Origin of the sequence: Paenirhodobacter huangdaonensis (genome assembly GCF_004022465.1) — a bacterium.
In the GTDB taxonomy this organism is placed as follows: Bacteria; Pseudomonadota; Alphaproteobacteria; order Rhodobacterales; family Rhodobacteraceae; genus Rhodobacter; species Rhodobacter huangdaonensis.
In genome coordinates, this window is record NZ_SAVA01000003.1 from 278,833 (window position 1) to 333,136 (window position 54,304).

55 protein-coding genes and 2 riboswitches (1 of these 57 cut by a window edge) are annotated in these 54,304 nt (G+C 70.6%); of the genes, 30 read left to right on the top strand and 25 right to left on the bottom strand.

Annotated features, from left to right (window positions below; genetic code table 11):
- Nucleotides 1-113 precede the first annotated feature (113 nt).
- The 5 genes from uvrC to EOW66_RS06935 all read left to right on the top strand — a co-directional run bounded on the left by uvrC (nt 114) and on the right by EOW66_RS06935 (nt 4,492).
- Complete coding sequence (gene uvrC, locus EOW66_RS06915) at nt 114-2,009, top strand: excinuclease ABC subunit UvrC (protein WP_380710989.1); 1,896 nt, start codon at nt 114-116, stop codon at nt 2,007-2,009.
- A gap of 64 nt (nt 2,010-2,073) precedes the next feature.
- Entirely contained in the window at nt 2,074-3,138 is a 1,065-nt protein-coding gene (locus EOW66_RS06920) for a lysine-2,3-aminomutase-like protein (protein WP_128155693.1), read from the top strand.
- Nucleotides 3,139-3,182: 44 nt separating this feature from the next.
- Nucleotides 3,183-3,812: a CDP-diacylglycerol--glycerol-3-phosphate 3-phosphatidyltransferase gene (gene pgsA, locus EOW66_RS06925; protein ID WP_128155694.1), complete on the top strand. Its 630-nt coding sequence runs from the start codon at nt 3,183-3,185 to the stop codon at nt 3,810-3,812.
- Complete coding sequence (moaD, locus tag EOW66_RS06930) at nt 3,808-4,053, top strand: molybdopterin converting factor subunit 1 (RefSeq protein ID WP_164881063.1); 246 nt, start codon at nt 3,808-3,810, stop codon at nt 4,051-4,053. The genes pgsA and moaD overlap by 5 nt, the downstream gene beginning before the upstream one ends.
- A 1-nt stretch (nt 4,054) precedes the next feature.
- Nucleotides 4,055-4,492, top strand: coding sequence for a molybdenum cofactor biosynthesis protein MoaE (locus EOW66_RS06935; protein WP_128155696.1), 438 nt, complete (start codon nt 4,055-4,057; stop codon nt 4,490-4,492).
- Between the two features lie 157 nt (nt 4,493-4,649).
- Here the strand turns inward: EOW66_RS06935 and EOW66_RS06940 are convergent, their stop codons facing one another.
- Nucleotides 4,650-5,702 carry an NAD(P)/FAD-dependent oxidoreductase gene (locus EOW66_RS06940; protein ID WP_128155697.1) on the bottom strand — a complete coding sequence of 351 codons (1,053 nt, stop codon included), beginning with the start codon at nt 5,700-5,702 and terminating at the stop codon, nt 4,650-4,652.
- 53 nt (nt 5,703-5,755) lie between these two features.
- On the opposite strand from EOW66_RS06940, the gene mnmD reads away from it, so the two are divergent.
- A complete protein-coding gene (gene mnmD / locus EOW66_RS06945) occupies nt 5,756-6,421 on the top strand; it encodes a tRNA (5-methylaminomethyl-2-thiouridine)(34)-methyltransferase MnmD (RefSeq protein ID WP_128155698.1) in 666 nt (221 codons plus the stop codon).
- Nucleotides 6,418-7,290, top strand: coding sequence for a DMT family transporter (locus EOW66_RS06950; protein ID WP_128155699.1), 873 nt, complete (start codon nt 6,418-6,420; stop codon nt 7,288-7,290). Before mnmD ends, EOW66_RS06950 begins: the two co-directional genes overlap by 4 nt.
- On the opposite strand, the gene EOW66_RS06955 is transcribed toward EOW66_RS06950, so the two are convergent.
- Nucleotides 7,287-9,236 carry a lytic transglycosylase domain-containing protein gene (locus EOW66_RS06955; RefSeq protein WP_128155700.1) on the bottom strand — a complete coding sequence of 650 codons (1,950 nt, stop codon included), beginning with the start codon at nt 9,234-9,236 and terminating at the stop codon, nt 7,287-7,289. The two genes, EOW66_RS06950 and EOW66_RS06955, sit on opposite strands and share 4 nt — an antisense overlap.
- A 134-nt stretch (nt 9,237-9,370) precedes the next feature.
- Here EOW66_RS06955 and dapA point away from each other — a divergent pair, with 134 nt between their 5' ends.
- A complete protein-coding gene (gene dapA / locus EOW66_RS06960) occupies nt 9,371-10,243 on the top strand; it encodes a 4-hydroxy-tetrahydrodipicolinate synthase (protein ID WP_128155701.1) in 873 nt (290 codons plus the stop codon).
- Between the two features lie 155 nt (nt 10,244-10,398).
- On the opposite strand, the gene EOW66_RS06965 is transcribed toward dapA, so the two are convergent.
- The 3 genes from EOW66_RS06965 to nhaD form a co-directional block, all read right to left on the bottom strand.
- Nucleotides 10,399-11,778: a glutamine synthetase family protein gene (locus EOW66_RS06965; RefSeq protein ID WP_128155702.1), complete on the bottom strand. Its 1,380-nt coding sequence runs from the start codon at nt 11,776-11,778 to the stop codon at nt 10,399-10,401.
- A gap of 1 nt (nt 11,779) precedes the next feature.
- Nucleotides 11,780-13,150, bottom strand: a complete 1,371-nt coding sequence (locus EOW66_RS06970; protein WP_128155703.1) for a transaminase — start codon at nt 13,148-13,150, stop codon at nt 11,780-11,782.
- A gap of 139 nt (nt 13,151-13,289) precedes the next feature.
- Nucleotides 13,290-14,618 carry a sodium:proton antiporter NhaD gene (gene nhaD, locus EOW66_RS06975; protein WP_128155704.1) on the bottom strand — a complete coding sequence of 443 codons (1,329 nt, stop codon included), beginning with the start codon at nt 14,616-14,618 and terminating at the stop codon, nt 13,290-13,292.
- A 394-nt stretch (nt 14,619-15,012) separates the two neighbouring features.
- Between nhaD and EOW66_RS06980 the strand changes: the two genes are divergently transcribed.
- From EOW66_RS06980 to EOW66_RS06995, 4 genes are read left to right on the top strand one after another with little or no spacing between them, the layout of a single operon-like run.
- Nucleotides 15,013-16,674, top strand: a complete 1,662-nt coding sequence (locus tag EOW66_RS06980) for a glucan biosynthesis protein (RefSeq protein WP_128155705.1) — start codon at nt 15,013-15,015, stop codon at nt 16,672-16,674.
- Nucleotides 16,671-16,886, top strand: a complete 216-nt coding sequence (locus EOW66_RS06985; protein ID WP_128155706.1) for a hypothetical protein — start codon at nt 16,671-16,673, stop codon at nt 16,884-16,886. Before EOW66_RS06980 ends, EOW66_RS06985 begins: the two co-directional genes overlap by 4 nt.
- 4 nt (nt 16,887-16,890) lie before the next feature.
- Nucleotides 16,891-18,690, top strand: coding sequence for a glucans biosynthesis glucosyltransferase MdoH (gene mdoH / locus EOW66_RS06990; protein WP_128155707.1), 1,800 nt, complete (start codon nt 16,891-16,893; stop codon nt 18,688-18,690).
- Entirely contained in the window at nt 18,683-19,930 is a 1,248-nt protein-coding gene (locus EOW66_RS06995; RefSeq protein ID WP_128155708.1) for an OpgC family protein, read from the top strand. Before mdoH ends, EOW66_RS06995 begins: the two co-directional genes overlap by 8 nt.
- Here EOW66_RS06995 and EOW66_RS07000 read toward each other — a convergent pair whose 3' ends face one another.
- A complete protein-coding gene (locus EOW66_RS07000; RefSeq protein WP_128155709.1) occupies nt 19,931-20,833 on the bottom strand; it encodes a LysR family transcriptional regulator in 903 nt (300 codons plus the stop codon).
- Between the two features lie 100 nt (nt 20,834-20,933).
- On the opposite strand from EOW66_RS07000, the gene EOW66_RS07005 reads away from it, so the two are divergent.
- The 12 genes from EOW66_RS07005 (at nt 20,934) to EOW66_RS07060 (ending at nt 29,328) form a co-directional block, all read left to right on the top strand.
- Entirely contained in the window at nt 20,934-21,506 is a 573-nt protein-coding gene (locus EOW66_RS07005; RefSeq protein WP_128155710.1) for an FMN-dependent NADH-azoreductase, read from the top strand.
- A 255-nt stretch (nt 21,507-21,761) separates the two neighbouring features.
- Nucleotides 21,762-23,267, top strand: coding sequence for a signal recognition particle protein (gene ffh / locus EOW66_RS07010; protein WP_128155711.1), 1,506 nt, complete (start codon nt 21,762-21,764; stop codon nt 23,265-23,267).
- The gene (locus EOW66_RS07015; protein WP_128155712.1) at nt 23,264-23,803 is read left to right on the top strand and encodes a GNAT family N-acetyltransferase; all 540 of its coding nucleotides are present in this window, start codon (nt 23,264-23,266) and stop codon (nt 23,801-23,803) included. The genes ffh and EOW66_RS07015 overlap by 4 nt, the downstream gene beginning before the upstream one ends.
- Nucleotides 23,800-24,096, top strand: coding sequence for a chorismate mutase (locus tag EOW66_RS07020; RefSeq protein ID WP_128155713.1), 297 nt, complete (start codon nt 23,800-23,802; stop codon nt 24,094-24,096). Before EOW66_RS07015 ends, EOW66_RS07020 begins: the two co-directional genes overlap by 4 nt.
- Before the next feature lie 41 nt (nt 24,097-24,137).
- Complete coding sequence (rpsP, locus tag EOW66_RS07025) at nt 24,138-24,491, top strand: 30S ribosomal protein S16 (RefSeq protein ID WP_113899889.1); 354 nt, start codon at nt 24,138-24,140, stop codon at nt 24,489-24,491.
- 78 nt (nt 24,492-24,569) lie between these two features.
- Nucleotides 24,570-25,079, top strand: coding sequence for a ribosome maturation factor RimM (rimM, locus tag EOW66_RS07030; protein WP_128155714.1), 510 nt, complete (start codon nt 24,570-24,572; stop codon nt 25,077-25,079).
- Nucleotides 25,076-25,921, top strand: a complete 846-nt coding sequence (locus EOW66_RS07035) for a hypothetical protein (RefSeq protein WP_128155715.1) — start codon at nt 25,076-25,078, stop codon at nt 25,919-25,921. The genes rimM and EOW66_RS07035 overlap by 4 nt, the downstream gene beginning before the upstream one ends.
- On the top strand, nt 25,918-26,856 hold the full coding sequence (trmD, locus tag EOW66_RS07040) for a tRNA (guanosine(37)-N1)-methyltransferase TrmD (protein WP_239017526.1): 939 nt from the start codon (nt 25,918-25,920) through the stop codon (nt 26,854-26,856). Before EOW66_RS07035 ends, trmD begins: the two co-directional genes overlap by 4 nt.
- A 139-nt stretch (nt 26,857-26,995) precedes the next feature.
- Complete coding sequence (locus EOW66_RS07045) at nt 26,996-27,415, top strand: VOC family protein (RefSeq protein WP_239017533.1); 420 nt, start codon at nt 26,996-26,998, stop codon at nt 27,413-27,415.
- Nucleotides 27,416-27,729: 314 nt separating this feature from the next.
- Entirely contained in the window at nt 27,730-28,101 is a 372-nt protein-coding gene (gene rplS / locus EOW66_RS07050; RefSeq protein WP_113899894.1) for a 50S ribosomal protein L19, read from the top strand.
- An 11-nt stretch (nt 28,102-28,112) separates the two neighbouring features.
- Nucleotides 28,113-28,334 carry a 50S ribosomal protein L31 gene (gene rpmE, locus EOW66_RS07055; RefSeq protein ID WP_113899895.1) on the top strand — a complete coding sequence of 74 codons (222 nt, stop codon included), beginning with the start codon at nt 28,113-28,115 and terminating at the stop codon, nt 28,332-28,334.
- Nucleotides 28,335-28,518: 184 nt separating this feature from the next.
- Entirely contained in the window at nt 28,519-29,328 is an 810-nt protein-coding gene (locus EOW66_RS07060) for a division plane positioning ATPase MipZ (protein ID WP_113899896.1), read from the top strand.
- A 2-nt stretch (nt 29,329-29,330) separates the two neighbouring features.
- Here EOW66_RS07060 and EOW66_RS20340 read toward each other — a convergent pair whose 3' ends face one another.
- From EOW66_RS20340 to EOW66_RS07070, 3 genes are all read right to left on the bottom strand, one after another.
- Complete coding sequence (locus EOW66_RS20340; protein ID WP_164881053.1) at nt 29,331-29,486, bottom strand: hypothetical protein; 156 nt, start codon at nt 29,484-29,486, stop codon at nt 29,331-29,333.
- A gap of 101 nt (nt 29,487-29,587) precedes the next feature.
- Nucleotides 29,588-30,031 carry a type II 3-dehydroquinate dehydratase gene (gene aroQ, locus EOW66_RS07065; protein WP_128155717.1) on the bottom strand — a complete coding sequence of 148 codons (444 nt, stop codon included), beginning with the start codon at nt 30,029-30,031 and terminating at the stop codon, nt 29,588-29,590.
- Nucleotides 30,032-30,105: 74 nt separating this feature from the next.
- The gene (locus tag EOW66_RS07070) at nt 30,106-32,424 is read right to left on the bottom strand and encodes a Tex family protein (RefSeq protein ID WP_128155718.1); all 2,319 of its coding nucleotides are present in this window, start codon (nt 32,422-32,424) and stop codon (nt 30,106-30,108) included.
- Between the two features lie 119 nt (nt 32,425-32,543).
- On the opposite strand from EOW66_RS07070, the gene pepT reads away from it, so the two are divergent.
- Nucleotides 32,544-33,779: a peptidase T gene (gene pepT / locus EOW66_RS07075; protein WP_128155719.1), complete on the top strand. Its 1,236-nt coding sequence runs from the start codon at nt 32,544-32,546 to the stop codon at nt 33,777-33,779.
- An 11-nt stretch (nt 33,780-33,790) separates the two neighbouring features.
- Nucleotides 33,791-34,489: a fumarylacetoacetate hydrolase family protein gene (locus EOW66_RS07080; RefSeq protein WP_128155720.1), complete on the top strand. Its 699-nt coding sequence runs from the start codon at nt 33,791-33,793 to the stop codon at nt 34,487-34,489.
- Between the two features lie 2 nt (nt 34,490-34,491).
- Here the strand turns inward: EOW66_RS07080 and EOW66_RS07085 are convergent, their stop codons facing one another.
- On the bottom strand, nt 34,492-35,496 hold the full coding sequence (locus EOW66_RS07085) for a YeiH family protein (protein WP_128155721.1): 1,005 nt from the start codon (nt 35,494-35,496) through the stop codon (nt 34,492-34,494).
- A 100-nt stretch (nt 35,497-35,596) separates the two neighbouring features.
- On the opposite strand from EOW66_RS07085, the gene EOW66_RS07090 reads away from it, so the two are divergent.
- Entirely contained in the window at nt 35,597-36,457 is an 861-nt protein-coding gene (locus EOW66_RS07090; protein WP_128155722.1) for a LysR substrate-binding domain-containing protein, read from the top strand.
- Here EOW66_RS07090 and cobF read toward each other — a convergent pair.
- The 7 genes from cobF to cbiE all read right to left on the bottom strand — a co-directional run bounded on the left by cobF (nt 36,454) and on the right by cbiE (nt 42,585).
- Nucleotides 36,454-37,206 carry a precorrin-6A synthase (deacetylating) gene (gene cobF / locus EOW66_RS07095; protein ID WP_128155723.1) on the bottom strand — a complete coding sequence of 251 codons (753 nt, stop codon included), beginning with the start codon at nt 37,204-37,206 and terminating at the stop codon, nt 36,454-36,456. The genes EOW66_RS07090 and cobF overlap by 4 nt on opposite strands.
- Nucleotides 37,207-37,251: 45 nt before the next feature.
- Nucleotides 37,252-37,917 (bottom strand): energy-coupling factor ABC transporter permease, encoded by a 666-nt coding sequence (locus tag EOW66_RS07100; protein WP_128155724.1) that lies wholly within the window; start codon nt 37,915-37,917, stop codon nt 37,252-37,254.
- A 30-nt stretch (nt 37,918-37,947) separates the two neighbouring features.
- Nucleotides 37,948-38,163: riboswitch (cobalamin riboswitch) on the bottom strand.
- Nucleotides 38,164-38,182: 19 nt separating this feature from the next.
- Entirely contained in the window at nt 38,183-38,932 is a 750-nt protein-coding gene (cobA, locus tag EOW66_RS07105; protein WP_128155725.1) for a uroporphyrinogen-III C-methyltransferase, read from the bottom strand.
- A complete protein-coding gene (locus EOW66_RS07110) occupies nt 38,929-40,251 on the bottom strand; it encodes a cobyrinate a,c-diamide synthase (RefSeq protein ID WP_128155726.1) in 1,323 nt (440 codons plus the stop codon). The genes cobA and EOW66_RS07110 overlap by 4 nt, the downstream gene beginning before the upstream one ends.
- Before the next feature lie 20 nt (nt 40,252-40,271).
- Nucleotides 40,272-41,054 carry a precorrin-4 C(11)-methyltransferase gene (cobM, locus tag EOW66_RS07115; RefSeq protein ID WP_128155727.1) on the bottom strand — a complete coding sequence of 261 codons (783 nt, stop codon included), beginning with the start codon at nt 41,052-41,054 and terminating at the stop codon, nt 40,272-40,274.
- Nucleotides 41,051-41,398, bottom strand: a complete 348-nt coding sequence (locus tag EOW66_RS07120) for a cobalamin biosynthesis protein (RefSeq protein WP_128155728.1) — start codon at nt 41,396-41,398, stop codon at nt 41,051-41,053. Before EOW66_RS07120 ends, cobM begins: the two co-directional genes overlap by 4 nt.
- Nucleotides 41,395-42,585: a precorrin-6y C5,15-methyltransferase (decarboxylating) subunit CbiE gene (gene cbiE, locus EOW66_RS07125; RefSeq protein WP_128155729.1), complete on the bottom strand. Its 1,191-nt coding sequence runs from the start codon at nt 42,583-42,585 to the stop codon at nt 41,395-41,397. Before cbiE ends, EOW66_RS07120 begins: the two co-directional genes overlap by 4 nt.
- Here cbiE and EOW66_RS07130 point away from each other — a divergent pair.
- Nucleotides 42,584-43,339, top strand: coding sequence for a cobalt-precorrin-6A reductase (locus tag EOW66_RS07130; protein ID WP_128155730.1), 756 nt, complete (start codon nt 42,584-42,586; stop codon nt 43,337-43,339). The two genes, cbiE and EOW66_RS07130, sit on opposite strands and share 2 nt — an antisense overlap.
- Here the strand turns inward: EOW66_RS07130 and cobJ are convergent.
- The 7 genes from cobJ to EOW66_RS07165 are packed head-to-tail and all read right to left on the bottom strand — an operon-like array spanning nt 43,312 to nt 51,192.
- On the bottom strand, nt 43,312-44,049 hold the full coding sequence (gene cobJ / locus EOW66_RS07135) for a precorrin-3B C(17)-methyltransferase (protein ID WP_128155731.1): 738 nt from the start codon (nt 44,047-44,049) through the stop codon (nt 43,312-43,314). The genes EOW66_RS07130 and cobJ overlap by 28 nt on opposite strands.
- Nucleotides 44,046-44,783 carry a precorrin-2 C(20)-methyltransferase gene (locus EOW66_RS07140; RefSeq protein WP_128155732.1) on the bottom strand — a complete coding sequence of 246 codons (738 nt, stop codon included), beginning with the start codon at nt 44,781-44,783 and terminating at the stop codon, nt 44,046-44,048. The genes cobJ and EOW66_RS07140 overlap by 4 nt, the downstream gene beginning before the upstream one ends.
- Nucleotides 44,784-44,785: 2 nt before the next feature.
- Nucleotides 44,786-45,415: a precorrin-8X methylmutase gene (locus tag EOW66_RS07145; protein ID WP_128155733.1), complete on the bottom strand. Its 630-nt coding sequence runs from the start codon at nt 45,413-45,415 to the stop codon at nt 44,786-44,788.
- Nucleotides 45,415-46,551 (bottom strand): precorrin-3B synthase, encoded by a 1,137-nt coding sequence (cobG, locus tag EOW66_RS07150; protein ID WP_128155734.1) that lies wholly within the window; start codon nt 46,549-46,551, stop codon nt 45,415-45,417. The genes EOW66_RS07145 and cobG overlap by 1 nt, the downstream gene beginning before the upstream one ends.
- Complete coding sequence (cobN, locus tag EOW66_RS07155; protein ID WP_128155735.1) at nt 46,548-49,793, bottom strand: cobaltochelatase subunit CobN; 3,246 nt, start codon at nt 49,791-49,793, stop codon at nt 46,548-46,550. Before cobN ends, cobG begins: the two co-directional genes overlap by 4 nt.
- Nucleotides 49,793-50,836, bottom strand: a complete 1,044-nt coding sequence (gene cobW, locus EOW66_RS07160) for a cobalamin biosynthesis protein CobW (RefSeq protein ID WP_128155736.1) — start codon at nt 50,834-50,836, stop codon at nt 49,793-49,795. The genes cobN and cobW overlap by 1 nt, the downstream gene beginning before the upstream one ends.
- 2 nt (nt 50,837-50,838) lie before the next feature.
- Complete coding sequence (locus EOW66_RS07165; protein WP_128155737.1) at nt 50,839-51,192, bottom strand: DUF1636 family protein; 354 nt, start codon at nt 51,190-51,192, stop codon at nt 50,839-50,841.
- 99 nt (nt 51,193-51,291) lie between these two features.
- A riboswitch (cobalamin riboswitch) is annotated at nt 51,292-51,495 on the bottom strand.
- 40 nt (nt 51,496-51,535) lie between these two features.
- Here EOW66_RS07165 and cobO point away from each other — a divergent pair.
- Together cobO and EOW66_RS07175 are read left to right on the top strand one after the other, a co-directional pair.
- Nucleotides 51,536-52,156, top strand: coding sequence for a cob(I)yrinic acid a,c-diamide adenosyltransferase (gene cobO, locus EOW66_RS07170; RefSeq protein WP_128155738.1), 621 nt, complete (start codon nt 51,536-51,538; stop codon nt 52,154-52,156).
- A gap of 246 nt (nt 52,157-52,402) precedes the next feature.
- Nucleotides 52,403-53,848: a cobyric acid synthase gene (locus EOW66_RS07175; RefSeq protein WP_128155739.1), complete on the top strand. Its 1,446-nt coding sequence runs from the start codon at nt 52,403-52,405 to the stop codon at nt 53,846-53,848.
- On the opposite strand, the gene cobD is transcribed toward EOW66_RS07175, so the two are convergent.
- On the bottom strand, nt 53,845-54,304 hold the final stretch of the coding sequence (gene cobD / locus EOW66_RS07180) for a threonine-phosphate decarboxylase CobD (protein ID WP_128155740.1). Its footprint extends 500 nt past the window's final position; the window shows 460 of its 960 coding nt (coding positions 501-960); its start codon lies beyond the right edge, outside the window — the gene reads right to left on this strand; the stop codon is at nt 53,845-53,847. The two genes, EOW66_RS07175 and cobD, sit on opposite strands and share 4 nt — an antisense overlap.

Here is a 54,304-nt window from a genome sequence, read left to right on the forward strand (position 1 = left end):
ATCGACGTTCCCGGAAACTTTCCAACAGAGTTATCCACAGAAACCGTGGATGCCTTTTCTCTTGAACCCGTCGCCTTAACATTGCAGCCAGAGACTGGAATCAAGGCTCCGAGATGACCGACCCAGACATCGCTTCCGATCCCGCCGAAATGCCGCAGCCGCCGCGGCTGACCGGCCATGCGCTGATCGCCGATTACGTGTCGCGGCTGGACAGCTCGCCCGGCGTCTACCGGATGCTGAACGAGCGGCAGGAAGTGCTTTACGTCGGCAAGGCGCGCAACCTGAAGGCGAGGGTGTCGAATTATGCCCGGCCGTCGGGCCATTCGGCGCGGATCGCGCGGATGATCTCGGAAACGCGCTACATGATGTTCCTGACCACGCGCACCGAGACCGAGGCGCTGCTGCTCGAACAGAACCTGATCAAGCAGCTCAAGCCGCGCTACAACGTGCTGTTGCGCGACGACAAGAGCTTTCCCTATATCCTGCTCGACAAGAGCCACCCCTTCCCCGAGATCCGCAAGCACCGCGGCGCGCGCACGGTGAAGGGCGCCTATTTCGGCCCCTTCGCCTCGGCCGCGGCGGTGAACCGCACGCTCAACCATCTCGAGCGGGTGTTCCAGCTGCGCAACTGCTCGGATGCGATGTTCGCCGCGCGCACCCGGCCCTGCCTGCAATTCCAGATCAAGCGCTGCTCGGCGCCCTGCGTCGGCAAGATCTCCGAGGCCGAGTATGGCCGCACCGTCGCCGATGCCGAGCGCTTCCTCGAGGGCAAGTCGACGGCGATCCAGCAGGAGCTGGCCGAGGAGATGCAGGCCGCCTCCGAGGCGCTCGAATTCGAGCGCGCGGCGGCACTGCGCGACCGGATCGCGGCGCTGACCACGGTGCAGCAGAGCCAGGGCATCAACCCGCGCGGCGTGGCCGAGGCGGATGTGGTGGCGCTGCACATGGACGGCGGACAGGCCTGCGTGCAGGTGTTCTTCATCCGCGCCCATCAAAGCTGGGGCAACCATGACTTCTACCCGAAGACCGGATCGGGCGCCGAGGAGGCCGAGGTACTCGAGGCCTTCCTCGGCCAGTTCTACGACACCAAGGAAGCGCCGCGGCTGATCCTGCTGTCGCATCCGATCGAGGATCTCGATCTGATGCAGGAGGCGCTGGCCGGCAAGGCCGGCCACCGGGTCGAGATTGCCGTGCCGAAGCGCGGCGAGAAGGCGGAACTGGTCGAGAACGCCCTGCGCAACGCGCGCGAAAGCCTGGGCCGGAAGATGTCGGAATCGGCCGCCCAGGCGCGGCTGCTCAGGGGCCTGGCCGAGGCCTTTGGCCTGCCGAAACCGCCCGAGCGGATCGAGGTTTACGACAACTCGCATATCCAGGGCACGAATGCCGTCGGCGGGATGATCTGCGCCGGCCCCGACGGCTTCCTGAAAAGCCAGTATCGCAAGTGGAACATCAAGGGCGACGAGCTGACCCCGGGCGATGACTTCGGCATGATGAAGGAAGTGATGACCCGTCGCTTCGCCCGCCTGCTGAAGGAAGACCCCGAGCGCAAGACCGATGCCTGGCCCGACCTGCTGCTGATCGACGGCGGTGCGGGGCAGGTCTCGGCGGTGCACGAGATCATGGCCGCCATGGGCGTCACCGACATCCCGATGATCGGCGTCGCCAAGGGCATCGACCGCGACCTCGGCAAGGAGGAATTCCACCGCATCGGCGCCCGCCCGATGGCGCTGCCGCGGCAGGACCCGGTGCTTTACTACATCCAGCGGCTGCGCGACGAGGCGCACCGCTGGGCGATCGGCGCGCATCGGGCGAAACGCGCCAAGGCCGCGATGGCGAACCCGCTCGACGAGATCCCGGGCATCGGCGCCACCCGCAAGCGCGCCCTGCTGCAACATTTCGGCTCGGCCAAGGCGGTCAGCCGCGCCGGCGTCACCGACCTCCTCGAGGTGCCCGGAATCTCGCAGGCGACGGCCGAAACGATCTGGAACTTCTTCAACGACAAGATGTGAGCGCTCACATCCTGCCGAAAAATGCGGCTTGACGGATCGCGGCGGCAGGCGTAGCGGCCCGGAAATGACAGACGAAAGCCCGATCCGCCACGCGCTCACCCATCCCGAGGACCTTCTGGCCGAGGGGCTGATCCCCCATGCCGCGCTGCCGGCGCTGAAGGAAGTCGCGCAGGACTTCCGCATCCGCGTGACCCCGGCGATGCGCGGCGCGATCGCCCGTGGCAACGCCGCGGACCCGGTCGCCGCGCAATTCGTGCCCTCGCCGAAAGAGCTTGAAGTCCGCGCCGAGGAGCTGATCGACCCGATCGGCGACGGCGCGCATTCGCCCGCCCCCGGGGTGACGCACCGCTACCCGGACCGGGTGATCGTGCACATCACCAAGACCTGCGACGTCTATTGCCGCTTCTGCTTCCGCCGCGAGACGGTGGGCGAGACCGGCCCGCTGCCCGAGGAGGCGCTGGCGCAGGCGCTGGCCTATATCGCCGCCACCCCGGCAATCCGCGAGGTGATCCTGACCGGGGGCGACCCGCTCACGCTCTCGCACCGGCGCCTCGCCGACGTGCTGACCCGGCTCGACGCAATCGCCCATGTCACCACGCTGCGCATCCACACCCGGGTGCCGGTGGTCGCACCCGAACGCATCGACGCCGATCTGGTGGCGCTGCTCGCGGACCTGCGCGCCCCGGTCTGGGTGGTGCTGCACACCAACCACGCGCAGGAATTCACCACCGAAGCGCGCGCGGCGATCGCCCGGCTGGTCGATGGCGGCGTGCCGATGCTGTCGCAATCGGTGCTGCTGCGCGGGGTGAACGACAGCCACGCCGCGCTGATCGGCCTGTTCCGCATGCTGCAGGACAACCGGGTGAAGCCCTATTACCTGCATCATTGCGACCTCGCCCGCGGCACCTCGCATTTCCGCACCACGATCGCCGAAGGCCGGGCGCTGATGGCCGGGCTGCGCGGGCACCTGAGCGGCGCAGCGGTGCCAAGCTATGTGCTCGACATCCCCGGCGGCTTCGGCAAGGTGCCGGTCACCGCCGACCACTTCACCCCGGGCCCCACCCGCGGCAGCTGGCGGGTGACCGACTGGCAGGGCCGCGTTCACGATTACGTGGACCCGCCGCGCTGATCCGCCCTCTTTCCCTCGGGGCGCGCCCCCGCTAGGGTGCGTGCATGACCTGGACCCTGCCAAATACGCTCACGGTGCTTCGACTGCTCGCCGCCCCCGGCGTGGCGGTGATGTTCCTCTATTTCCACCGCCCCTGGGCCGATTGGCTGGCGCTGGCGCTCTTCGTCGGCGCGGCGATCACCGATTACTTCGACGGTTATCTCGCGCGGCTGTGGAAGCAGGAGTCGAAGTTCGGCGCCATGCTCGACCCGATCGCCGACAAGGCGATGGTGGTGATCGCGATCATGGTGCTGACCGGCTATTCGGGCATGAACCCCTGGCTGATCCTGCCGGCGACGGTGATCCTGTTCCGCGAGGTCTTCGTCTCGGGGCTGCGCGAATATCTCGGCGCCGAGAAGGGCAAGCTCAAGGTCACGAAACTGGCGAAGTGGAAGACCACCGCGCAGATGGTGGCGATTGCCACGCTGTTCCTCGGCACCGGGCTCGATTTCCTCGAGAAGGGCCGCGCGCCACGCGCGGGCGAAGGCGACCTGCCCACCGGGCTCAGCCTTGCCGACATGGCAAACCACGTCGGCCTCGGCCTGATCTGGATCGCCGCGATCCTGACCGCGATCACCGGCTGGGACTATTTCCGCAAGGCGCTGCCGTTCTTGCGGGACGGCAGCCGTGATTGATCTCGTCTACTTCGCCTGGGTGCGCGAGCGCATCGGCCTGCCGCGCGAGCAGGTCGAGACCCAGGCGGCGACGGTGACGGATCTGGTGGCCGAGCTGCGCGGGCGCGAAGAGCGCTATGCCGCCGCCTTCGCCGACCTCTCGGCACTGCGCGTGGCGCTCGACCAGGAACTTTCGGAGTTCGACGCCCCGCTGGCAGGCGTGCGCGAAGTGGCCTTCTTCCCGCCGATGACGGGCGGCTGAGATGCGCATCGCGGTGCAGTCCGCCCCCTTCGATGCCGCGGCCGAGATCGCGGGCTTCGGCGCGGGCACGAATGCCGGCGCGCTCGTCACCTTCACCGGCCTCGTGCGCGATGACAGCGGCCGGATGCAGGCGCTCGAGCTCGAGCATTACCCGGGCATGACCGAACGCGCGATCACCAGAATCGCCGAGGAGGCCATGACCCGCTGGTCGCTCGCCGATTGTCTGGTGATCCACCGCTTCGGCCGGCTGACCGTGGGCGAGCCGATCATGATGGTCGCCACCGCCGCCCGCCACCGCGCCGCGGCCTTCGAGGCGGCCGAATTCCTGATGGACTACCTGAAATCGCGCGCCCCGTTCTGGAAGAAGGAGATCGGCCCGGACGGCGCCTCCTGGGTCGCGGCGAAGGCAAGCGACGAGGACGCGCTGACGCGCTGGTGAGATCGCGCGCGCGGGGGCGCTGCCCCCTCTTTTGCCTGACGGCAAAATTCACCCCCGGGATATTTGAGGCAATTGGAAGCGGGAACGGTCCCCCTCTTCCAATCGCAGCCAAATATCCCGGGGGTGAGGCCCGCAAGGGCCGAGGGGGCAGCGCCCCCTAGAGATTGTCCTCGACGCGAAACCCGGCCGGGATCGCGTCGCGCCCCTCGAGGATCAGATCCGCCATCACCTGCGCCACCTTAGGCGCCATGCCGAAGCCGATCTTGAAGCCGCCGTTCGCGATGAACTGCCCGGGCCGTCCGGGCCAGGCGCCCAGCATCGGCGCGCGCGAGCGTGCCCGCGGCCGCACCCCCGCCCAGCGGTCGACGATCTCGGCCCCCGCAAGCACCGGGCAGATCGCCCGGGCCTTCCCGATCAGCGCCTCGAGCTGTGCATCGGTGCTGTCGGGCGCCTCGAAATCGCGCTCCGAGGTCGAGCCGATCGCGACGGTGCCATCCGCATGCGGCACGATATGCACGGCATCGGCATAGATCTGCGGCACGGCACCCGCCTCGTGGCGCAAAAGCGCCGACTGCCCCTTCACCCCGCCGCCGATCCCGCGGCCAAGGGCCGTGCCGAGATCGACAAGCCCCGGCGCCCCGGTCGCGTGCAGCACCGTGCCCTCGTCCTCGTCCTCGGCTGCGCCGATCACGATCTCGCCGCCAAGCGCGGTCAGCGCCGCGGCCAGCGCCGCGCAGGCCGCGCGCGGCGCGGCGCGGGCCGAGAGCGTGTCATGGACCACAAGCCCGGTGGGCGAGAGCGGCGCGAAGGGCGCGAACTGCTCGACCGGCAGCACCCGCCACAGCGCCGCAATGCCCCAGTGCTCGGCCGCGCCGGCGGCGCGGGCCCGCGCCCGCTCGACCGCCGCGGCATCCGTGAGCGGCTGGATCCGGCCGAGCCGGGCATAGCCCGCATCGCCGCCGCCCGCCGCCTGCACCGCCGCCCAGAACGCCTCGGCGCCGAGCAGGCTTTCGAGCTGGAACTGTTTCTTCGGGTTCCAGCTCTCGGGCACATGCGGGGCAAGTGCGCCCACCGTGCCGCCCGACGAGCCCGCACCGATCCGCTCCCGTTCGATCAGCCGCACCCGCGCGCCGCGCCGTGCCATCTCGAAGGCGCAGGCAAGGCCGAACACGCCGCCGCCGCGCACCGTCACCCGATCCCCTCTTGCCATTGCCCGGACCTTTCGCCAGTTTCCACGGGAATTCGCCTCAGGCACTACCCGCAATGACCTCCCCTGACCAGAGCCCTGCCGCGCTCGACTGGCGCGACGGAACGACGCCCGTCTCGACGCGCTTCGACGATCCCTATTTCAGCCTTGCGGGCGGGCTTGCGGAAACGCGCCACGTCTTCCTTGCGGGCAACGACCTGCCGGCGCGGTTCCGCCCCGGCTTCCGGGTGGCCGAGCTCGGCTTCGGCACCGGGCTGAACCTGATCGCGACGGCACTGTCGACCGATCTGCCGATCCGCTTCACCTCGTTCGAGGCCTATCCGATGTCGGCTGCTGAGATCGCCCGCGCGCTCGCCGCCTTCCCCGAGGCCGAGGCCGCCGCCGGCCCCTTCCTCACCGCCTGGGGCCGCGGCGAGACCCGTTTCACCCTGCGCAGCGTCTCGGTCGAGGTGATCCTCGGCGATGTGCGCGAGACCCTGCCCGGCTGGGCGGGCGCGGCCGACGCCTGGTTCCTCGACGGCTTCTCGCCGGCGAAGAACCCCGAGATGTGGGGCGAGGATCTGATGGCCGAGGTCGGCCGCCATACCGCGCCCGGCGGCAGCTTCGCCACCTATACTGCCGCGGGCTTCGTGCGCCGCGGCCTTGCCGCCGCGGGCTTCGCGGTCAGCCGCGCCCCGGGCCATGCCGGCAAGCGCCACATGAGCCGTGGAGTGCGCCCATGACCGAACAGAACACCCGCCTCGGCGTCGCGATGATGGTCGCGGTGACCTTCATCTTCGCGGCGCAGGACGGCATCTCGCGCCATCTCGCGGGGGCCTACAACGTCTATCTGGTGGTGATGATCCGCTACTGGGTCTTCGCGCTTTTCGTGCTTGGCCTCGCGCTGCGCAGCGCAGGCGGGCTGAAGGGTGCGCTGCGCACGAAACACCCGCTGATGCAGAGCCTGCGCGGCGTGCTGCTGGTGCTCGAGATCTGGGTGGCGATCATCGCCTTCGTCAAGCTCGGCCTGGTCGAGAGCCACTCGATCTTCATCTCCTATCCGCTGATCGTCGCGGCGCTGTCGGGCCCGGTGCTGGGCGAGAAGGTGGGCTGGCGGCGCTGGCTCGCCATCGGCACGGGCTTCGTCGGGGTGACGATCATCCTCGCCCCCGGCAGCGGCGTGTTCCGCCCCGAAGCGCTGATCCCGCTTGCCGGCGCGATCATGTTCGCAATCTATGCGCTCGCCACCCGCTGGGTCGCGCGCGACGATTCGGGCGAGGTGTCCTTCTTCTGGACCGGCATCACCGGCGCGATCACCGCCACCGCCGGCGGGATCTGGTTCTGGCAGCCGATGAGCGCCGGCGACTGGGGCTGGATGGGCCTTCTGTGCCTGACCGCGATCGCCGGGCACTGGCTGATGATCCGCGCCTATGAAATCGCCGAGGCCTCGGCGCTGCAGCCGATCGCCTATCTGCAGCTCGTTTTCGGCGCGATCTTCGGCATCACCATCTTCGGCGACGTGCTGCGCCCGAACGTGGCGCTTGGCGCGGCGGTCACCGTCGGTGCGGGGCTCTTCACCCTGTGGCGGGCACGGCGCGCGGCGCGGCGTTAGGGCACGATGCCGCGCAGCTCGTCCGAGAAGGCGACCGGGCCGGTGCCGGCGACACCGAGCCGGGCACGATAGACCGGCAGGCTTTCGGCCACCCGCATCACATAGGTGCGGGTTTCGGTGAAGGGGATCATCTCGACCCAGTCGACGACGTCGACGGTCGGCACCCGCGGATCGCCCATCTCCTCGATCCAGCGCCGCGGCCGGCCCGGCCCGGCGTTGTAGCCCGCCGCCACCAGCACCGGCGAGGCGCCGAACTCGGCGCGCAGCTTCGCCAGATAGGCCCCGCCAAGGCGCAGGTTGTAGGTCGCGTCCGTGGTCAGCCGCGGCGCGCTGTAGGTCTCGCCGATCGTCGGCGCCATCAGCTTCGCCGTGCCCGGCATCAGCTGCATCAGCCCGCGCGCCCCGACATGGCTGATGACGGCATGATCGAACTCGCTTTCCCGCCGCGCGATCGACAGGGCCAGCTCCTCGGGCACACCGAGGTCATGCGTGGTGAGCTCGGGGATCGGGTAATAGGCCTGCACCAGCACCGTGCCGCCGCTTGCCGCACGCTTGGCCAGCAGCAGCGCCAGATGCGGGTCGCCCCATTCCCCGGCCAGCCGGGCGAGCGCCGGCAGCGCCGCATCGGGCAGGCCTTCCTCGAGATGCAGGATGAAGCGCGCCGCCAGATCCGCGTCCCCCGCCGCCTCGAGCTCCTGCGCCGCGGCAAAGACCGAAGAGGCCGTGAAGCCCTGCCCGCGCCAGTCGGGCAGGGGCGCGGGGGCCGAGAAGGTGGGATCGAGCGGCACCCCGGCGCGCTCGGCGCACAGCAGGCCGTAATAGGCGGTCTGGAACCGCGCGCCGTCGCGATAGGCGGCCTGCGCTTCCGCCATCTTGCCCATCCGCTCGAGCGCACGCCCGCGCCAGTAATCGGCACGCGAGGTGCTGATCGGGCTCGCCACCTCGGCGCCGAGCGCCTCGAAATGCGCCAGCGCCTGCGGCGCATCGCCAAGCTTCAGCGCCGCAAAGCCCGCCAGCCATTCGAGATCGGCCCAGTCGCCGCCGCCCGCGGGCAGGCGGTGGCGTGCGGCCAGCTTGTAGGCGAGCCGCGCATCGCCCTTGCGCAGGAAGAAGCGCGCAAGCTGGCCGCGCAGCGTCGACCAGGCCCCCGGATCGCCCAGGGTATCGGCGCTGTCCGAGCGCGACAGCACGATCTCGGCCGCCCCCTCCTCGAGGCTCTTGCGCCAGCGCCAGACCGCGCGGTCGCGCGCCAGCCCGGCCGAGTGCATCATGTAGTCGGGCACCGCGGAGATCAGCGCATCCACCCCCTGCGCGCGGCGTTGCAGCGCGATCCGCGCCGCGGCGACGGCCCGGGTGCCCGGGGTGACGAGCGGCAGCATCCGCGCCGCCTGCGCGGTCTCGCCGCGGTCGAGCATCGCCTGCATCCGCCCGCCATGCGCCGGCGCCACCAGATCGCCATAGCGCGCGAGGAATGCCGCCTCCTCGGCCTCGGTCAGGGAAAGGCCGCGCCAGGCGGTCTCGGCCACCTGCCGGGCGGCCTCGTCGCGGCCAAGCGCCTGCAGCGCCGCAATCAGGGCGAGCGCCCCCTGCCCGGTCTGCGGCGCGGATCGGGCGAACCAGGCGACGACCGCGGCGGGGCTCGCCTCGCTCAGCTGGTCCTCGCCCTTGCGGCGCAAAAGCGCCATCCCCGGCCAGTCGGCCCGGCGCGAGACGAAATCGGCATACTCATCGAAGCTGCCCTGCCCCGCCCGCAGCCGCTGCCATTCGATCAGGTCGGCGGCGATGATGCCTGCCGGGCGTGCGGCCGCCGCCGCGCCGTCCCAGTCGCCGGACTGCGCAGCCGCCAGCGCCGCGGCGAGCGCGGTGGCATCGGCCGCCCGGGCGGGGGGCGCGGAAAGGGCAAGGGCGACGGTCAGAAGGACCGCCATCGGAAGGGTTCGGATCATCGCTCTGCTCGTTTTTTCCAGTGGTGACGCGAAGCCCGCCGCGATGCAATTCACAAGTTGGCAAGAGGCGAAGGCTCGCCTATGGTCCGGCCGATTTCAACCGGGCGAATCCGCCCCCACCGCAGGAGCGTGTCATGTTCAAAGGGTCCTTCCCCGCACTCGTCACGCCGTTCACGAACGGCGCAGTCGATTGGGACACGCTCAAGAAACTGGTGGAGTGGCACATCGGGCAGGGCTCGAACGGCATCGTCCCGGTCGGCACCACCGGCGAGAGCCCGACGCTGAGCCACGAGGAACACAACCGCGTGATCGAGGAGGTGGTGAAGGCCGCCGCCGGCCGGGTGCCGGTGATCGCCGGCGCCGGCTCGAACGCGACCGCCGAGGGGATCGAGCTGATCCGCCACGCCGAGGCCGCCGGCGCCGATGCCGCGCTCGTGGTGACACCCTATTACAACAAGCCGACGCAGCGCGGCATGGTGGCGCATTTCACCGCGATGCACGACGCCTCGTCGCTGCCGATCATCATCTACAACATCCCCGGCCGCTCGGTCGTCGACATGTCGCCCGAGACCATGGGGCAGCTGGCGAAACTGCCGCGCATCATCGGCGTCAAGGACGCGACCGGCGATCTGAGCCGGGTGGCGAAGCAGCGCCTGACCTGCGGGCCCGAGTTCATCCAGCTCTCGGGCGAGGATGCGACGGCGCTCGGCTTCAACGCCATGGGCGGCGTCGGCTGCATCTCGGTCACCGCGAACGTGGCGCCGAAGCTCTGCGCCGAGATGCAGGCAGCGACGCTGGCGGGCGATTACGTCAAGGCGATGGAGTATCAGGACAAGCTGATGCCGCTGCACATCGCGATCTTCCTCGAACCGGGCGTTGCCGGGGCGAAGTACGCGATGTCGAAGCTCGGCCTGTGCGCGGCCGAGGTGCGGCTGCCGCTGACCGAGCTCACCGCCCCCACCAAGGCCGCGATCGACGCGGCGATGGCGCATGCCGGCCTGATCTGAGGCCATCTCACAATCGGACATCGGATCGGGGGGCGCTGCCCCCCGTCTTCGTTTCACGAAGACTCCCCCCGAGGTATTTGGAGCAAGATGAAATCTGTTCCTTTCATCTTGCTCCAAATACCTCAGGGGGTCCGGGGGAGGATCCCCCGGCCGCCTCAGACGTTGTGCAGATAGAGCGCGTAATCGACGTCGGCGATCCAGCGCGCGACGCGGGCATGCTCGGCCGCCTTGATCGCGGTGAAGGTGCGGTGCATGTCCGCACCAAGCGCCTCCTTCAGGAACTCCGACGCCGTTGCCCGATCGATCGCTTCGCGCCAGTCGCGCGGCATCGGCAGATCGTCGGCGCCCTCATAGCCGTTGCCGGTGGTCTCGGGGCCCGGGTCGATGCGCTGCGCGAGGCCGTGGCGGATGCCCGCAAGGATCGTCGCGCCGACGAGATAGGGGCTGGCATCGACGCCCGAGGGGCGATGCTCGATCCGCCGCGCCTTGAGCTCGCCCGCCGGGATGCGCAGCGCGACGGAGCGGTTGTTGACGCCCCAGGACGGTGACACCGGCGCATAGCTTTGCCCCACGAAGCGGCGCCAGGAATTCGCATGCGGCGCGAAGACCAGCATCGACTCGCCCATCGTCTGGCGCAGCCCGCCGAGCGCGTGGCGGATGGTGTCGGTCCACACCCCCTCGACCGCCTCGGCGAAGATGTTGCGCCCCGTGCCGTCCTGCAGCGAGACGTGGAAATGCATGCCGGAGCCCGCGTATTTCTCGACCGGCTTCGCCATGAAACAGGCGGTGACACCATGCCGGCGCGCCTGCATCCGCACGATGCGCTTCAGCCGCACGAGGTCATCGGCCGCCTGCATCACATCGGTGCGGTAATCGAGCGTGAGCTCGTATTGCCCCGGCGCATATTCCGAGATCACCGTCTCGGCGCGGATCCCCATCGCCTCGGCGGCGCGGTAGATGTCGGAGAACAGCGGCTGCATCCCGTGCAGGTGATCGACGGAATAGACCTCGGTCCAGTCCGAGCGGCGCCCGTCGAGCACTGCGGGCGCCGGCCGCACACCCGCGCTCATGTCCGGATCGAGCAGGAAGAATTCGAGCTCGAAGGCGCCGGCGGGGAACAGCCCCTCGCCCGCCATCGCCTCGACCTGACGCGTCAGGGCATGGCGCGGGTCCGAGCTCATCGGCACACCGTCGAGCGAATACATGCTCATCAGCAGCTCGGCCCGCGGCGGCGTGGTGCCGTGCAGCGGCTTCAGCGTGCCCGGGACCGGCCAGGCGCGCAGATCGCCGTCGCCCTGATCCCAGATCAGGCCGGTCTCGTGCACATCCTCGCCGACGATGTCGAGCCCGAGGATCGAGATCGGCAGGTGGCGGCCGTTGCGGTAGAGGCCAACCAGCTCGTGGCGGCGGATGATCTTGCCGCGGCCGATGCCGTTGGCATCGGACAGGACGATGTCGATCGCCTCGATCTCGGGATGGGCGGCGAGGAATTCCTCGGCTTCCTCGACGGAGGAGCCGGACGGGGAAAGGGTCATGTCAGGTCTCGAACAGAAGGCCCAGCACCGCACCGAAGCTGTCGACCAGGCGGTCGATCTGGGCCTCGGTGGTGGCGGGCGAAATCAGCATCATGTTGTGGAAAGGGGCGATCAGGCAGCCGCGGTTCAAAAGGCCCTGGTGGATCGCCGCCTCGAGGGCGGGGGCATGGGCGGCCTCGGCCTGCGTGCCGTTCAGCAGCGGCCCGGGGGCGCAGATGAATTCGACCCGCGCACCGACGCGCACCACATGCCACGGCGCACCGACGCGGGCGATCGCCTTCGTCAGTCCCGCGGCGAGACGCGCGGCGCCCGCCTCCATCCGGGCATAATTCTCGGCGGTCATCACCTCGGAGAGGGTGACGACGAGGCAGGCGAATTGCATCGGGTTCGCCGACAGCGTGGTGCCCATGCCGGAATGGCCGGCGGGACGGGAGGCGTCATAGGCGGCAAAGCGGCGCGCGACGGGCTCGGTCACGCCCCAGACAGCGGTGGGCATCCCGCCCGCCACGCATTTGCCGGTGACGAAGATGTCGGGTGTCAGCCCGTGCACCCGGGCATAGCCGCCCCGCCCCGACGAGATCGTGTGCGTCTCGTCAATGATGAGGAGCGCGCCGTGGCGGGTGGCAAGGTCGCGCAGCCCGGCGTGGAACCCGGGCGCCGGCAGCACCATGCAGGAATTGGTCATCACCGGCTCGGTCAGGATCGCGGCGACGTCGCCCGCGGCCAGCGCCGCCTCGACCGAGGCGAGGTCGTTGAACTCGGCCGCGACGGCGACCTGCGTCAGGTCCTCGACCTGACCGACAAGGCCCGGACGCGCCACGGTCCGGCCGGCCTCGAGCCGCACCATCGTGTCGTCGACCGTGCCGTGATAGCAGCCGTTGAAGACGAGCACCTTCGGCCGCCCGGTGATGGCGCGGGCGAGGCGCAGGGCGAAGCGGTTCGCGTCGGTTGCGGTCGTCGCGATCTGCCAGCGCATCGGGCCGAAGACCTCGCACAGAAGCCGCCCGGCCTCGAGCGCCGTCTCGCTCGGCAGCATGGTGGTGAGGCCGCGGTCTGCCTGCGCGCGGATCGCGCGGGCGACGGGGGCGGGCGAATGGCCGAACATCGAGCCGGTGTCGCCAAGGCAGAAATCGTCGATCACATGGCCGTCGAGATCTTCGACCACCGCCCCCTCGGCGCGGGCGACCAGCATCGGGAAGGGCTGCGGCCAGTCGCGCATCCAGTGCATCGGCACGCCGTCGAGAAACGCCCCCGACCCGGCCGCGAGCGCGGCGCGGCTGCGCGGACGGGCCGCGGCATAGGCCGCCGCCTCGGCCGCCGAGAAATCGGCAATCCGTGCGGCGCTCAGCCCGCCGATGCGTTCATCCGTCATCTGCCCCTCCCGAGATCGGCGCAGATCAGCACGCCGGACGGCTTGCCGTCAACGCCCCGCGACGTGCCGTTCCGGCACACCGTCTGCCAAAAGGAAAAGGCCCGGGCGCGCGGCCCGGGCCTTTTCGGCAGTCCTGTCCTCAATGCGCGCGGGCGGCGACCGCAAAGAGATCGGCGTTCAGCAGCAGATGCGCGCCGATCGCCACCGCATAGCCAAGCGCGATCGCCCAGGTCCATTTGAGGTGGGTGGTGAAGGTGTAGATCCCGCGCGCCTGCCCCATCAGCGCCACGCCCGCGGCCGAGCCGATCGACAGCAGCGAGCCACCGACGCCACAGGTCAGGGTGATCAGCAGCCACTGGCCATGCGTCATGTCCGGGTCCATCGTCAGCACCGCGAACATCAGCGGGATGTTGTCGATGATCGAGCTCATCGCGCCGAGGATGGTGTTTGCCGCGGTCGGCCCGAGCCCGGTGTAGAGCAGCCCCGACAGCAGGTCGAGATAGCCCAGAACGCCCAGACCGCCGACGGCGAAGATGATGCCGAAGAAGAACAGCAGCGTGTCCCATTCGAGCTGCTCGAACTGCTTGAAGGCGTCGAGCACCAGCTCTTCGTGCGGGCGGCGCCTGGTGATCTTGCGGGTCAGGAAATAGCTGTAGATCTGCATGTAGCCGAGCCCGAGCATCATCCCAAGCGCCGGCGGCAGGGCGAGGAAGTTCTTGAAGCAGATCGCGGTGACGATGGTCGCGAAGAACAGGAACACCACCATGCCTGCGCCCGGCTTCGGATGCGCCGTGCCGTGCACGTCGGCCGGCATCTCGTTCGGGATCACGAAGGACATGATCAGCGCCGGCACCAGCCAGTTCAGCAAGGACGGGATCAGCAGGTCGAAGAACTCGAAGAACTCGATCACGCCCTTTTGCCAGACCATCAGCGTGGTGATGTCGCCAAAGGGGGTGAAGGCGCCGCCCGCATTCGCCGCGACGACGAGCGAGACGAAGGAGGTGGAGACGAATTTCGGATGGCCCCTGCCCACCGACATCACCACCGCGCCCATGACCAGCGCCGTGGTCAGGTTGTCGAGCACGCCCGACAGGAAGAAGGCGATGACGCCGGTGATCCAGAACAGCTTGCGATAGGTGAGGCCGAGGCTGACGAGCTTTGCCCGCAGCACGTCGAAGACGCGCCGCTCCTCCATCGTGTTCACATAGGTGATCGCGACGAGGAGGAAGAGGAAGAGCTCGCCATATTCCTCGACGATCTCGATCGCCTTTGCATGCGCGACGCCGGTCAGCCCCGCGCGCATGTAGGCGATGCCGATCAGCATCCAGATCAGGCCGGCCGCCAGCATCACCGGCTTCGACTTGCGCATGTGGGTCGCTTCTTCCGTGATCACCAGCGCATAGGCGCCGATGAAGATCAGGATCGAGGCAATGCCGATCACGCTGCCCGTAAGGTCCAGGCTTTCCATACCGAGAGTTCTCCAGTCCCTGTTTCCGCTGGATTTACCCCCGTGCACGCGCAGGAAACAAGTGCAATCGCGCCCCCGCGCAAAGGCCGGGGGAGGCCCGCGGGAGCGGCCGGCCGGGGCCGGGCGACTCACCTCGCGGGCGGGCGGCGGGGCCGGGCCGGCAGGGCCCGGCGAAATCCTCTTGCAACTGCAGAATGCGCAACAACCTGCCGGTTCCGGCATGGTCTGAGCAACAATGCGCTGAACCGCTGCGGCAGCGGCGCCGCACCCGCGACTTTGACGACTGTGTGACGCAATGCTCTCTTGCAAGTTTATGGGCACTATGCCTAAGGATTTGGCAACGAGGCTGCCCTAGGGTGGCCTCAAGAACTATCTGAGATACCTTGGAAAATAGATGCCTGCCCGTCGTCTTCAAAGACAAGCCCTGGTGACCCGCCGCCATCTGCTCGGAACCCTTTCCGCAGGTGCCGTTCTGGCATGCGGCGGCGGCTTTGCCCGCCCGGTTCTGGCCCAGGACGCGGCTCCGGCGACCGAGCCCGCCCCGGTGCCCGCCCCCGAAGTTCCGGCCGAACCCGCTGCGCCGCAGCAGGCGCCGTTCAGCTTCGACAGCCTGACCGAGGAGATGCGCGCGGCGACGGCGAAGCCCGACCAGCCGCAGCAACTGCCCGACAGCTTCCTGTCGCAGCTGACCTACGACGACTATCGGCTGATCCGCTTCAACCCCGAGCGCGCCCGCTTCGCCGATGTCGAGGAGACCCGCTTCCAGCTCCACGCCTTCCACATGGGCTGGCTGTTCAAGGAACCGGTGCTGCTCTACGAGGTCTCGGGCGACCAGGCCCGGCTGATGGGCTTCGACACCGACGATTTCATCTACGAGCGCGAGGCGCGCACCCATGTGCCCGAGCACACGGTGCTGCCCGGCGTCGCCGGCTTCCGCCTGCACACGCCGCTGAACCGTCCCGACGTCTTCGACGAGCTGGTGGCTTTCCAGGGCGCCTCCTATTTCCGCTCGCTCGGCCGCGGCTCGGCCTATGGGCTCTCGGCACGCGGGCTGGCGGTGAACACCGGCATGTCGATCGCCGAGGAGTTCCCGCGCTTCACCCGGTTCTGGATCCAGCGCCCCGAATCGGGCAGCAGCACGATCACCGTCTGGGCCGCGATGGAGAGCGCCTCGCTCACCGGCGCCTATCAGTTCGTCATCACCCCCGGCGAGGAAACGGTGATGGAGGTGACGGCGCGGCTGTTCCTGCGCAACAACGTCGAGCAGCTCGGCATCGCGCCGCTGACCTCGATGTTCCTCTTTGCCGAGCGCAACCATTCCGACTTCGACGACTATCGTCCGAACGTGCATGACAGCGACGGGCTGGGCATCACCCGCGCCGACGGCGAACTGCTGTGGCGGCCGCTCGCAAACCCGCCGCGCCTCGCCTCGAGCTACTTCACCGAGACCGCGCCGAAAAGCTTCGGCCTCTATCAGCGCGACCGGAATTTCGATCATTATCAGGATGCTGCCGCGCTTTACGAACGCCGCCCCTCCTGCGTGGTCGAGCCTCTGGGTGACTGGGGCAAGGGCGCCGTGCGGCTGGTCGAGATCCCCTCGGACCTCGAGGTCAACGACAATATCGTCGCCTTCTGGGTGCCCGAGGCGCCGGCGAAGGCGGGCGATGCGCTCGAATACCGCTACCGGCTGCGCTGGGGCGACATCGAGCCCTTCGACGGCAGCGCGCTTGCGCGCGTGCTGGAGACCCGCGCCGGCGCCGGCGGCGTCTCGGGCGTGGCGAATACCGATGGCACCCGCAAGTTCGTCATCGACTTTGTCGGCGGTCTGCTGGAAAATCTCCCGGCGGAGGCGGTCGACAAGCTGCACATCGTCGCCTCGGTCTCGAAGGGGGAGATCGTGACGCAGGTGCTGCAACGCATTCCCGAGGACGGGATCTGGCGGCTCGTCCTCGACGTCAAGGCGCCCTCGGGCGCCACCGTGGAACTTTCCGCCCATATCGCGGGTTATGGCCGCAAGCTGACCGAAACCTGGCTCTATCAATGGATCAAGGCATGACCGCACTTCTCGAACCGCAAGCGGCCCGTTCCTCCGTTTCCGCCGTGGCGCTCAGCCCGGCAGAGCTCGTCGCGGGCCCCTGCGCCCTGCCCAACGCCCCCCTCGCAATGCCGATGCAGGTCATCGAGCCGCGTGTGGGCCTGCTGCGGAGGCTTCTTTCAGGGCTGATCCCGCATCACCCCGCGGCGCCGTCGGCGGGCGCCGGCCTCTGAGAACATGAACCGCACAAGCATCTCGCGCGCGGGGCTCTATGCCCTGCGCTCGCTGGCCGTGGGCCTCAGCCTCGTTGCGGGGCTGGGGGCTTTCGTGCTGTTCCTGCAGTTCGGCGATGCCGACGGGCTCGACACGCTCGACATCCTGCGCGCGCTGCTGATCCTGATCTCGACGCTGTGGCTCGCCTGGGGCGCGATCCAGGCGCTGATCGGGCTGACCTCCTTCGCCCATCCGCCGGCGCATGACCCGGCCGCGCCGATCCGTGGCCGCAGCGTGATCCTGATGCCGGTCTACAACGAGGACCCGCTCGCCACCTTCTCGCGCGTCGCCGCGATGGAGGCCTCGCTGCGCGAGACGGGCGACCCGGCGCAGATCCATTTCGCGATCCTGTCGGACACCCGCAACGAAACCATCGCCCGGCGCGAGCTGGTGCTGTTCAAGCACCTCGTCGAGGACCGCAACGGCATGGGCCGCTTCTTCTATCGCCGGCGCGAGAACAACGTCGGCAAGAAGGCCGGCAACATCGAGGACTTCATCACCCGTTCGGGCGGCGCCTATGACTATGCGGTGATCCTCGATGCCGACAGCCTGATGGAAGGCGCGACGATCCTGTCGATGATCCGCCGGATGGAGGCCGAGGAGCGTCTCGGCCTGCTGCAGACCCTGCCGAAGGTGATCCGCGCCCGCTCGCGCTTTGGCCGCGCGATGCAGTTCTCGGCCTCGTTCTTCTCGCCGATCTTCGCGCGGGGCCTTGCGATGATGCAGGGTGAGACCGGCCCGTTCTGGGGCCACAACGCGATCGTGCGCGTGCGCGCCTTCGCCGAAAGCTGCGGCCTGCCCGCACTGCGCGGCAAGCCGCCCTTCGGCGGCCATGTGATGAGCCACGATTATGTCGAGGCCGCGATGCTGGCCCGTGCGGGCTGGATCGTGCGGCTTGACGATGACCTCGGCGGCAGCTTCGAGGAAGGCCCCGAGAACATCGTCGACCACGCCAAGCGCGACCGGCGCTGGTGTCAGGGCAACCTGCAGCATTCGCGCATCATCGGCGCGCCCGGGCTGCGGGCCTGGTCGCGCTTCGTCTTCGCGCAGGGCATCATGGCCTATATCGCGCCGCTGTTCTGGCTGGGCTTCATCCTTGCCTCGATCGCCGCGCCGATCCTCGCCCCGCCGCCCGACTACTTCCCGATCCCGTACTGGCCCTTCCCCTATTTCCCGCCGTCCGAGGCCTCGAAGGCGATCTCGCTCGCCATCGGCATCTTCGGCCTGCTGCTGCTGCCGAAGATCCTGATCGCCACCCGCGCCGCCTTCACCGGCCGCGCGAACGGCTTCGGCGGCGCGCGGCTCGCCTTCCTGTCGACGCTGGGCGAGCTTGCCTTCTCCTCGCTCACCGCGCCGGTGCTGCTGATGTATGCGACGCGCTCGGTGTTTCAGGTGCTGCTCGGCCGCGACGGCGGCTGGCCCACCAACAACCGCGGCGACGGCACCCTGACGCTTGGCGAAAGCTTTGCCGCCTCGCACTGGATCGTCACCATCGGCACCGTCGGCCTGGCCGCGACCTGGGCCTTCGCGCCCGGGCTGCTGCTGTGGCTGCTGCCCGTTGGCGTGCCGATGATCTTCGCCCCGGCGCTGTTGCGCTGGTCCTCGCTGCCCTCGAAGGGGCGGCTGATGGGCGTGCCCACCGAATATGCGCCGGCCCCGGTGATGGTGCTGCACGACCAGATCCTCGAGCGCTGGACCGCTGCGCTCGCCCCCGAAGACGCGCCGGCCGCCTCGGCCGTGGCGCCGGAGAAGACCCATGCCTGAGATGTCCCCCGCTGCGGGGTCGGCGCTGCCCGTGGGCGCGCGCGACCCCCGTCTTGATTTCTTCCGCGGGCTCAGCCTGCTGATGATCTACATCAACCACGTGCCGGGCACCGTCTACGAGAACTTCACCTCGCGCAACTTCGGCCTGTCCGACGCCGCCGAGGGCTTCGTCTTCATGTCCGGCTGCGCCGCCGCGCTGGCCTATGGGCCGAAGATGAAGCAGGGGCTGAACTGGGCCGCCGTCCGCAAGGGCTGGGGCCGGTCCTGGACGCTCTATCTCACCCACATGTTCACCACGATCTGGGCGATCGCCATCGTCTCGGGCGCGGCGCTGTGGTTCGGCAGCTCGGTGATGCTCGGACAGCAGGGCTATCAGGTGATGGGCAGCGATCCGCTCGCCTTCATGATCGGCATCGCCACGCTTGGCCATCAGCTCGGCTACGTCAACATCCTGCCGATGTATGCGGTGCTGATGCTGGGCGCGCCCTTCCTGATCCGGCTCGGCCAGCGCAGCCCGCTGCTGCTGCTGCTGTTCAGCATCGGCTTCTGGGCGCTCAGCGGCCTCTTCCGCTTCGACCTGCCGAACTTCCCGCAGGAGGGGGGCTGGTTCTTCAACCCCTTCTCCTGGCAGATGATCTTCTCCTTCGGCATCCTCACCGGGCTGGCGCTGCGCCACGGCCACCGCTTCGCGCCGCTGAAGGGCTGGCTGATCTGGGTCGCCGCGATCTGGGTGGCGATCTGTCTGGTCTGGGTGAAGTCGGAGACGATCAAGGCCGGCGTCGGCGAATATGTGCACCACCTGCGCGACCTCGGCGTGCCGTTCTTCCTGGTCGAGTTCGACAAGACCTATGTCTCGCTGCCGCGCTTCGCGCATTTCATCGCGCTCGCCTATCTGCTGTCGCTGCCCTGGGGCGTGCCGCGCTTTGCCGCCTCGAAGGCGATGGCGCCGGTGCGGCTGCTCGGCCGGCACGGGCTGCAGGTGTTCGCCGCCAGCACCGTGCTTGCGATCTTCGCGCAGGCGGTGAAGCAGGTGCACCCGGCGGGCTTCGGTCAGGACAGCGTGCTGATCCTCGGCGGGCTCGCCGCGCTCTGGACCCTGGCCTGGATCCGCGACCGGATCAAGCAGTCCGACCGGGCGCAGGCGGCGGCGCTGCACGCCCGGCACGCCGCGCCCCATGCCGCGGGGGCTGCCGCCGCCACCGCCGAGGGCAAGCCGCATTACGCTGCGGCGGCGCGCTGATCAGCCCTGCGGCGCGTCCAGCGCGCCGCAGCTTGCCGCCACGGTCTTCAGCGCCTTCAGCACCGCCTGCACCTTCGGCGTGCGATGCAGATCGACGTGAGTGACAAGCCAGAGCGACGATTCCCACTCCGGGATCGGCGCGATCACCTCGATCACCCGTGGATCGCGCCGCGCCTCGATCACCGGCAGGAAGCCAAGCCCGATGCCGTCGCGCACCGCCGCCGCCTGGCTCTCGGGATCGTTTGCCATGAACACCACCGAATCCGCCGGCTGGTTCGCGGCGAGCCAGCGGAAGAACGGCGCCCGGCTCTCGCGGTTCTCGGCACCGACGAAGCGATGCCCGGCAAGGTCGTCGATCGACGCGGGCCGGCCCATCCGCGCCAGATAGGCCTCGGAGGCATAGAGCGCGACGCGGTTCACGCCAAGCGGCTGCACCACGTTGTCGGGCTCGGTCGGACGACCGCCGGCGCGGATCGCCACATGCGCCTCGCCATATTCCAGACGGAACACGCGCTGATCGGTCAGATAGCGCAGCCGCAGCCCGGGATGGTCGATCATCAGCTGCGCCAGCGCCGGCAGCACGATCCCGGTCAGCGTCGGCAGCGAGGTGATGATCAGCTCGCCCGAGACCTCCTCCCCCGCCCCGGCGATGCGCGCCGCCAGCTGCGAGAACTGGTCCTCGGTCGCCTGGCCCACGGCGAGCAGCTGCAGCCCGGCTTCGGTCGGCGTGTAGCCGCGCGGGTGACGCTGGAACAGCTTGGTGCCGAGCCGCTCCTCGAGCGCGTCGACATGGCGGATCACGGTTGCATGGTGCACCCCCAGCACCTCGGCCGCACCCGATACGGTGCCCACCCGCGCCACCTGATAGGCGGTGCGGATCTCATCCCAATTGTCGAAATTCATCTGTTCACCCGCGAACAATCACTGCGCAATCATGACGATTGAGTTCAGGGGCGCAAGCGCATTTCTTTGCCGCAACAGCAAACACCCCGGAGTCCTCCCCATGACCAAGACCCTGCTTCTCGAAACCTCCATCAAGGGGCCGATGTCGGTCTCGCACAAGATCGCCGCGAAAGTGGCCGCCAAGGTCGGCGGTGACCTGACCGTGCGCGACTGCACCGCGATCCCGGCGATCGACGGTGCCTGGATCGGCGCCGCCTACACCCCAGCCGAAAACCGCACCGACGCGCAGAAGGCGACGCTCGCCCTCTCCGACGCGCTGATCGCCGAGCTGAAGGCCGCCGACACCGTCGTCATCGGCTGCGGCGTCTACAACTTCGGCGTCACCGGCCCGCTCAAGCACTGGATCGACATGGTCTGCCGCGTCGGCGAAACCTTCCGCTACACCGAAGCCGGTCCCCAGGGCCTTGCCGGTGCCAAGCGCGTGATCGTCGCCTATGCCTCGGGCGGCGTGCCGGCCGGGTCGGGCTATGACTTCGCCACCCCCTACATCAAACAGGTTCTGGGCTTCATCGGCATCACCGATGTGACCGTCGTCGCCGCCGAAGGCGTGGCGGTCGACGAGGCCGCGGCGCTCGCCCGCGCCGATGCGCAGATCGCGCAGCTCGCCGCCTGATTCGGTCGCCGCGCCCCGCCCGGCTTCGTGCTCTGCACGGGATCGGGGCGCGGAGGACCTGCCGGTTCTCCCAACCGGCTCGAGGCCCCTCGGTTGACTCCGGGGGGCTTTTCGCCTAGAAGGCCGCAGATTCCCCGGAGGCAGATCCCTCCGGTCCCCGCATGAGGCGGGGATCGCCACCAGTCAGCGCGTTGCGCCCACTGGTGCGCTTTACGTTTGTCGTGCCGGTTCGCCGGTGCCCCGATGGAGATGGCCATGTTCGAGAATCTCTCCGAGCGCCTTGGCGGCGTCTTCGAGCGCCTGACGAAACAGGGTGCGCTTTCGGCCGACGACGTGCGCACAGCGCTGCGCGAGGTCCGCACCGCGCTGCTCGAGGCCGACGTGTCGCTGCCGGTGGTGCGCGACTTCGTCAAACGCGTCGAGGGCAAGGCCACCGGCGCGTCGGTGACGAAATCGGTCACCCCCGGCCAGCAGGTGGTGAAGATCGTCCATGACGAGCTGATCGCGATGCTTGCGGGCGAGGGCCCGGCCGACGCGCTGAAGATCGACAACCCGCCCGCGCCGATCCTGATGGTCGGCCTGCAGGGCTCGGGCAAGACCACCACCACGGCAAAGCTCGCCCGCCGCCTGAAGGAGCGCGAGAAGAAGCGCGTGCTGATGGCGTCGCTCGACATCTACCGCCCGGCGGCAATGGAGCAGCTGGCGATTCTCGGCACCCAGATCGGCGTCGACACGCTGCCGATCGTGGCCGGCGAAAACGCCGTGCAGATCGCCAGGCGCGCCAAGCAGCAGGCGACGCTCGGCGGCTATGACGTCTACCTGCTCGACACCGCGGGCCGGTTGCACATCGACGAAGTGCTGATGGACGAGGTTGCACAGGTCCGCGATGCGGTTTCCCCGCGCGAGACCCTCCTTGTCGTCGACGGCCTCACCGGCCAGGTCGCGGTCGAGGTGGCGCAGGAATTCGAGGACAAGGTCGGCATCTCCGGCGTCGTTCTGACCCGGATGGACGGCGACGGCCGCGGCGGTGCGGCACTCAGCATGCGCGCGGTCACCGGCAAGCCCATTCGCTTCGTCGGCCTCGGCGAGAAGATGGACGCGCTCGAGACCTTCGAGGCCGAGCGCATCGCCGGCCGCATCCTTGGCATGGGCGACATCGTCGCGCTCGTCGAGAAGGCCCAGGAGGTCTTCGAGAAGGAGCAGGCCGAACGCATGATGAAGCGGTTCCAGAAGGGCCTCTTCAACATGAACGACATGAAGTCCCAGCTCGAGCAGATGCTGAAGATGGGCGGCATGCAGGGCGTGATGCAGATGATGCCGGGCATGGGCAAGATGGCGAAGCAGGCCGAGGAGGCCGGTTTCTCCGACCGCGCCATCCGCCGCCAGATCGCGCTGATCAGCGCCATGACCAAGCAGGAACGCGCTCATCCCGAAATGCTGCAGGCCAGCCGCAAGAAGCGCATCGCCGCCGGCGCCGGCCTTGACGTGGCCGAGCTGAACCGGCTGCTGAAGATGCACCGGCAGATGGCCGACACGATGAAGAAGCTCGGCAAGATGGGCAAGGGCGGCATGCTGAAGCAGGCGATGGCCGCGATGCAGGGCAAGATGGGCGGGCTGCCCGACGCCGGCGACATGGACCCGGCGAAGATGGAAGAGGCGGCGAAGGCGCTTGGCCAGATGAAGGGCCTGCCGTCGATGCCGGGGCTTGGCGGCATGGGCCTGCCGGGCGGTCTGTCCGGGCTGATGGGCAAGAAGAAATGACGATCCTGCTCGACATCCCGGTGATCGAGACCGACCGTCTGGTGCTGCGCGCACCGGGCACGGACGACCTGCCGGCGATGTATGATTTCTACGCCTCCGAGCGCTCGCGCTTCGTCGGCGGCCCGTGCTCGCGCGAGCAGGCGTGGCGCTCGCTCGCGATGGAGATCGGGCACTGGGCGCTGCGCGGCTATGGCCGCTGGAGCGTGGTCGAGAAGGCGAGCGGCGAGATCGTCGGCATGGCCGGCATCTTCAACCCCGAAGGCTGGTTCGGCCCGGAAATCGGCTGGGACCTCTACGAGGGCTTCGAGGGCCGCGGCTATGCGACCGAGGCCGGCCGCGCCGCCCGCGCCTATGCCTATGACACCCTCGGGATGTCGAGCGTGGTCAGCCTGACGCGGCTGGCGAACGAACAGTCGGCGCGCGTGGCGCAGCGCCTTGGCGCGGTGCTCGAGGGCACCTTCCAGCACGAGCGCCACGGCATGATGAACGTCTGGCGCCACCCCTCGGCCGCCCAGCTGAAGGAGATGGCCGCATGACCGATGCCGTCACCCGCGCCGCCGAGCTCTTGAAGGAGCATCGCGCCTCGATCGACCGGCTCGACGCGATCCTCGTCTTCACGCTGGCCGAGCGGTTCAAGCACACGCAATCGGTGGGCCGGCTCAAGGCCGAGCACGCGCTGCCCCCCGCCGATCCCGCGCGCGAGGCGCAGCAGATCGCGCGGCTCGAAATGCTGGCGAAGGAGGCCGATCTCGACCCCGAATTCGCCAAGAAGTTCCTGAACTTCGTGATCTCGGAAGTGATCCGGCATCACGAGCAATTGCAGAAATGACGGGCATCTGCCCGCACCCAGCCATCTGAAGGAGATACCCCATGGCTATGAAGATCCGGCTCGCCCGCGGCGGCTCGAAGAAGCGTCCGCACTACGCGATCGTCGCCACCGACTCGCGCATGCCGCGCGACGGCCGCTTCCTCGAGAAGCTCGGCACCTATAACCCGCTGCTCGCCAAGGACAGCGAAGACCGCGTCAAGATGGACATGGAGCGCGTGCAGTACTGGCTCGCCCAGGGCGCCCAGCCGACCGACCGCGTCGCCCGCTTCCTGGAAGCCGCCGGCGTCGTCGCGAAGACCGAGCGCAAGAACATGAAGAAGGCCGAGCCCGGCGACAAGGCGAAGAAACGCGCCGAGGAGAAGGCCGCCAAGGCCGCCGCTCCGGCCGAAGAATAATCTGGCCCAAGGCCCGATTTCGGCTAAGACAGGCGGGCCGGGCAGGGATGCCCGGCCCGTTGCACAAGGAGGCCCCCGATGACGAAAGAGGATCGCGTCTGCGTCGGCGCCATCGCCGGAGCCTTCGGCGTGAAGGGCGAGGCGCGGCTGAAAAGCTTTTGCTCGACCCCCGAGGACATCGCCACCTACGGGCCGCTCTGGCTCGAGGATGGCGCGCGCAGCTTCACGGTGACGCTGACGCGCCCGGTGACGGGCGGGATGGGCGCGCGGCTGACCGGTCTTGCGACCAAGGAAGAGATCGATGCGCTGAAGGGCGCGACGCTCTGGGCCGACCGCGACCGCCTGCCCTCGCTGCCCGATGACGAGTTCTACCACACCGACCTGATCGGCCTGCCGGTCTTCGACGCGGGCGGGGTGCAGATCGGCAAGGTCCGCGCGGTGCAGAACTTCGGCGCCGGCGACATCCTCGAGATCTTCGCGCCCGGCCGCAAGACGACGCTGATGCTGCCCTTCACCCGCGCCGTGGTGCCCACCGTCGATCTCAAGGCCGGACGGATCATCGCCGACCCGCCCGAGGAACTCGAATGACGCTGCAACGGGTGATCATCCACCCGGGCTTTCACAAGACCGGCACCTCGAGCGTGCAGCGCGCGCTGCGCACGTGCCGGGCCGATCTGGCCCCCCTCTGGCAGATCGGGCTCGAGGAGGATTTCCCGGATGCCGCCGCGGCCGCGCGCGCCTATTCACTGCGCCGCGACCCGCTCGATCTGGGCCTGTTCCAGCAGGCGCTGGCCGACTGGATCGAGACGCTGGAGCTTGCCGGGACCGAGGGGCTGCTGCTCAGCTGCGAGTCGCTGATGGGCGAGATCCCGGGCCCACCCGGCGGTGCCCGCGACTATTCCGCCGGCCCCGATCTGGCGGTGGCGCTGGTCGAGGTGCTGCGCGCGGCCTTTGGCTCAAACATCGCGGTGACGCTGCACCTGTCCACCCGCGACAGCGCCGACTGGCTTGAAAGCCTGCACTGGCAGCTGGTGCGCGGCGGGCTGGTCGACGAGCGCTTCGGCGCCTTCGCGCGGCGGATGCGCGGCCATACCGACCTTGGCGCGCAGGCCCGTGCCATCGCCGCGGCCGTCGCGGCCGTGCCGGTGCAGATCGCGCCGCTTGAGGAGATGACCGGCCCAGAGGGGCCGCTTGGCCCGCTTCTCGACCTGATGGGCTGGCCCGCGGCGCAGCGGCAGGCGTTTCAGGCGATGCCGCGGGTGAACGCCCGCCCGCCGCACGTCGACCGGCTGCACCTTGCCAATCGCTTCGCCCGGATTAACCGCAGGGTTGAAGGGCGCGAGGCAGCGAAGGCCGTCAAGCAACGGATGATGGCCCGGATCTGGGCCCGCGCGCGCCGCACCCGCGCGCCGAACGAGGAACAAGCATGAGCACCGACACCGGCTCCGACGAGAACGCCCCCGAAGCGGCCCCAGAGCCCCCGCCCGCGCCCCGCCGCGTCGGCAAGGGCGCCGAGAAATACTCGACGAGCTACCTCGCCGAGGCCGAGGTGCCGGCGGATGCCCCCACCCGCGCGCTCGGCCGGCGTCATGTCGTCACCTCGCTCGCCGGTGGCAAGCTGCGGCCGCGCGACCTGATGGAGGAGGTGAACGAGCCCGCCGCCGGCTGGCGCGCGAAGATCGTCACCCTCTTCCCCGAGGCCTTCCCGGGCGTTCTGGGCCTCAGCCTGACCGGCAAGGCGATGACCGAGGGGCTGTGGTCGATCGAGACCATCGACCTGCGCCCCTTCGGCCTTGGCAAGCACCGCAACGTCGACGACACCCCCGCGGGCGGCGGCGCCGGCATGGTGCTGCGCGCCGATGTGGTGGCGGCAGCGCTTGATACCGCGGCCGCGGGCACGCCCGCCGACCGCGAAAGATGGCCGGTGATCTTCATGAGCCCGCGCGGCAAGCCCTTCACCCAGGCCGACGCGCGCCGCTTTGCCGCCGCCGAGGGGATGACCATCCTGTGCGGCCGCTTCGAGGGCGTCGACGAGCGGGTGCTGGAGCATTACGCGATCGAGGAGGTCTCGATCGGCGATTTCGTCCTCACCGGCGGCGAGCTGGCGGCGCAGGTGATCCTCGACGCGATCGTGCGGCTGCGCCCGGGGGTTCTGGGCAATGCCGAGAGCGCGGTCGAGGAAAGCCATTCGAACGGGCTGCTGGAGCATCCGCAATACACCCGCCCTGCCGAATGGGAGGGCCGTGCGATCCCCGAGGTGCTGACCTCGGGCAATCACAAGAAGATCGCCGAATGGCGGCGCACGATGAGCGAGGCGCTGACCAGGGAGCGGCGGCCCGACCTGTGGGAGAAGTTCGGCAAGTGATGCCACACGGCGCGCGCGGGACAGGCCGCGCGGGGGCTCTGCCCCGCCGAGGCAATGCCTCGGCCCCCCGAGGTATTTGGGGCAAGATGAATGGGGGGCGTGCGCGCCCGATTTCCAGGGGGAGGACAACATGAGCCCCATTCGATTGCATCGTGGCCGGCTTTTCGATCACGTCCAGCTTGTGGTCCGCGACCTTGCGGCGAGTGCGGAGTTCTACAGGGCCGTTCTCGCCGAACTCGGGATCGCCGTGACCGACACCGGCAATGGCTGCTTCTTCGCAGACGAGCTGGTGGTATCGGCGCTCGACAGCCCGACCGCCTCGGGCGTGCTGACCGGGCGCCAGCACCTGGCCTTTCAGGCCCGAGACCGCGCCACCGTCGACGCCTTCCACCGCGCTGCCCTCGCCCATGGCGGGCGCGACAACGGCGCCCCCGGCCTGCGGCCCTACCATCCCGAATATTATGCGGCCTTCGTTCTCGATCCCGATGGCAACAACATCGAGGCGGTGTATCAGGGACAGGCCCGGCGCAGCGCGGCATCTGTGGTGATCGAAGTCTGACGCCGCGGCCCTGTGCGGCGGGCCTCGGATGGGAAGAGGCCATCGCCCTCCCCCACTTCCCCCTTGATCCGTTGGCCGTTTGACCGTATGACGCGCCGTCCGGACCGGAATCGGCTCTCGGACCCTTTGCCCGTTGCCTGTGACCGTCTGCTTCGGCGTTCACATGGGGCACGCGCGGGGAAGGACAGCAAAAGACGAACGATCCTCCGGCGGGCGCCCCTTCCCAGATGAAGGCCAGCGGACCCGAGTGAAGACCGGAGCTCTCGGGCGGCGACATCTTTGCGGGCTTACCGCAAGCAACGAAAGGACATGCGATGAACCTGATCGCGCAACTCGAGGCGGAACAGATCGCCGCCCTCGGCAAGACCATTCCGGATTTCAAGGCCGGCGACACCGTTCGCGTCGGCTTCAAGGTGACCGAAGGCACCCGCACCCGTGTGCAGATGTATGAAGGCGTCTGCATCGCGCGCAAGGGCGGTTCGACCCTCGCCGCCTCGTTCACCGTGCGCAAGATCTCCTTCGGCGAAGGCGTCGAGCGCGTGTTCCCGCTCTATTCGACCAACATCGACTCGATCGAGGTCGTCCGTCGTGGCCGTGTGCGTCGTGCGAAGCTCTACTACCTGCGTGACCGTCGCGGCAAATCGGCCCGTATCGCCGAAGACACCACCTACAAAGCCAAGGCCTGAGGAGCGGACCGATGAAATCCGAAATCCATCCCGAATACCACTTCATCACCGTCAAGATGACCGACGGCACCGAGTATCAGACCCGGTCGACCTGGGGCAAGGAAGGCGAAGTCATGTCGCTCGACATCGACCCGACCTCGCACCCGGCCTGGACCGGCGGCAATGCCCGTCTGATGGACACCGGCGGCCGCGTGTCGAAGTTCAAGAACAAGTACGCCGGCCTGGGCTTCTGAGCCCCGCCGCTTGCGGAAACCGGAAAGGGCGCCCCTCGGGCGCCCTTTTTCGTGGCCAGTGCCGGGCAGCAGCGCCACGCCCCGGCACATTCGCCAACATCCCCTTGCGCCAGGACGGAACCTTGGTTAGCCCGAATCTGACCATCAGCGCCCTGCCAGGCGCGTCAGAACCCGGGGGAAGAACGTGGCGCATATCATTGTGACCGGAAACGAGAAGGGCGGTTCCGGCAAGTCGACCACCTGCATGCATGTCGCCACGGCGCTGTGCCGGATGGGACACCGGGTCGGGGCACTCGATCTCGACATCCGCCAGCGCAGCTTCGGCCGCTATGTCGAGAACCGCCGCGCCTTCCTCGCCCGCGAGGGGCTCGATCTGCCCACCCCCGAATATCGCGACCTGCCCGAGGCCGAATCCGAAAGCCTTGCGCCGGGCGAGAACCCCTATGACCACCGCCTCGCGGCCGCAGTGGCCGAGCTGGAACCCGAGTGCGACTTCATCCTGATCGACTGCCCCGGCTCGCACACCCGGCTGAGCCAGGTGGCGCATTCGCTCGCCGACACGCTGATCACGCCGCTCAACGACAGCTTCATCGACTTCGACCTGCTGGCGCGGATCGACCCCGAGACCTCGAAGGTTCTCGGCCCCTCGATCTATTCGGAAATGGTCTGGTCGGCGCGGCAGCTGCGCGCGCGCGCCGGGCTGAAGCCGATCGACTGGATCGTGCTGCGCAACCGCGTCGGCGCCCAGCAGATGCACAACAAGCGCAAGGTCGGCGCGGCGCTCGAACAGCTGTCGAAGCGCATCGGCTTCCGCGTGGCTCCGGGCTTTTCCGAGCGCGTGATCTTCCGCGAGCTGTTCCCGCGCGGGCTTACCCTGCTTGATCTGCGCGACCTCGGGGTCGAGAACCTGAACATCTCGAACGTGGCGGCGCGGCAGGAGTTGCGCGAGCTGATGAAGGAGCTGCGGCTGCCCGGCGTCGAGGTCGACTTCTGAGCTCAGGCCGAGAGGCGGCCCGGACGGAACGGCGAGACCGGGGCGTGATGGGCGAGCTTGCGATGGCTTTGCCGGCCCAGCGCACACAGCCGCGCCTCGAGGATCGCATCGGCCTCGTCCTCGCGGAAGAGGCCGAAGAGTTTCATCAGGCTGCGCATCGTTCCGTCCTCCCGCCGTCAGGGATGTCCGAAGACAGGCTTGCGCCGGATTGCGGCCAAATCTTGACCCGACGGCGGAGTTCCGAAGGCGTCCGGCGGGCTTAGCGCCGCCCCAGAAGCGTGCAGATCCGCCGCGTGGCAAGCGCATAGCCCTCGATCCCGAGCCCCGCGATCACACCATCGGCGCGCAGCGAGACATAGGAGTGATGGCGGAAGGCCTCGCGCTTGTGCACGTTCGAGATATGCACCTCGATCACCGGCCCCTCATAGGCGTTCAGCGCGTCGAGCAGCGCGACCGAGGTGTGGGTCCAGGCGGCCGGATTGATCACGATGCCCGCCGCGGCATGGCGCGCCTCGTGCACCCAGTCGATCATCTCGCCCTCGTGGTTGGTCTGACGCAGCACCACCTTGAGCCCGCGCGTTCCCGCCTCGGCGGCGCACAGCGCCTCGACATCGGCGAGCGTCTCGCGGCCGTAGATCTGCGGCTCGCGCTGGCCGAGCAGGTTCAGGTTCGGCCCGTTCAGGATGAAGATCGTGTCGCTCATGCTTGCCTCCGTGGCCGTGCGCCGGCCCTGCCCCGTTCTGCGCCGGGACAGGGCCGCTTGCCAAGCCCCGCCGTTCAGCGCCGCTTCATCGCGTCCAGAAGCGCAGCCCCGAAAGCGCCGGTCGCGGCACCCGAGTTGCCCTTCGGCCCGGCGCTCATCGGCGCTTTCGGGCCCCGCCCCTTCGGCGCGCCCTGCGGCCCGCGCGCGGCGCGTTCCTCGCTCGCCGAGGCGCCGCCGTCCTTGCGCATGGTCAGCCCGATGCGCTTGCGCGCCACGTCGACCTCGGTCACCCGCACCCGCACCACGTCGCCCGCCTTCACCACCTCATGCGGGTCCTTCACGAAACGGTCGGCAAGCTGGCTGATGTGAACGAGCCCGTCCTGATGCACGCCGATGTCGACGAAGGCGCCAAAGGCCGCGACGTTGGTCACCGTGCCCTCGAGCTGCATCCCCGGCTTCAGGTCCTTGATGTCCTCGACACCGTCGGCGAAGGTCGCGGTGACGAAGCTCGGTCGCGGGTCGCGCCCGGGTTTTTCCAGCTCGCTCAGGATGTCGCGCACCGTGGGCAGGCCGAACCGCGCATCGACGAAATCGGCCGCGTTCAGCCGCTTCAGCGCGGCGCTATCGGCCATCAGGGTGCGGATGTCGCGGCCGCAGGCGGTCACGATCCGGCGCGCCACGTCATAGGCCTCGGGGTGCACCGCCGAGGCGTCGAGCGGTTCGTCGCCCTCGCGGATGCGCAGGAAGCCCGCGCATTGCTCGAAGGCGCGCGGCCCGAGGCGGCTGACCTTCAGCAGTTCCTTGCGCGAGCGGAAGGCGCCATTCTCGTCGCGATGCGCGACGATCGCCTCGGCCAGCCCCGGCCCGAGCCCCGAGACATGGGCCAGCAGCGGCGCCGAGGCGGTGTTCAGATCGACGCCCACGGCGTTCACCGCATCCTCGACCACGCCCTCGAGCGCACGGCCGAGCTTCGACTGGTCGACGTCGTGCTGATATTGCCCGACGCCGATCGACTTCGGCTCGATCTTCACCAGCTCGGCCAGCGGGTCCTGCAGCCGCCGCGCGATCGAAACCGCGCCGCGCAGGCTGACATCGAGCCCGGGGAATTCGCGCGCCGCAAGCTCCGAGGCGGAATAGACCGAGGCGCCGGCCTCGGACACCACCACCTTCACCGGCGCCGTCACGCCCGCGGGCAGCAGCTTCAGCGTGTCGGCGACCAGCCGCTCGGTCTCGCGGCTGGCGGTGCCGTTGCCGATCGCGATCAGCGCGACCCCATGCGCCGAGACCAGCCGCAGGATCGCCGCCTGCGCGCCGCGCACACCGTTCTTCGGCTGGAACGGATAGAACGTGTCGGTGGCCACAAGCTTGCCGGTGGCATCAACGACCGCCGCCTTGACCCCGGTGCGGATGCCCGGGTCAAGACCGAGCGTCGCCTTCGAACCCGCGGGCGCCGCCAGCAGCAGATCCTTGAGGTTGCGCGAGAAGACGGCGATCGCCTCTTCCTGCGCCCGGCCGCGCATCTCGGCGGTCAGATCGAGCATCATCGACAGCGACAGCTTCACCCGCCAGGTCCAGCCCGCCACCGTGCGCAGCCAGACATCGCCGGGCGCCTGCGTGCGCGCATCGAGCACCGCGCCGACCATGGCGACGGCACGTTCCGCGCCGGCCTCGTCGGGCCCGATGTCGAGCGTCACCACCCCCTCGTTCGAGGCGCGCAGCAGCGCCAGCGCGCGGTGGCTCGGGATCGTCGCCCAATCCTCGGCATGGTCGAAGTAATCCGAGAATTTCGCGCCCTTCTCCTCCTGCCCGGCGACGACCTTCGCCGTCACCTTCGCCTCGCGGGCGAGGAAGCTGCGCAGCTCGCCCAGAAGGGTCGCGTTCTCGACCAGCCCCTCGGCGACGATCTCGCGCGCCCCGGTCAGCGCGTCCTTCACCGTCGGCACCGCCTCGGTCACGAAGCCCTGCGCCAGCGCCTCGGGATCGGCACGGCGATCGGCAAGGATGCCCTCGGCGAGGGGCGCAAGCCCGTTTTCGCGCGCGATCATCGCCTTGGTGCGGCGCTTCGGCTTGTAGGGCAGATAGATGTCCTCGAGCTCGGCCTTGGTGCCGGCGCCGGCCAGCGCGCGGGCGAGATCGTCGGTCATCTTGCCCTGCTCGGTGATGCTCGAGACGATGGCGGCGCGGCGGGCCTCCATCTCGCGCAGATAGATCAGCCGGTCGGCGAGCTTGCGCAGCTGCGTGTCATCAAGCCCGCCGGTCACTTCCTTGCGGTAGCGGGCAACGAAGGGCACCGTCGCGCCGCCGTCCAGAAGCTCCGTCGCGGCGCGCACCTGCTCGGGGCGGGCGTCGATTTCGGCTGCGATGGTGCGGGCGATGCGGGCGGCTGTGTCCATGCTCTCCTCCGGGGTTTGGAGCGCCTTTCTAGCCCTGCGCCGGGCCGTCGCCAAGGGCGGGTTTGGCTTGACAGCGGCGCGCCGCCGGGTCCTGATCCGGGCCGAAAAGGAGATCCGCGATGACCCAGTTCGAGCGTGATGTGGAAGAGCGGCTGGTCCGCTATACCTCGGTCGACACGCAAAGCGACGAAAATTCAGCGACGCAGCCGAGCACGGCGATCCAGCTCGATCTGGCGCGGATGCTGGCCGCGGAACTGGCCGCGATCGGTGCGGCCGAGGTGACGGTGACCGGGTATGGCGCGGTGCTGGCGACGGTGCCGGCGACCGCCGGGGGGCCGGTGATCGGGCTGCTCGCCCATATGGACACCGCGCCCGCCTACAACGCGACCGGGGTGAAGCCGCGGGTGATCCGCGACTATGCCGGCGGGCCGATCACCTTCCCCGACGCCCCCGATCTGGTGCTGAGCCCCGAGGCCGCGCCCTATCTGGCCACGAAGACCGGCGATGACATCATCACCGCCTCGGGCCTCACGCTCCTTGGCGCCGACGACAAGGCCGGGGTGAGCGTGGTGATGACGCTCGCTGCGCATCTGCTCGCCCATCCCGAGATCGCGCATCCGAAGCTGCGCATCGCCTTCACCCCGGACGAGGAGATCGGCCACGGCGTCGATCCGCGCCTGCCCGCCGATCTGGGCGTCGATTTCGCCTATACGCTCGACGGCGGCGCGCTTGGCGAGGTCGAGCACGAGACCTTCTCGGCCGATGGCGCCAAGGTGAAGATCACCGGCGTCTCGACCCATACCGGCACGGCGCAGGGCAAGATGGTGAACGCGCTGCATCTGGCGGCGAAGCTGATCGAGCTGTTGCCGCAGGCGACCCAGACCCCCGAGGTGACGGCCGGGCGCGACGGCTTCTGGCATGTCTACGCGCTCACCGGCACCGCGGCCGAGGTCGAGCTGAGCATCATCTTGCGCGATTTCGAACTCGACGGTCTTGCCGCGCGCGGCGAGATGCTGCGCACCGCCTGCGCCGCCATCGCCGCGACCGAGCCGCGCGCGAAAGTCACCTGCGAGATCCGGCCGCAATATCGCAACATGCGCTACTGGCTCGAAAAGGACATGACGCCGGTGACGCTCGCCCATGCCGCCTGCCGCGCCGAGGGGATCGAGCCTGTCGCCCGCGCCATCCGCGGCGGCACCGACGGCTCGCGGCTGACCGAGATGGGCGTGCCCTGCCCCAATCTCTTCACCGGCATGCAGGAGATCCACGGCCCGCTCGAATGGGTCTCGGTGCAGGACATGGCGGCGGCGGTGCGGGTCTGCCTGCGGCTCGTGTCGCTGGCGGCACAGGCATGAAGGAGACAGACATGACCGATCTTCTGTTCGAGGCCCCGGCCCTTCCGACCCTGCCGGTCGCGGGCAGTGCCGCGCGCTATCCGGTGCGGCGCATCTTCTGCGTCGGCCGCAACTATGCCGAACACGCGAAGGAAATGGGCGCCGAGGTCGACCGCGAGTCGCCCGTCTATTTCACCAAGTCGGCCTTCGCGCTGGCGGCCTCGGGCAGCGCGCTGCCCTATCCGCCGGGAACGCAGGACCTGCACCACGAGGTCGAGCTGACCGTGGCGCTTGGCGCGCCGCTCTTCCGCGCAAGCGAGGCCGAGGCGGCGGCGGCGGTCTTCGGCTATGCCGTCGGGCTCGACATGACGCGGCGCGATCTGCAGGCGGCGGCGAAGGCAAAGCGCCATCCCTGGGACACCGGCAAGGATTTCGAGGGCTCGGCCATCGTCGCCGGGATCACCCCCGCCGCCACCTTCGGCGCGGTGGCGGATCAGCCGATCGCGCTCACTGTGAACGGCGCGCCGCGGCAGGGCTCGGGTCTGGGCGAGATGATCTGGTCGGTGCCGGCGCTGCTCGCGCATCTGTCGACGCTCTATCACCTCGGGCCGGGCGATCTGGTGATGACCGGCACGCCCTCGGGCGTGGGCGCGGTCGGGCCGGGCGATGTGCTTGAAGGCACGATCGCCGGGCTGGCCCCGGTGCGGCTGACGATCACCGCGCCGGAGTAAGATCACGCCACCAGCTGCACCAGCGCGAAGGCGAGGCCCGAGATGAAGACTGCCGCCATCGCGCCAAGCGCCAGCGGCCGCAGCCCGCGCGCCTTCAGCCGGCGGATGTCGGTTTCCAGCCCCATCGCCGCCAGCGCCACGGTGAGCAGGAAGGCCGTGCCCTTGGCAATCGCCGCATGCAGCGCGGGCGCGGGCGGCAGCACGGTGTTCAGCAGCACCACCGCGATGAAGCCGAAGACGAACCACGGCAGCGGCGGCCGCGCCGCGCCCTCGGCCCGCTCGCGCCGCAGCGCGCCCAGCGTCAGGATCAGGGGCGCAAGCAGCATCACCCGGCTCAGCTTGGCGATGGTGCCGAAATGCCCCGCCTCCTCGCCGCGGGCAAAGGCCGCCCCCACCACCTGCGCCACCTCATGGATCGAGGCGCCGGTCCACAGCCCATAGGCGCGCGGGCCAAGGTCGATCGCGGCGGCGAGCATCGGCGCGCCCAGCATGGCGAGCGTGCCGAAGACGGTGACGCAGGCGATGGCATAGGCGACATCCTCGTCATCGGCATTCGTCACCGTGTTCACCGCGATCACCGCCGAGGCGCCGCAGATCGAGCTGCCGGCGGCGATCAGCTCGGCGAGCGGCGCGGGCACGCCCAGAAGCCGGCCGAGCAGTTTCGTCACGGTGAAGGTGGCGACCAGCGTCACGGCGATGACCGCAAGGCCCGAGACACCGACCGAGGCCGCCTGCGTCAGCGTCAGCTGAAAGCCGAGCAGCACCACCCCCGCGCGCAACACGCGCTTGAGCGAGAAGGCGATGCCCGGTTGCAGCACGGCGATGGTGCCCACAGTATTGCGCCAGACGACGCCCAGGATCAGCGCGAGGACAAGCGGGCTGAGCGCGGCGATGCCAAGCACCGCCTGCCCCGCCATCGCGAGCAGCGCAAGGGCAAGGCAGAGCGCAAGGCCCGGGGCGACAAGGCGCGGGGGCAGCGCCGGGCGGGGAAGGACGAGAGAGGTCATGGCAGGAACTTTCGCTGGATGCCCCCTCATCGCCCGACGCATTCAACAATTCCAATTCATAATTCTGGTGGAATCGTTCGTTTTCACTTATGAATTGCGCATGACGCCCGAACAGCTCCGCATCTTCCTTGCCGTCGCCGACCGCGCCCATGTCACCCGCGCGGCCGAGGCGCTTGGCCTGACGCAATCGGCGGTCTCGGCGGCGCTTGCGACGCTCGAGCGCGCCCATGACGTGCAGCTTTTCGACCGGATCGGCCGGCGCATCGTGCTGACCGCCGAGGGCGCGGCCTTCGTGCCCGAAGCGCGGGCGGCGCTTGACCGGCTCGAGGCGGCGCGGGCGGTGCTCGACGATCTCGGCGCGCGGCCGCAGGGCATGCTGCGGATCTGGGCCAGCCAGACCGTTGCCAGCTACTGGCTGCCGGCGCTGCTGGTGCGGTTCCGCGCCACGCATCCGCAGGTGCGGCTGCGGCTCGATGTCGGCAACACCGCGCAGGTCGCGGAGGCGGTGCGCGCCGGGGCGGCTGATCTCGGCTTTGTCGAGGGGGCGGTGAGCGAGGGCGCGCTGCGCGCCCGCGCGGTGGCGCGCGACCGGCTGGTGCTGGTCGGCCCGGCAGGGCAGCCGCTGCCCGCCGGCGCGGCGCTGGCGCAGGCCCGCTGGATCCTGCGCGAGGAGGGCTCGGGCACGCGCTCGGTCGCCCTTGCCGCGCTCGGCCGGCTGGGCATCGACACGGCGGCGCTCGACGTGGTGCTGGAACTCCCCTCGAACGAGGCGGTGCTGGCCGCGGTGGCGGCGGGCGGCGGGATCTCGGCGCTGTCCGAACGGGTCCCGGCACATGCCACGGCCTCGGGCGCGGTCACGCTTGCCCCCCTGCCCGGCGCCGAGCGGCCCTTCACCGCGCTCAGCCACCCCGAGCGCCACCGCACCCGGGCGATGGCGGCGTTCCTCGAGCTTGCGGGTTAACTGCGGCGCAGCAGGTAGATGTCCATGATCCAGCCATGCGCGGCGCGCGCGGCGGCGCGGGTGGCAAGGATCTTTGGCCCCGCCTCGGCCAGCGGGCCCGCGTGCAGCACCTCTTCGGCCATGCCGACGAAGGCGCCCCACCAGATCGTCACCCCCTCGGGGGCAAGCGTGGTGAAGGCGCAGCCGCCGTCGAGCATCACCACCACCGTCTCGGCGCCCTCGGGCCAGCCCGCCTCGCGCAGCCGCCGCCCGGTGGTGAGCAGGACCGGCGCGCCGATCTCGTTGAGCGGGATCGCATGGGCGGCGCAGAGCGCCTGCACCGCGGTGATGCCGGGAATGACGCGGGTCGTCACCGGCAGCACGCGGGCCAGCCGCGCCGCGATGCGCAGCGTCGAATCGTACAGCGACGGGTCGCCCCAGACCAGCAACGCCACCCGCCCCTCGGGGCCGATCTGCGCGCGGATCTCGCGCTCCCAGGCGGCGGCGATGGCGTCATGCCAGTCGTCCACCCCCTGCCGGTAGGAGGGGTTTTCCGCCTCCCGCACCGGCAGGGCGAAGTCGACGACACGGGGCCCGGGCACGCGCAGATGGGTTTCGCACAGCGCGCGGCGCAGCCCGGCAAGGTCCGACTTCCCGGCGCCCTTGAGCGGGATCAGCACAAGGTCGGCCGCGTTCATCGCCTCGATCGCCTGCAGCGTCAGGTGCCCCGGGTTGCCGGTGCCGATGCCGATGAGGGTCAGTTCGATCATGCGTGTCATCTGCGGGCGGCAGGATACCCCGCCGCCCGCAGCTCCTCAGGCGTAAAGCCGCGGGGTGACGAGGGCCGAGCCGCGCAGCGCGTGGATGCGCTTCGCCACCGCCAGCACGCCAAGGTCGACGAGCGGCTCGACGAGGATCACCGTCATGTAGGCCACGCCGAAGGTCGCGACCTGCGAGACCGCGCCGAAGCCCTGACCATAGAAGGCCCAGAATGCGACCCAGGCGACGATGCCGCCCTGATAGGCGGTCGAGAGCGCGAGGGCCTGGGTATAGCGCAGTTCGACATAGGGCGTGCCGGGCGCGATCAGCCGCTTTGCCAGCAGCTGCAGACCGAAGAGCGGCACCAGCAGCGTGGTCACGTTCATCCCGTATTGCGGCAGGTCGAAAGGCGCGAAGAACAGCCCCTGGGTCAGCAGGCCAAGCGCCAGCCCGATCGCCGCCGGCGCCGCGCCGAGGATCAGGAACAGCGTCGAGCCGAGGATCAGGTGCACCTCGGACACGCCCACGGGCATGTGCGGCAGCACCTCGAAGAAGGTGAAGACGAGGGCGGTGGCGATCGCCGAACGGGCGATCAGCGACAGGGCGCCCTGCGCGCGGATCGCGTCGAAGGCGGTCTTCAGCGTGTAGGCGCCCGCGGTGGCAGCGGTGGCATAGCTCAGCACCAGCTTGGCGCCGGTGACGATACCGGGTTCGATATGCATGTCGGTCTCCTTGCCGTCACACCCGACGGCGGTTGAGGTTGCCTGCTGGCCGGTTTCCTGGCTCGCGGGTCGCAGCACCTCTTCGCCTTCCCGGGGAAGCCCCAGTGGCAATGTGAAGGGCGCTCGCCGCATACAGTCGCGGGGGCGGCCGGGGCTTCGGGCGCCGCAACTGGGTCCGCCCTTCCCCGTTCCCGATGAAGCCCGGCGCTTTGCGCGGGATGGGCACCATACAGGCGTTCAGGTAAACGCCAACGGCGCGCAGAGGTCAAGCGTCGCCGGTCTCTCCGGGCGGCAGGCCGAAGGGGGCGAGCGGGCCATAGAAGATCAGCGCCGGATGGTCGGTGCGGGCCCCCGCCAGCACCTCGGCCAGCTCCGCCACGGTCGCGCGCAGGAAGCTTTGCCCGGCCTGCCCCACCGCCTCGGCCAGCATCGCGGGGGTGTCGGCGGGCAGGCCCTGCGCGATCAGCCCGCGGGCAAGCTCGGGGAAGGTGCGCTTGCCCATGAAGACGACGGTGGTCACCGCCGGATCGGCAAGCGCCGCCCAGTTCAGCGTCTCGGGCAGGCCGCCGGTGACATCGGCGCCGGTGACGAATTGCAGCCGCCGCGCGGTCAGCCGCCGCGTGAGGGGAATGCCCGCATGCGCCGCCGCGGCACAGGCCGAGGGCACGCCCGGCACGATCTCGTAGGGGATGGCCGCGGCCAGAAGCGCACTGATCTCTTCCTCGAGCCGGCCGAAGAGGCCCGCGTCGCCCGACTTCAGCCGCACCACCCGCTTGCCCGCCTGCGCATGCTCGACCAGAAGCGCATTCACATGCTCCTGCTTCGCCGAGGGCCGGCCGGCGCGCTTACCCACCGCGATCCGCTCCGCCCCCGGCCCCGCATGATCCAGCACCGGGCCCGAGGCGAGGTCGTCGTAAAGCACGACATCGGCGCGCTTGAGCCGGTCGACCGCCTTGAGGGTGATCAGCTCGGGATCGCCCGGGCCGGAGGAAACGAAGGAGACGAAGCCGGTCATGCGCTGGCCTTTGCGATCAGGTGGAAGAAGGTGCCGGTGACGCGCCCGCCGCCCGGGGTGAGGCGCAGCGAGCCGGTCTCGGCCACCGCCGCGCCAGTGGCATCGGTGACCGCGGCAAGCGGCGCGTCGGGCTGGGCGAGGATCGTGGCATAATGGAACTCGTGCCCGCGCAGCCGGGTGCCGGGCGGGGCGAAGGGCGTGGGCGCCGCAAGCGTGGCGAGTCGGTATCCGAGATGCATCCGGCGTGTCGCGAAAGAGGTTTCGAGCCCGAGGAGCCCGGCCATAGGATAGCGCGCCCCGTCGGCCGCGACGAGCCCCGCGCCAAGCACCATGTAGCCGCCGCATTCGCCATGCACCGGGCGGGTTTCGGCAAAGGCGCGCAGCCCGGCGCGGAAGGTCTGGGCGGCAGCCAGCCGCGGCGCGTGCAGCTCGGGATAGCCGCCGGGCAGCCAGCAGGCATCGGCGCCCGGGTCCGGCGCCTCGTCGGCGAGCGGCGAGAACGGCACGATCGTCGCCCCGGCCGCGCGCCATTCGGCCAGAAGGTGCGGGTAGACGAAGGAAAATGCCGCGTCGCGAGCCAGCGCGATGCGCCCGCCCGGCGGGGCAAGGCGCGGCGCGGGTGTAGCGTCCATCGGCACGGCGGATGCCACCGCCTGCATCCGCTCAAGATCGCAGCAGCGCGCGATCACTGCCCCCGCCTCGGCCAGCAGCGCCTCGAGCTCGTGCGTCTCCTCGGCCTGCACAAGGCCCAGATGGCGCTCGGGCAGGCGGATGCCCGCGGCGCGCGGCAGCACGCCCAGCACCTCGATCGCCACCGCCTCGAGCCCGCGCCGGATCAGCGCCTCGTGCCGAGCCGAGGCGACGTTGTTCAGCACCACGCCGGCAAGCCGCACATCGGCGCGGTAGCGCGCAAAGCCAAGCGCCATCGCCGCAACCGATTGCGCCGCGCCCGAGGCATCGAGCACCAGCACCACGGGCCAGCCGGTCAGCGCCGCGATATCGGCCGAGGCGCCGATCCCCGCCTCGCCCGGCACCGCGACCCCGTCAAAAAGGCCCATCGAGCCCTCGGCAATCACCAGCGCCGCGTCATCAGACGCGGTGAGCGCGGCGATCTGCCCCGCGGTCATCGCCCAGCTATCGAGGTTGACCGAGGCGCGCCCGGCGGCGGCGGCGTGAAAGGCCGGGTCGATGTAATCGGGCCCGCATTTGAACGGCCGCACCGCGACGCCGCGCGCCCGCAACGCGGCAATCAGGCCGAGCGTCAGCGTGGTCTTGCCGGTGCCCGAGGCGGGCGCGGCGATCAGCAGCCCCCCCGTCATCCGCCCCCTCATCCGCCCCGTCATGCGCCGCTGTCCGGGAAGCGCGGCGCCGCACCGCGCGGGCGGAAGCGGCGATCATAATCCCCTGCGTAAAGCCGGCTCTCGTCGAAATCCTCGGCGCCGAGCGAGCGGCCGACGAGGATCAGCGCGGTGCGCTCGCCCTCCCCCACCGCCGGATCGAGCGTGCCAAGTGTGGCGCGCAGCACCCGCTCGTCGGGCCAGCTTGCCCGCCAGACCACCGCCACCGGGCAATCGGCGCCATAATGCGGCGTCAGCTCGGCGATCACGCGCGGCAGCACATGCACCGACAGGTGGATCGCCAGCACCGCCCCGGTCGCGGCGAAATTTGCCAGCGTCTCGCCCTCGGGCATCGCCGAGGCGCGCCCCGAGGTGCGGGTCAGCACCACCGATTGCGCAACGCCGGGCAGGGTCAGCTCGGCGCCGAGCGTCGCGGCGGCGGCGGCGAAAGCGGGCACGCCCGGGGTGACGTCATAGGGAATGCCGAGCGCGCGCAGCCGGCGCAGCTGCTCGCCCATCGCCGACCAGACCGACAGATCGCCCGAATGCAGCCGCGCCACGTCCTGCCCGGCGGCATGGGCGGCGGAAATCTCGTCGATGATCGCGTCAAGGCCGAGCGGCGCGGTGTTCACGATCCGCGCGCCGGGCGGGCAATGGGCGAGCAGCGCCTCGGGCACCAGACTGCCGGCATACAGGCAGACCGGCGCGGCGGCGATCAGGTCGCGCCCGCGCAGGGTAATGAGGTCGGCGGCGCCGGGGCCCGCGCCGATGAAATGGACGGTCATTCGGTCTCTCCTTCGGACAGGGCAAGGGCGACGGTCACGCCGCCCGGACAGATGCGGCGCGGCACGGCAAGGCGGGCGCCGGGGCCAGCGGCAACCAGCGCCGCCGCCTCGGCCACCGATCCGGTGCCATGCGCCGCCAGAATGCGCGGCGCGCGGGTGGGGGTGGGCACGCCCGCGACCTCGACCGCACGCACCGGCAGGCCAAGCGGCGCCACCGCCGCCCGCAACGCCGCGGCCTTCGCCGGCAGCGTCGCCAGCGCATCGAGCCGGCCCAGGGGGGCCAGCGCCGCCGTGATCTCCTCCGCCGTCGCGGCCGCGCGGAAGCCCACGCCCGCGGCCCTCATCGGGTGACACTCCACTGCACCACCGGGCGCGCCGGCTGCCAGCCGCGGCCCCGGCCAAGCGGTGCCGCCTGCGCGATCTCGACCCGCAGCAGTGACCCGCCATGGCGGGCGTGGCACGCGATCAGCAGCGCCTCGGTCTCGAGCGTGACGGCATTCGCGACGATCCGGGTGCCGGGGGAAAGCGCCTCCCACAGCGCCGCGAACAGTGCCTCGGAACCGCCGCCGCCGACGAAGACGGCCTCGGGCGCGGGCAGGCCGGCAAGCGCCGCGGGCGCGGCCCCTGCCACCGCCTGCATCCGCCCGCCAAGGCCGAACTCCGCGATATTGGCGCGGATGTTGTCGAGCCGGTCGGGCCGCGGCTCGATCGTGCAGGCGCGGCCACCGGCCAGACACCATTCGACCGAGACCGAGCCCGAACCGCCGCCGATGTCCCACAACAGCGCGCCCGGTCGGGGCGCGAGCGCGGCAAGGGTCAGCGCCCGCATCGGCGATTTGGTGATCTGCCCGTCATGGGCAAAGGCCGCCTCGGGCAGGCCCGGGCTGCGCGGCAGGCCGGCCTCCACCGGCAGCGCCGCGCCATCGAGCGCGACGGCCACCGGCGCCGCGATATCCTCAAGATCGAAGGCCTCGGCGCGGGCGCGGCGCAGCCGCTCGGCCGGGCCGCCCAGCCGTTCGAGCACGGTGATCTCCACCGCACCAAAGCCCGCATCGCCCAGCCAGCGCGCCAGCTCGGCCACCGCCGCGCCGTCGCGCAGCGTGGCGATGACCCACGCGCCGCGGCACAGCACCGGGCGCAGCCGCGCGAAGGGGGCGGCGTGCAGCGCAAGGCAGGTCGCCTCCTCCAGCCGCCATCCCATCCGCGCGGCAGCAAGGGAACAGACCCCCGCCACCGGCATCGCGCGCCACTCGCCGGGCGTCAGCGCCGCCGCCAGCACCGCCCCCGCGCCCGCCCAGAACGGATCGCCCGAGGCCAGAACCACCGTGCGCCGGCCGCGCAGGGCCAGCACCGGCGCGATGTCGAAGGGCACGGGCCAGGCCTGGCCGCGCGCCCCGGCGCCGACCAGATCGAGGTGCCGCGGCGCGCCGAAGATCACCTCGGCCGCGGCGAGTGCGGCACGGCTTGCATCCGGCAGCCCGGCAAGGCCATCTTCGCCAAGACCGACGATCAGCAGCCAGGGCTCAGCCATGACGCGCATCCTTCTTCTGGGAGGCACCACCGAGGCGAGCCGCATGGCCGCGGCGCTGGCCGCATCTGGCCTGCCTGCGCTCTTCTCCTATGCCGGGCGCACCGGGGCACCGGCGCCGCAGCCGCTGCCGACCCGGATCGGCGGCTTTGGCGGGGTGGCGGGGCTGGTGGCCTTCCTGCGCAGCGAAAACATCGGCGCGGTGATCGACGCCACCCACCCTTTCGCCGCACAGATGAGCCGCAACGCGCTCGCCGCCTGCGCCGAGACCGGCGTGCCGCTCGTCGCCCTTGAACGCGCGCCGTGGCGGGCGGAGCCGGGCGACCGCTGGACCTCCGTGCCCGACATCGCGGCCGCCGTCGCGGCGCTTCCCGAGGCGGGCGCGCGGGTGTTTCTGGCGATCGGCAAGCAGACGCTCGCCCCCTTCGCCGGAAAGCCCGGCAATCACTATCTGCTGCGCCTTGTCGACCCGCCCGAGGCGCCGCTGCCGCTGCCCGATGCCGAGGCGGTGATCGCCCGCGGCCCGTTCAGCGCCGAGGGTGACATGGCGCTGCTGCGCACCCATCGCATCACCCATGTCGTCGCGAAGAACGCCGGCGGCGCCGGGGCCGAGGCGAAGCTGATCGCGGCGCGCGCGCTTGGCCTTGGCGTCATCTTGATCGACCGCCCCGCCCTGCCGCCGCGCGAGGTCTGCGCCGATGTCGCCGGGGTGCGTGACTGGCTCGCCGCTCACGGCTTCCCCCCGCGCGGCGTATAGACCCAGCGACCGACCCGCCGCGTCGCGGCATTACCGACCAGCACCACGGTGCGCATGTCGGCCATCTCGGGCCGCGCCTCGGCCAGCGTCACGGTGCTGAGCGCCTCGTCGGGCGTGCTGACGGCGCGGGCGAAGGTGATCAGCCGGCCGGGCTCGCAGCCCGCGCGCAGGATCCCGAGCACACGCGCGAACCCCTCGGGCCGCGCCTTCGAGCGGGGGTTATAGAAGGCCATGGCGAAATCGCCGGCGATCGCAGCGCGCAGCCGGCGCTCGATCACCGCGAAGGGCTTCAGGTTGTCGCTCAGGTTGATCGCGCAGAAGTCGTGGCCAAGCGGCGCCCCCGCCCGCGCGGCGGCGGCGAGCATCGCGGTGATCCCGGGCAGGATGCGGATCTCGGTGCCCGCGTGCTCCGGCGCGGCCTCGAGCGCCTCGAAGAGCGCGGAGGCCATGGCGAAGACCCCGGGATCGCCCGAGGAGACGATCACCACCCGCCGCCCCTCGGCCGCCAGACGCAACGCAAGGGCGGCGCGGTCGAGCTCGACGCGGTTGTCGGAGGGATGGAGCGTCAGCCCGGCCCGCGGCGCGACCCGCGCGACATAAGGGATGTAGCCCACGACATCGGTCGCCGCGGCCAGCGCCGCGCTGACCTCGGGCGTCACCAGCGCTTCGGCCCCCGGCCCGAGCCCCGCAACCGCGATCCAGCCGCTCATGCCGCCGCCTCCGCCGCCGGCCGCCGGCCCTGGCCATGCACCAGCACGATCGCGAAATAGGGGCAGTCGGCGTCGTCGATCTCGCTCAGCCGAGCGATGCGCTCGCCGGGCATGGTGCCGCGTTCGACAAGCCAAGCCGCCTCGAGCCGCCCGGCCTGCGCCAGCGCGCGCTTCACCCGCGGCAGGTTGCGCCCGGTCTTCATGATGACGAGCGCATCGGCGCGCGCCATGTGCCCCGCGAGCTCGTCCTCGGGCAGGGTGCCCATCAGCACGGTCAGCACGTCGTCGCCCCAGGTGAAGGGCTCGCCCGTCGCGTTCCAGCAGCCGGTCATGCCGGTGATGCCCGGGATCACCTCGATCTCGACCTTGCCGCGCAGCCGGACGTAAAGGTGCATGAAGGAGCCGTAGAAGAACGGATCACCCTCGCAGGGGATGACGACATCGCCCGCCTGCGCGAGCGTGACCAGCCGCGCCGCCCAGCCGTCGTAGAAGGCGGCGAGAAGCGCGTTGTAGGCCGGGCTGTCGAAGGGGAGCTCGGTCGTCACCGGATATTCCATCGGGTGCTCCGTCACATCGGCGGGCAGCAGCCCCTCGACGATGCGTCGCGCCTGGCCCTGCCGGCCCTTCTTGCGGAAATAGGCGATCTGGCTTGCCCCGCGCAGCGCGCGGTCGGCCCGCACCGAGATCAGATCGGGGTCGCCGGGGCCGAGCCCCGCGCAGATGATGCGTCCCATGCTCATTCCTTCCGGCTGGCGAGGGCATTCACCGCGGCGACGGTGATCGCGGAACCACCAAGCCGCCCCTCGACGATCAGGCAGGGCACCGGCGCGGCGGCGATCAGCGCGGCCTTCGATTCCGCCGCTCCGACGAAGCCCACCGGACAGCCGATGATCGCCGCCGGCCGCGGGCAGGCCGGGTCCTCGAGCATGTTCAGCAGGTGAAAGAGGGCCGTCGGCGCATTGCCGATCGCCACCACCGCGCCGCCCAGATGCGGCCGCCACAATTCCAACGCCGCGGCCGAGCGGGTGGTGCCCATTGCGCGCGCCAGATCCGGCACCCCGGGGTCCTGCAGCGCGCAGAGCACGTCGTTCGCGGCAGGCAGGCGGGTGCGGGTGATGCCCTCGCTCACCATCCGCGCGTCGCACAGGATGGGTGCGCCCTCCTCAAGTGCGGCGCGCGCCGCCGGCGCCATGCCGGGGCTGAAGCGCACCGCGCGCTCAAGCCCGACCATCCCCGCGGCGTGAATCATCCGCACCACCACGGGCTCCTCGTCGGGGGTGAAGCGGGCGAGGTCAGCCTCGGCGCGGATCAGGGCGAAGGACTGCGCATAGATCTTCGCGCCGTCCTTTTCATAGTCGTAGGGCATCAGGAAAACTCCGGCAGGAGGGGAATGTCGGCCGCACCGAGCGCTCGGCGGCAGGGGGTGTCCGCGGCGCGGCCGCGGGGTATCAGGTCAAAGCCCGCGGGCGTCGCGGTCAGCGTCAGTGTGGCCGGCGCCGGATGGGCGCAGCCCTTGGCGCAGCCCGAGACATGCAGCACGGCGCCCTGCGGCAACTGCGGTGCCAGCGCCCGGGCCAGCGGCCGGGTCTCGGCGCGCGCCTGCGGACAGCCCGGCGCGCCGGTGCAGGCGTAAACGCGCAACAGCGGCTCGGCCGGGTCGGTGATCAGGCCCGGCAGCTCGGGCAGGCGCGCCTGCCCCTCGATCAGCAGCATCCGCCACGGCGTCAGGCGCAGCGCGCCAAGGCCGGCCAGAACCGCCAGAAGCTCGGCCCGCATCTGCCCGAAGGGAAAGGCCACCAGCGCGCCGGCGGGGCACAGGCCCGGCCCGGGCGGGGCGCAGGCCGGCGCCGGGGCCAGCCGCGGGGCAAGGGCGCCCTCGGGCCGCGCGCCGCGCGCGATCAGCGCCGCCATCCGGCCGCGGCCGTCGATGACGCCGCCTGCCGCCACGAACCAGCGGGCAAGCGCAATTGCCGCGGCGGGGGCTTCGGCTGCGGTCACCGGCGCGCCCTCGGCCAGCCCCTCGGCGCGCAGGATCAGCCCGCCCGTCGACGCGCGTTCGAGCCGGATATCGGCGGGGGTCCCTTGCAGCAGCGGCGCCGCGCCGGTGTCGACGGCAAAGCCAAATTTGCCCGGTAGCGCCGGTGCGGTGGCGAGCACCCCGGCCAGCGCCGCCGCAAGCGCGTCGGTCGCGGCATCCGCGAAGGGGGTGACCAGGATGTTGCGCCGGGTCTCGGCGGCAATGTCGGCGTCGATGAGCCCCGCCCCGCGCAAGGCCGCGATCAGCGGCGCGTGGCTGTCCGCGCTCACCCCGCGCAGCTGCACATGCGCCCGGCCCGAGAGGTCGATGATGCCGCTGCCGAAGCGCAAGGCCGCCTCGGCCACACGCGCCGCGGCTTCGGCGCTCAGCCGCCCGCCCGGCGGGCGCAGCCGCACCACCAGCCCGTCGCCCGAGGCCATCGGGCGCAGCGCGCCCGGGCACCAGCCCTGCACGGTGAAACTCATCGCAGATCCTCCAGTGCCGCCGCAATTGCATTGCGCCGGCTGTGCCACAGTCCCGCCTCGGCCAGCCGCCGGAACAGGTCGCGCAGCGCGGCAAGCGCGCCCGGGTTTTCCGCCGCCATGAAATCGGTCACCTCGGGCCGACCCAAGGTCGCCTCGAAATAGAGGTCGAAGAGATGCGCCGGCACGGCATCCGCCAGCTGCGCGAAGGCGGCAAGGTGATCGGCCGTCGCCGCGATCTCGGCCGCGCCGCGAAAGCCGTGGCGCATCATGCCTGCCGCCCAGTCCGGGTTCGCGGCGCGGGCGCGCACGACGCGGGCGATCTCCTCGGTCAGGCTGCGCGCGCGGGGGCGGGCGGGATCGGTGGTGTCGAGATGGTAAAGCGCCGGCGCCGGCGCCCCGAGCCGCGCCATCGCCGCGGCAAAACCCGCCTCGTGGCCGGCGTAATCGACGGCAAGCAGCAGATCGCTTTCGGGCAGATCCTGCGCATGCACGAAGGCATCGGCGCCCGCGAGCCGGGCCTCGAGCGCCGCACGCGCGGGCCGCACCGCGCCATCCGCGCCGATCGCATGGGCCGAGGCCGCAAGCCAGGCCTCGCCCGCCGCGGCCCGCGCCGCGGGCGTCAGCGCGGCGGTCACATCGCCCATGCCGAGCCCGTATTGCCCCGGCCGCGGCCCGAAGACGCGCGGGATGCGGGCGGTATAGGGGTTGTCCTCGGGCGCCTCCTCGCGCGCCGCAAGCGCCGCGGCGCCGGTCTCGAAAAGCTGGGCAAGGGTCGGGAAGATGTCGCGGAAGAGGCCCGAGACCCGCAGCGTCACGTCGATCCGCGGCCGGCCGAGCAGCGCCGCCGCGATCACCTCGACCCCGGTCACCCGGCCCGATTGCGCGTCCCAGACCGGCTTCAGCCCGGCAAGCTGCAGCGCCATGGCGAAATCCTCGCCCGCGGTGCGCATCGTGGCCGAGCCCCAGAGGTCGACGACCAGCCCACGCGGCCAGTCGCCGTGGTCCTGCAGATGGCGGCGCAACAGCTCCTCGGCGTGCTTGACCCCCTGCGCATGGGCGGCGGGCGTCGGCACCGCGCGCGGATCGACGGAAAAGAGGTTGCGCCCGGTCGGCAGCACGTCCGCGCGCCCGCGCGCCGGGCTGCCCGAGGGGCCGGGCGCGACCCGCCGGCCGGCGAGCGCCGCGATCAGCCCCGCGCGCTCGGCCGCGCCACAGGCGCCCCGGCCGAAGACATGAAGCCCGTCGCCAAAGCGGCTTTCCTTCAGGTCGCAGACGAAGCGGTCGATGCGGGTGATCGCCTCGGCGGGGCTCGCGCCCGCGGGCAGGCCGAGGTCCTCGGCCACGCCACTCGCCGCCGCCGCGTCGCGGATCGCGCCGATCAGCCGGTCGCGCCGCGCCGGGTCGAGCCCGTCGGCGGTCGAATATTCATCGAGCAGCGCCTCGAGCCCGGCCAGCCGCTCGGGCAGCGCCGCCTCGCTCAGCGGCGGCGGCAGGTGGCCGAGCGTGACCGCGCCCAGCCGGCGCTTGGCCTGCGCCGCCTCGCCCGGATCGTTGACGATGAAGGGATAGATCACCGGCAGCGGGCCCAGCAGCGCCTCGGGCCAGCAGGCCTCTGACAGCGCCACCGCCTTGCCCGGCAGCCATTCGAGCGTGCCATGCGCCCCCATGTGCACGAGCGCGTGCAGCCCCTGCGCCCGCAGCCAGAGGTAGAAGGCGACATAGCCGTGCCGCGGCACCCGGGCGAGGTCGTGATAGTCGGCGTCACGCGCCGCGACCTCGCCGCGCTCGGGCTGCAGGGCAAGCAGGACCCGGCCCCGGCGCAGCGCGGCGAAGTGGAAGGCGCCGTCCTGGCAGGCGGGGTCCTCGGCCGGCGTGCCCCAGGCGGCGGCCAGATCGTCGCGCAGCGTTGCGGGCAAGGTGGCAAGCGCCGCCTGATATTCCGCGAGCGGCCAGCTCAGCCGCGCGGTCGCCAGCGCTTCGGCCCCCGGCCCCGGCGCAACGTCGTAGCCCCCGGCCAAAAGGTCATCGAGCAGTGCCCCGGTCGAGGCAAGCGCATCAAGGCCCACGGCATGGGCCATCTGCCAGCTCCGCCCCGGATAGGTCGACAGCAGCACGGCAAGCTCGCGCGCCGCGGCGGGGATCGTGGCCAGCCGGTGCCAGGCCGCAACCCGCGCCACCAGCGCGGCAATCCGGTCGGGCGCGGGCGCGTGGATCAGCCGGGCGTGCTCCAGCACCGCGTCGCGCGCAGCCGGCGCCTTGAACGAGACGAGGCCGGCAAAGATCCGGCCGTCGACCTCGGGCAGCACCACATGCATCGCCAGATCGGCGGGCGACAGGCCACGCTCGGCCACGGCCCAGTCGGCGCGGGCGGCGGTCGACAACGCGCCCTGGAAGACCGGCACATCAAGCCCGTCGAAGGGCGTGCGCCCCGCCGCCCCCTGCGCTGAAAAGGCGGTGAGGTTGACCACCGCGACCGGCGGCGCTGCGGCCAGATGCGGGGCGAGCCAGTCGGCAAAGCCCGGCGTCTTGAGCGAGGGGGCAAAGCAGGCCGTTGCCTGAAACCCCGCCGCGCGCAAAGCGTCGATCAGCGCCGCGACCGGCGCCATGTCGGCCGCCGCCAGCCAGGCGCGGTAACAGGGGATCAGCACCCACGGCCCCGCGCCATCGCCCGCAGGCGCGCGGGTCACCCCCGCCTCGGGCGTCCAGAAGCCGAACTCGGGCAGCGCCGCCGGCGCGTCGGGCGCGGGCGCGGGCAGGCCCGCGGCGCGGGCAAGGTGGCACAGCGCCGCGCGCGCGGCCTCGGCCCCGCCCGCATCGCACAGCGCCGCAAGGGTGGCAAGCGTGTCCGCAGGCAGGGTCGAGGCCTCGGCCAGCCGCGGATCGGGCCGGCCATCGGCGGGCAGAACGGCCAGCGCCATGCCCCGCCGCCGCGCCAGATCCTGCACCGAGGCGAGGCCGTAGGGCCAATAGCCCTCGCCGCCGATCAGCCGGATCAGCACCGCCTTCGCGCCGCCCAGCGTGCGCTCGAGATAGGTATCGACCGAGACCGGATGGCGCAGCGCGGCAAGCGGCGCGAGCCGCAAGGGCGGCAACGTCCCCGCCGCCGCATGCCAGCCCTCCGCGAAAGCGCCAAGATCGGAATCCGAGAAGGACAGCACCACCAGATCCGCGGGCGATTGCCCGAGATCGGTCGGCACCTCGGTCTCCTCGAGCCCGTGGCTTTCGCGGAAGATGACATGCATCAGGCGCCGGCCTCGCTCAGCGCGGCGCGGATCGCCGCGGCGTCGACATCGGCGCGCTCGGCGATCACCACGAGGGCCGAGCGGCGCGGATCGGCGCCCCAGGGCCGGTCGAACTGCCGCCGCACCCGCGCGCCGACCGCCTGCACCAGAAGCCGCATCGGCTTGCCGGTGACCGCGACATGGCCCTTCACCCGCAGGATGTTGCGCTCGGCCGCCAGCCGCTCGATCGCGGCGACAAGGCGGTCGGGATCGACGACCTCGGGCAGATCGATCACCACCGTGTCGAAATCGTCATGCTCGTGATCGCCATGGCCGTCGTGATGCGAGGGGCGCGCGGCGAGGTCATCCTCGGCCGCGGCGGCAAGCCCCAGCACCACAGCCGGGTCGATCGCGCCCTCGACCATCGGCAGGATCGGCAGCGGGCGCGGCGCCTCGGCCTCGATCGCGGCGCGGGCGGCGGCGAGCCCCGCCTCGCCGGCGAGATCGGCCTTCGACAGCAGCACGATATCGGCGCAGGCGATCTGGTCCTCGAACACCTCGGACAGCGGCGTCTCGTGGTCGATGCTGTCATCGGCGGCGCGCTGCGCATCGACCGCGGCCAGATCCGGGGCAAAGCGCCCGGCCGCCACCGCCTCGGCATCGGCCACCGCGATCACCCCGTCGACGGTGATCCGCGAGCGGATCGCCGGCCAGTCGAAGGCCTTCAGCAGCGGCTTCGGCAGCGCAAGGCCCGAGGTCTCGATCAGGATGTGGTCGGGGCGCGCGGGCCGGGCCAGAAGCGCCTCGATCGTCGGGATGAATGCGTCGGCGACGGTGCAGCAGATGCAGCCGTTCGCCAGCTCGACGATGTTGTCGAGCGGGCAGTTCTCGTCGGCACAGGCGCGCAGGATGTCGCCGTCGACGCCCACGGTGCCGAACTCGTTCACCAGGATCGCCAGGCGCCGGCCCTGCGGGTTCGCCATCAGGTGGCGGATGAGCGTGGTCTTGCCGGCGCCGAGAAAGCCGGTGATCACGGTGACGGGGATCTTGGTCAGGTCGGTCATGGTCACTCCTGCGGGGGGATGCGGGCAAGGCTTTGCCTGCGGAAGATCTCGGGGCGGTCGCGCCAGGGCACGAGTCCGTCGGCGCTCGCCGCATAAAGCGCGGCGCCGGAGAGGATCTCGGCGGCGGTGTCGGGGCTCAGGCGGCCGTAGACATAGCTCCACTTGCCCGGCGCGCTCAGCGCCACGGCACAGCCCTGCGCACAGGCCGAGAGGCACTCGACACCCCGGATGCGCAGCCCCTCGGGACAAGGGCCACCGGCCAGCGCGGCCAACAGCACGGCACCGGGGCGCGGCCCCTCCCCGGGGTCCTCGCCCGCCCTGCGGCAGGTGGTGCAGACATGAAGCGTCGCGGTCATTGCCCGTCCTTTCCAGTTCGCGAAAGGGGGCTGGCCAAGGGATCGACGGGCACAGGCGGGCGACCGGCAATCCACCCGGTCGCGGCACACCCCGTCCGCCCGTAATCGTCAGCGCTGGCAGGTCTCCCGGCTTGCGGATCCAGGGTTTCCCCAACGGGCGCCCACCTTCCCGGCCAAAGGCCAGTGGCTTGGGCGACCTTTCCGGTCACGGTCGCGGGGGCGGCTGCGCTTCAGGCCCGGCAAGGCCCTATCGCATTCCCTCTTCGCCTGTCGTAGGACAGGAACCAGCGCGCCGCCACCAGAGGCCCGGGCGCGCGATTTGTCAAGCCGAAGGAGAGCCGCGATGACGCCCGAGAGCGAAGCCGACGCCGCCCGCCATGCCGCGAAGATGGCCAGGAAGAAGGCCGCACGCGACCGGATGATGGCGACGAAGACCGGCGAGAAGGGGTTGATCATCGTCCATACCGGGCCGGGCAAGGGCAAAAGCTCGTCGGGCTTCGGGATGATCCTGCGCGCCATCGCGCATGACATGCCCTGCGCCGTGGTGCAGTTCATCAAGGGCAGCTGGGACACCGGCGAGCGGCGCCTGATCACCACGCATTTCGGCGATCTGTGCCGCTTCGTCGCCTCGGGCGAGGGCTTCACCTGGGAAACCCAGGACCGCGCGCGCGACATCGCCGCCGCCCGTGCCGGCTGGGAGAAGGCGAAGGAACTGATCCGCGATCCGGAAATCCGCATGGTGCTGCTCGACGAGATCAACATCGCGCTGCGCTATGGCTATCTCGACCTCGATGAGGTGCTGGCCTTCCTGCGCGACGAAAAGCCCGAGATGACCCATGTCATCCTGACCGGCCGCAACGCCGCCGAGGCGCTGATCGAGGCCGCCGATCTGGTGACCGAAATGACGCTGGTCAAGCACCCGTTCCGCGCCGGCATCAAGGCCCAGCCGGGCGTCGAGTTCTGAGCCCGGACCCCCGAGGTATTTCGACCAAGAAGAAAAGGAATTCTCAACCTTGCCCTGCAAGAATCGATCTGCGGTACAGGGAGAGGTCCCGATGACCGCCCAGGAAGAAAGCGCCGCGTCTCCCCCGCTCCGGCGGCCCGAGGCGCGGCGCCGCTCAGGGAAGTTCCGCCTGTCATTCTTCTTGGCCCCAAATACCTCCGCCGGAGGCTCCCGCATTCTCGGCCGCGCGACGGCGGGAGGCCGGGGATGACGGCGCTGATGATCCAGGGCACGGGCTCGAATGTCGGCAAGTCGATGCTGGTTGCCGGGCTGTGCCGGGCGGCACGGCGGCGCGGGCTGAGCGTCGCGCCCTTCAAGCCGCAGAACATGTCGAACAACGCGGCCGTCACCGCGGACGGCGGCGAGATCGGCCGGGCGCAGGCGCTGCAGGCGCGCGCGGCGGGGCTGTTGCCCGCCACCGACATGAATCCGGTGCTGCTGAAGCCCGAGAGCGAGACCGGGGCGCAGGTGATCGTGCAGGGGCGGCGGCGCGCCGTCACCGGGGCACGCGACTATGCCACCTTCCGCGCCGGGCTGATGGGGGCGGTGCTCGAAAGCTTCGGCCGGCTCTCGGCGGCGCATGATCTTGTCCTCGTCGAGGGCGCGGGCAGCCCGGCCGAGGTGAACCTGCGCGCGAACGACATCGCCAACATGGGCTTTGCGCGCGCGGCCGGGGTGCCGGTGGTGCTGACGGGCGACATCGACCGCGGCGGGGTGATCGCGCAGATCGTCGGCACCCAGGCGGTGCTCGACCCGGCCGACGCGGCGCTGGTGCGCGGCTTTCTGGTGAACAAGTTCCGCGGCGACCCAAGGCTCTTCGACGACGGCTATCGCTTCATCGAAGCACGCACCGGCTGGCCCGGTTTCGGCGTGCTGCCCTGGTTTTCCGCGGCGCATCGGCTGCCGGCCGAGGATGCGCTCGACCTCGCCTCGGGTCCGGCCTCGGGCGGGGTGAAGATCGCCTGCCTCGCCTTCTCGCGGATCGCGAATTTCGACGACCTCGACCCGCTCGCGGCCGAGCCGGGGGTCGAGCTGGTGATGGTGCGCGCGGGCGAGCCCATCCCGGGCGATGCGCGGCTTGTCATCCTGCCCGGCACGAAATCGACGCGCGGCGATCTCGCCTTCCTGCGCGCGCAGGGCTGGGATATCGACCTCGCCGCCCATCTGCGCCGCGGCGGCGCTGTTCTGGGCATCTGCGGCGGCTATCAGATGCTGGGGCGTGTGATCGCCGATCCCGAGGGGATCGAGGGACCGGCGGGGGAAAGCCCCGGGCTGGGCCTTCTCGACGTGACCACGGTGATGACGCCCGAGAAGCGGTTGCGCCGGGTTTCGGCGCGCCATGCCGGAACGGGGCTGTCGGTCGCAGGCTATGAAATCCATATCGGCCGCACCGAGGGGCCGGACCGCGCCCGCCCCTTCGCCGATATCGCCGGCGCGGCGGAGGGGGCGATCTCGGCCGACGGGCGGGTGAGCGGCAGCTATCTGCACGGGCTCTTTGCCGCCGACGACTTCCGCGCAGCTTTCCTCAGCGGGCTGGGCATTGCCGCCTCGGGGCGCGGGCACGAGGCCGGGGTCGAGGCGGCGCTCGAGGCGCTCGCCGATCACGTCGAGGCACATCTCGACGTGGGCGGGCTTTTCGCGCTGGCGCGTTAGCGGGCGAGGGCGGCGCTCAGCCGGTCCCATTCCGCCACGCCGCCGGGCAGGCCAAGGCGCAGCCAGCTCGGCGACCACGGGAAGATCCGCGACCAGATCCGGGCGCGGGCAAGGCCTTCCTGTGCCGCCGGCGCATCGGGCGTGGCATAGGTGCGGAAAAGCGCCGTGCCGCCGACGAGCGACCAGCCCGCCCCTTGCGCCAGGGCGTCGAGACGGGCGGTCTCGGCCGCGAGCCGGGCGATGGTCGCGGCGCGCCAGGGCGCATCGGCAAGCGCGGTCCGGCCGATCTCGAGCGCCGGGCCCGAGACCGGCCAGGGCCCGGCGGCGGCCTCGAGCGCGGCAATGGTCACCGCATCGGCGAAGACGAAGCCGAGGCGCACCCCGGCAAGGCCCCAGAACTTGCCGAAGGAGCGCAGAACCGTCAGCCCGTTGGTGCCGGCATGGGCGGCGACGGAG

Excerpts from the sequence above, each read along its gene's own strand:
- uvrC (WP_380710989.1), top strand. The coding sequence starts at position 114 with ATGACCGACCCAGACATCGCTTCCGATCCCGCCGAAATGCCGCAGCCG.
- EOW66_RS06920 (WP_128155693.1), top strand. The coding sequence starts at position 2,074 with ATGACAGACGAAAGCCCGATCCGCCACGCGCTCACCCATCCCGAGGAC.
- pgsA (WP_128155694.1), top strand. The coding sequence starts at position 3,183 with ATGACCTGGACCCTGCCAAATACGCTCACGGTGCTTCGACTGCTCGCC.
- EOW66_RS06935 (WP_128155696.1), top strand. The coding sequence starts at position 4,055 with ATGCGCATCGCGGTGCAGTCCGCCCCCTTCGATGCCGCGGCCGAGATC.
- EOW66_RS06940 (WP_128155697.1), bottom strand. The coding sequence starts at position 5,702 with ATGGCAAGAGGGGATCGGGTGACGGTGCGCGGCGGCGGCGTGTTCGGC.
- mnmD (WP_128155698.1), top strand. The coding sequence starts at position 5,756 with ATGACCTCCCCTGACCAGAGCCCTGCCGCGCTCGACTGGCGCGACGGA.
- EOW66_RS06950 (WP_128155699.1), top strand. The coding sequence starts at position 6,418 with ATGACCGAACAGAACACCCGCCTCGGCGTCGCGATGATGGTCGCGGTG.
- EOW66_RS06955 (WP_128155700.1), bottom strand. The coding sequence starts at position 9,236 with ATGATCCGAACCCTTCCGATGGCGGTCCTTCTGACCGTCGCCCTTGCC.
- dapA (WP_128155701.1), top strand. The coding sequence starts at position 9,371 with ATGTTCAAAGGGTCCTTCCCCGCACTCGTCACGCCGTTCACGAACGGC.
- EOW66_RS06965 (WP_128155702.1), bottom strand. The coding sequence starts at position 11,778 with ATGACCCTTTCCCCGTCCGGCTCCTCCGTCGAGGAAGCCGAGGAATTC.
- EOW66_RS06970 (WP_128155703.1), bottom strand. The coding sequence starts at position 13,150 with ATGACGGATGAACGCATCGGCGGGCTGAGCGCCGCACGGATTGCCGAT.
- nhaD (WP_128155704.1), bottom strand. The coding sequence starts at position 14,618 with ATGGAAAGCCTGGACCTTACGGGCAGCGTGATCGGCATTGCCTCGATC.
- EOW66_RS06980 (WP_128155705.1), top strand. The coding sequence starts at position 15,013 with ATGCCTGCCCGTCGTCTTCAAAGACAAGCCCTGGTGACCCGCCGCCAT.
- EOW66_RS06985 (WP_128155706.1), top strand. The coding sequence starts at position 16,671 with ATGACCGCACTTCTCGAACCGCAAGCGGCCCGTTCCTCCGTTTCCGCC.
- mdoH (WP_128155707.1), top strand. The coding sequence starts at position 16,891 with ATGAACCGCACAAGCATCTCGCGCGCGGGGCTCTATGCCCTGCGCTCG.
- EOW66_RS06995 (WP_128155708.1), top strand. The coding sequence starts at position 18,683 with ATGCCTGAGATGTCCCCCGCTGCGGGGTCGGCGCTGCCCGTGGGCGCG.
- EOW66_RS07000 (WP_128155709.1), bottom strand. The coding sequence starts at position 20,833 with ATGAATTTCGACAATTGGGATGAGATCCGCACCGCCTATCAGGTGGCG.
- EOW66_RS07005 (WP_128155710.1), top strand. The coding sequence starts at position 20,934 with ATGACCAAGACCCTGCTTCTCGAAACCTCCATCAAGGGGCCGATGTCG.
- ffh (WP_128155711.1), top strand. The coding sequence starts at position 21,762 with ATGTTCGAGAATCTCTCCGAGCGCCTTGGCGGCGTCTTCGAGCGCCTG.
- EOW66_RS07015 (WP_128155712.1), top strand. The coding sequence starts at position 23,264 with ATGACGATCCTGCTCGACATCCCGGTGATCGAGACCGACCGTCTGGTG.
- EOW66_RS07020 (WP_128155713.1), top strand. The coding sequence starts at position 23,800 with ATGACCGATGCCGTCACCCGCGCCGCCGAGCTCTTGAAGGAGCATCGC.
- rpsP (WP_113899889.1), top strand. The coding sequence starts at position 24,138 with ATGGCTATGAAGATCCGGCTCGCCCGCGGCGGCTCGAAGAAGCGTCCG.
- rimM (WP_128155714.1), top strand. The coding sequence starts at position 24,570 with ATGACGAAAGAGGATCGCGTCTGCGTCGGCGCCATCGCCGGAGCCTTC.
- EOW66_RS07035 (WP_128155715.1), top strand. The coding sequence starts at position 25,076 with ATGACGCTGCAACGGGTGATCATCCACCCGGGCTTTCACAAGACCGGC.
- trmD (WP_239017526.1), top strand. The coding sequence starts at position 25,918 with ATGAGCACCGACACCGGCTCCGACGAGAACGCCCCCGAAGCGGCCCCA.
- rplS (WP_113899894.1), top strand. The coding sequence starts at position 27,730 with ATGAACCTGATCGCGCAACTCGAGGCGGAACAGATCGCCGCCCTCGGC.
- rpmE (WP_113899895.1), top strand. The coding sequence starts at position 28,113 with ATGAAATCCGAAATCCATCCCGAATACCACTTCATCACCGTCAAGATG.
- EOW66_RS20340 (WP_164881053.1), bottom strand. The coding sequence starts at position 29,486 with ATGCGCAGCCTGATGAAACTCTTCGGCCTCTTCCGCGAGGACGAGGCC.
- aroQ (WP_128155717.1), bottom strand. The coding sequence starts at position 30,031 with ATGAGCGACACGATCTTCATCCTGAACGGGCCGAACCTGAACCTGCTC.
- EOW66_RS07070 (WP_128155718.1), bottom strand. The coding sequence starts at position 32,424 with ATGGACACAGCCGCCCGCATCGCCCGCACCATCGCAGCCGAAATCGAC.
- pepT (WP_128155719.1), top strand. The coding sequence starts at position 32,544 with ATGACCCAGTTCGAGCGTGATGTGGAAGAGCGGCTGGTCCGCTATACC.
- EOW66_RS07080 (WP_128155720.1), top strand. The coding sequence starts at position 33,791 with ATGACCGATCTTCTGTTCGAGGCCCCGGCCCTTCCGACCCTGCCGGTC.
- EOW66_RS07085 (WP_128155721.1), bottom strand. The coding sequence starts at position 35,496 with ATGACCTCTCTCGTCCTTCCCCGCCCGGCGCTGCCCCCGCGCCTTGTC.
- EOW66_RS07090 (WP_128155722.1), top strand. The coding sequence starts at position 35,597 with ATGACGCCCGAACAGCTCCGCATCTTCCTTGCCGTCGCCGACCGCGCC.
- cobF (WP_128155723.1), bottom strand. The coding sequence starts at position 37,206 with ATGATCGAACTGACCCTCATCGGCATCGGCACCGGCAACCCGGGGCAC.
- EOW66_RS07100 (WP_128155724.1), bottom strand. The coding sequence starts at position 37,917 with ATGCATATCGAACCCGGTATCGTCACCGGCGCCAAGCTGGTGCTGAGC.
- cobA (WP_128155725.1), bottom strand. The coding sequence starts at position 38,932 with ATGACCGGCTTCGTCTCCTTCGTTTCCTCCGGCCCGGGCGATCCCGAG.
- EOW66_RS07110 (WP_128155726.1), bottom strand. The coding sequence starts at position 40,251 with ATGACGGGGGGGCTGCTGATCGCCGCGCCCGCCTCGGGCACCGGCAAG.
- cobM (WP_128155727.1), bottom strand. The coding sequence starts at position 41,054 with ATGACCGTCCATTTCATCGGCGCGGGCCCCGGCGCCGCCGACCTCATT.
- EOW66_RS07120 (WP_128155728.1), bottom strand. The coding sequence starts at position 41,398 with ATGAGGGCCGCGGGCGTGGGCTTCCGCGCGGCCGCGACGGCGGAGGAG.
- EOW66_RS07130 (WP_128155730.1), top strand. The coding sequence starts at position 42,584 with ATGACGCGCATCCTTCTTCTGGGAGGCACCACCGAGGCGAGCCGCATG.
- cbiE (WP_128155729.1), bottom strand. The coding sequence starts at position 42,585 with ATGGCTGAGCCCTGGCTGCTGATCGTCGGTCTTGGCGAAGATGGCCTT.
- cobJ (WP_128155731.1), bottom strand. The coding sequence starts at position 44,049 with ATGAGCGGCTGGATCGCGGTTGCGGGGCTCGGGCCGGGGGCCGAAGCG.
- EOW66_RS07140 (WP_128155732.1), bottom strand. The coding sequence starts at position 44,783 with ATGGGACGCATCATCTGCGCGGGGCTCGGCCCCGGCGACCCCGATCTG.
- EOW66_RS07145 (WP_128155733.1), bottom strand. The coding sequence starts at position 45,415 with ATGCCCTACGACTATGAAAAGGACGGCGCGAAGATCTATGCGCAGTCC.
- cobG (WP_128155734.1), bottom strand. The coding sequence starts at position 46,551 with ATGAGTTTCACCGTGCAGGGCTGGTGCCCGGGCGCGCTGCGCCCGATG.
- cobN (WP_128155735.1), bottom strand. The coding sequence starts at position 49,793 with ATGCATGTCATCTTCCGCGAAAGCCACGGGCTCGAGGAGACCGAGGTG.
- cobW (WP_128155736.1), bottom strand. The coding sequence starts at position 50,836 with ATGACCGACCTGACCAAGATCCCCGTCACCGTGATCACCGGCTTTCTC.
- EOW66_RS07165 (WP_128155737.1), bottom strand. The coding sequence starts at position 51,192 with ATGACCGCGACGCTTCATGTCTGCACCACCTGCCGCAGGGCGGGCGAG.
- cobO (WP_128155738.1), top strand. The coding sequence starts at position 51,536 with ATGACGCCCGAGAGCGAAGCCGACGCCGCCCGCCATGCCGCGAAGATG.
- EOW66_RS07175 (WP_128155739.1), top strand. The coding sequence starts at position 52,403 with ATGACGGCGCTGATGATCCAGGGCACGGGCTCGAATGTCGGCAAGTCG.